This is a genomic window from Pseudomonas sp. BP11-1-1, assembly GCF_052112105.1.
GTDB classification, from domain to species: Bacteria; Pseudomonadota; Gammaproteobacteria; order Pseudomonadales; family Pseudomonadaceae; genus Aquipseudomonas; species Aquipseudomonas alvandae.
In genome coordinates this window covers 1-57,671 of the sequence record NZ_JAUTYU010000017.1, presented here as the reverse complement: position 1 = coordinate 57,671, position 57,671 = coordinate 1, and the positions used below count along the sequence as shown (strand labels likewise).

Below are 57,671 nucleotides of genomic sequence, written 5' to 3'. Positions count from 1 at the left end.
ACACGTGCCGGCGGCCTATATCGCGACCCCGGTGTTGAAACGCACCGGGGCAGTGAACATCCCGGCGCTGGACGACACGTCGCGGATTTTTTCCTGGTGGGACGTGAACCAGCGCGAGACCTTTTTCATCTATGGCGGCAACTGGATGGCCGACCTCGAGGCACCGCCTGGCTTGCAAATCAATGACCTGTACGGACGCAGCTCCAATCAGGAAATGGTCAACGGCTCCGCAGCGGTCGGACTGGGGCTGGAGGACCAGGTGTTCCTGCGCCCGACCCAGACCGAATCGGTGTTGCTGCAGTTTGGTGATTTGCTGGCGGTGCGGGCGGGGAGGATTGTCGAGAGCTGGCCGGTTTATAGCTGAATCCAGCTTGTCGAGAGCGCGTCTTTGTGGCGAGGGGATTTATCCCCGCTGGGGCGCGAAGCGGCCCCAAAAGCCGACAATCCGGTAGGTCAGTCAGATTGAGTTGCTTCTAGGGGGGGCTGCTGCGCAGCCCAGCGGGGATAAATCCCCTCGCCACAATGGGAGCTTTTAGAAGGCAAACGGAATACTGATCTTCGCCCAGAGCATCTCGCCTTCGGGGCGGTTCTCCACGTCGAATTCCTTGGCCCAGCGAATCTCGGCGCTGGCGTATTTGAGGAAGGTTACGTGCAGCGCCGGACCGATGGCGAACACCTGGCCGCGCACGCCATCGTCCACGTCCTGCCCGGCGAATTGCACGGTGCGGCCGTACTGTTTGTCGTCGGTGGTCTGTTTCAGGTAGTAGCCGTTGAGGCCCACCGTCACGTTATCGTTCAGCCGGTAGCTGGCGGAATAATCGAAGTGGAAAATCTGCCCCGAGCGGTAATCGGTGTCCTTGTTTTCGCGGTTGAAGCTGTAGGTGGTTTTCATCGACAGCTCGGTGTTGTCCGTGGGCAGCCAGGTGAAGGAAAACAGTGGTTTGTAGGTGTAGAAATTATTGCTGGTGTTGGCCAGTCGATCGGCATCGTATTCACCGGTTGGCACGGTGATTTCCACCGCGGCGGCCAGTGTCAGGTGCTTGCCCATGTCCCAGAGGATGATGGGCGAGATGGTGGTGTCGCCCATGCTTTCGCGCGTGTCACTCAGGCCGAATGCGGCGACCTCCTGCTTGAGCCAGGGCTGCGCGACGTAGATGCCCAGTCGCCCGCCGGCCACTCGCAGCGGGCTCAGGTAGTCGATGCGCGGGATCACCGCCGTGGATTCGATTTCGACATCCGGCACTTCGCCGCCCAATGAGCTGATGTTGAATTTTCGAGCCTTGTAGTGGTTGTAGTAGAGGTTGAAGGCAACCATGTGGTCCGGAAGGCTATCGACCTCCAGCGGCAGTACATAGAAGCCATCGGTGCCGGTGCCGATGTTGTCGACGCCGGACTCGGTGGCCAGGGCCGGCAAGGCGTTGGCGCAAGCCAGGCTCAAGGTCAGTTGCAGGGTGAATCGCGTGCGGATCGGGTTCATGGAGGGGCTCGTTATTATTGTTGGAAACGCACCAAGGGTCCGAGCCATAGAAATAAGCCGTTCGCCGCCGCCAGGGCAGGGTATTGGCGGCCATTCAGGGGACTTGCGCGGCCAGATTCCGGTCCCCCTCTATTCACCGGGTCATGCTAACGTCTAGAAACAGACTGTTACACAGTGTTCTCCTGTCCGCCTTGGAATCCGCCCATGCAGATGAAAGTCATCGATCCCACGTTCGAGCTGGCGCTGGTATCGCCGTTTCTGCTGCAGACCCTTGCCGATGTGGTGGCGGACAAGGGCTTCGATGCGGCGATCCTGTGTCGAGGCCTGGGGTTCGGCCTCGATGACCTGCAAGACCCGACCCATCGCATTTCCCATCGCCAGGCCGTGGTCATGATCCAGCGGGCGCTCAAGTTGTTACCCGACCAGGGGCTGGGGTTGTGGGTCGGCGACCGCAACGTGCTGGGCACCCTGGGTTTGCTGGGACACGTATTGTCACTGTGCGAGACCTTGCGCGACGTCTTCGCCCTGGGAGTGCGCTACCAGCGCACTACCGGCGGCATCGCGCAGATCAGCGCCGAAGAAGCCGGCGACCGGATCACGGTCGAGGCGACGTGCCAACTGCCCTTTGCCGACGTGCAGGTGTTTGCGGTCGAAGAATTCTTCGCCAGTGTGTTGGTCTATGGCCGGGCGCTGGCGGCGTCCGACTTCAAGCCACAGGCAGTGGAATTCATGCACGCCGCGCCTTCCTATGCGGGCGAGTACCAGCGGATCTTCGGGTCGGTCGTGCGCTTTGGCTGCCGGCAGAACCGCATGCTGATCGATGCTGGCTGGCTGGAGGTGCGCCTGCCCAACCATCATCCGCTGGCCCTGCGCCAGGCACTGGCCTTGCTGGAGCAGGAGGCCAGCGAAGTCCACCAGAAAATCGACCTGATCCAGGCCGTGGAGCGGGCGATTGCCCGGGACCTGGGCCGTGGCAGCCATATCGATAAAATTGCCAGCGACCTGAACATGAGCAGCCGTACCTTGCGCCGGCGCCTGACCGAGCACAACCTGACCTTCGAAGCGTTGCTCGAACAAGTTCGCCGTGGCCGGACCTTGAACCTGCTGGCCAATCCCGAGCTGTCCATTGAGCGCATCACCGAGGAAGTCGGCTACAGCGATGTGCGCAGTTTCCGCCGGGCGTTCCGACGCTGGACCGGCATGAGCCCGAGCGCGTTTCGCAATGAGAGCGCCGACGCTCGGCTCTAAGGTTATGTCCAAACAGTATTTCTCAAGTCTTACGGGCTTTCCCTAAGATCACGTCATAACTCGTTATGACAAGTGAAGGAAGCCATGCCCGACAACGTTCTTTCCCTCGACAGCGTGCCGCTGCACACCCAACTGCGCGACGTGCTGCGTGCACGCATCCTCGACGGTGAATACCCCCAGGGCAGCCAGATGCCGTCGGAAAGCGAGCTCGGCGCGTTGTTCCGCGTCAGCCGCATCACCGTTCGCCAAGCCTTGGGCGACCTGCAAAAGGAAGGGCTGATCTTCAAGATCCATGGCAAAGGCACCTTCGTCGCCAAGCCCAAGACCTTCCAGAACGTCAGCACCCTCCAGGGTCTGGCCGAGTCCATGACCGGGCGCGGTTTCGAGGTGATCAACCGCCTGCGCAGCTTCAAGTTCATGGCGGCGGACAAGTCAGTGGCCGAGCGCCTGAAACTGGCGGAAGGGGACGTGGTGGCGCAGATCAAGCGGGTGCGGTTGATCAACCGCGAGCCGGTTTCCCTGGAAATCACCTACCTGCCCAAGGCGCTCGGCGAGCGCCTTGAAAAAGCCGACCTGGTCACCCGCGATATTTTCTTGATCCTGGAAAACGATTGCGGCCTGGCCCTCGGTCATGCGGACCTGGCCATCGATGCGGTGTTGGCCGACAGCGACCTGTGCCAGGCCCTGGAGATCGAGGCCGGATCGCCGGTCATGCGCATCGAGCGCCTGACCCACGGCGCCGATGGGCAACCGCTGGATTTCGAATACCTCTACTACCGCGGCGATGCCTTCCAGTACCGCTTGCGGATCGACCGGCAGAAAGGGACGCAGGCATGACCCAAAGCTCAAGAAGCATCCTCGAACAGGAATACGACATCGTCGTCATCGGCGGCGGCACCGCCGGGCCCATGGCCGCGATCAAGGCCAAGGAACGCAACCGCGACTTGCGCGTGTTGTTGGTGGACAAGGCCAACGTCAAGCGCAGTGGCGCCATCAGCATGGGCATGGACGGGCTCAACAACGCGATCATCCCGGGGCACTCGACGCCTGAGCAATACACCAAGGAAATCACTATTGCCAACGACGGCATCGTCAACCAGGCCGCGGTGTACGCCTACGCGACCCACAGCTTCGAAACGATCGAGCAATTGGACCGTTGGGGCGTGAAGTTCGAGAAGGACGAAACCGGCGACTACGCGGTGAAAAAGGTTCACCACATGGGCGCCTACGTGCTGCCGATGCCGGAAGGGCACGACATCAAGAAAGTCTTGTACCGGCAGTTGAAACGGGCGCGGGTGAGCATCACCAATCGGTTGGTCTGCACCCGGTTGCTGACCGACGAAGAGGGCGCGGTGAACGGGGTGATGGGCTTCGATTGCCGCACCGCCGACTTTCATGTGATCAAGGCCAAGGCGGTCATTCTCTGCTGCGGCGCGGCGGGACGCTTGGGGCTGCCGGCCTCCGGCTACCTGATGGGCACCTATGAAAACCCGACCAATGCAGGCGATGGCTACGCCATGGCGTATCACGCCGGCGCCGAGCTGGCGAACCTGGAATGCTTCCAGATCAACCCGCTGATCAAGGATTACAACGGCCCGGCGTGCGCCTATGTCACCGGCCCCCTCGGCGGCTATACCGCCAACAACAAGGGCGAGCGTTTCATCGAGTGCGACTACTGGAGCGGGCAAATGATGTGGGAGTTCCACCAGGAACTCGAAGGTGGCAACGGTCCGGTGTTCCTCAAGCTCGATCACCTGGCCGAGGAAACCATCCAGAACATCGAAGAGATCCTGCACAGCAACGAACGACCCAGCCGCGGGCAGTTCCACGCCAACCGTGGCACCGACTACCGCACGCAGATGGTCGAGATGCACATTTCCGAAATCGGTTTTTGCAGCGGTCATTCGGCCTCGGGCGTTTGGGTCAACGAGCGGGCGGAAACCTCGGTCAAGGGCCTGTACTCGGCGGGCGACATGGCGGCGGTGCCGCACAACTACATGCTCGGTGCGTTCACCTATGGCTGGTTTGCCGGCAACAACGCCGCCGATTTTGTGGCAGGCAAGGATTTCTCGGCGCTGGATGCCGGGCAGATCGAGCGGGAGAGGGCGCGTGTCTACGCGCCGCTTGAGCGCGAGCATGGCCTGCCGCCAGCCCAGGTGGAATACAAGCTGCGCCGCTTCGTCAACGATTACCTGCAACCGCCGAAGGTCACGAAAAAAATGCAGATCGGCCTGCAACGCTTCAGCGATATCCAGCGCGACCTGGACCAGATCAAGGCCCATAACGCCCACGAATTGATGCGCGCCATGGAAGTCAGCGTGATCCGCGACTGCGCCGAAATGGCCGCCCGGGCCTCGTTGTTTCGCGCGGAAAGCCGTTGGGGGCTGTACCACTATCGAGTCGATCACCCACGGCGCAACGACAGCGACTGGTTCTGCCATTGCCATTTGAAGAAAGGCGAGGACGGCACGATGACCTCGTTCAAGAAAGCCGTCGAGCCCTACATCATCGCCCTCGATGCCGACGAGCTGCAGGCCTACGACCGGCTGCGGGTCGGCGCCGACGCGGCGTGAACCCATCACCCAAAGAGAACGCCCATGGCCTATCAACCCCAGGAAATCTTCTTTCGCTCCAATGCCCCCGTCACCGTGGACGAGGACAAATGCATCGCCCACAAGGGCTGCACGGTGTGCGTCGACGTATGCCCCATGGACCTGCTGGCGATCAACCCGGCAACCCAGAAGGCCTACATGGCGTTCGATGAATGCTGGTATTGCATGCCCTGTGAAAAGGACTGTCCGACGGGGGCGGTGAGAGTGGAAATTCCGTACCTGTTGCGTTGACCGATAGGACGCCTTCGCGAGCAGGCTCGCTCCCACAGGGGATCGAAGCCAGTCGCAGTGCTTATGTACACCGTTAAAACCTGTGGGAGCGAGCCTGCTCCGGGCGGCGTTCCGACGATGAGGCCACCACCGGCACCACAAAAGCCATCCGGCCACCCCGGACGCTAATCCCAGCACACCCCTCGTTTCCCACCGCGCCCTGATCGTGGCGGAGACGAAAAACCTATAAATGATTCGAGGGGACATACCCATGTTATTGCGTGCAGCACTGGCCGGTCTGGCACTGGCTTCATTGACCCTGCCTGCCCAGGCAGACACCATCCGCATCGCCATCGGCACCCAGGACACCACCATCAACTGCGCCGCCGGCGGGTTGCTGATCCGGGAGCTGGGGCTGTTGGACAAGTACTTGCCCCACGATGGCGCGTACAAGGATGCCCACTATGACATCCAGTGGAAAAACTTCACCAGCGGCGCGCCACTGACCAACGAGATGGTCGCCGGCAAACTGGACTTCGGCGCCATGGCCGATTTCCCCGGCGCGTTCAACGGCGTGGCGTTCGAGACCGCCGGCAAGCACAGCCTGTTCATCAGCGTGCTGTCGGGCAGCACCCAGGGCAGCGGCAACGGCATCGTCGTGCCCAGTGCCTCGGGTGTACAGTCCCTGGCCGAGCTCAAGGGCAAGACGATTTCCGTGCCATTCGCTTCCACCGCCCATGGCATGTTGCTGCGCGCCGTCGCGGCCCAGGGCTGGGATCCGCTCCAGGATGTGAACATCATCGCCCAGCCACCGGAGGTCGCCGGCTCGGCGTTGCAGGCCGGCAAGATCGACGCCCATGCTGACTTCGTGCCCTTCGCCGAACTGTTCCCCAGCCGTGGCTTCGCCCGCAAGATCTATGACGGCGCCCAGGCCAAGACGCCGACATTCCATGGCGCGCTGGTGGACCAGGCCTATGCCAGGAAGTACCCGGAAATCGTCGTTGCCTACCTGCGTGCAACCATCGAAGCCAATCAGTTGCTGGCCGCCGAGCCGGAGAAGTACAGCGAGTTGATCGCCAAGGTCACCGGCGTGGATGCCGAGGTCAATTATCTGTTCCACGGGCCGCTGGGCGTGCAGACCCGCGACCTGACCTGGAAACCGGAATACCGCCAGGCCGTCGGCACCGCCATCGACACCCTCAAGCTGCTGAAGAAGGCCGATCGGGGGCTGGACCTCAACACATTCATCGATGACCAGTACATCCGCGCCGCCTTCAAGGCATCGAACCTCGATTACACCGCGCAACTGGGCAACTACGCCCAGACGCCCCTCGGCACGCCCGACGCCTTGACCGGCCAGGCCATCACCGATGCCCGTCATGTGGTCGAGATCTGGGTGCGCGACGAGCCGAAAGTGCGTCATTACGCCTCGGCGCAGTCAGCCTTCAGCGCACTGGCCAGCCTCAAGCAGGAAGGCAAGGGCATCCGCGCCGTCTACGCCCAGGCCAGCGACAGCGGGATCAAGCTGTTGGCCGAGCAGGCGTGGTTTGCCAGTGATGGCAAGGGCCAGCTCAGCGCGTTCCTGTTGAAAGGGCAGGCCGAGCAGTTTGCCACGGCCCAGGGCGGCAAGGTCCTGGACTTCACCGAGGCGACGACCCAGTCGGTTGCTGCCCGCTGACTTGCAAATAACCTGTGGGAGCGAGCTTGCTCGCGATGGCGGTGTGTCAGTCACATCAACTTCAACTGATCTGACGCCATCGCGAGCAAGCTCGCTCCCACAAGGATTCCACTCCGGAGGAAGATTTGTGTACCCATCATCCAAACGCTGGCTCCTGCGAGCCGCTTCCTTGCTGCTCTGCCTGCTGTTCTGGCAACTCGCCGCCGCCGGCCACTGGGACCTTGGCCTGGTGACCTTCGCCAACGTCCCGACCCCACTGACGGTGGTCCAGGCCGCACTTGGCCTGGGCGAGTCGGGCAATCTCGTGCGGCATCTGGGCAGCAGCCTGGGCCGGGTCTTCGCCGGGTATGGCGCTGCGCTGTTGATCGGCGTGGCGCTGGGCCTGGCCATCGGTCGGTCACGCTGGGCCGAAGATCTGTTGCTGCCGCCGCTTGAAGTGCTGCGGCCGATTCCGGCGGTGGCCTGGATTCCGCTGGCGATCCTGATGTTTCCCTCGTCGGAGTTGTCGATGGTCTTCATCACCTTCACCGGCGCGCTGTTCCCGATCCTGCTCAACACCGTGCACGGCGTCGAAGGGGTGGACCGGCGGTTGATCGCCTCGGCGAAAAGCCTCGGCGCCGGACGCCAGGCCATCCTGCTGGAAGTGATTCTGCCGGGGGCCGCGCCGAGCATCATCACCGGCCTCGCCATTGGCATGGGCACCTCCTGGTTTTGCCTGGTGACGGCGGAAATGATCGCTGGCCAGTACGGCATCGGTTACTACACCTGGGCGTCCTACACCGTGCAGAACTACCCGGACATCGTGGTCGGCATGTTGCTGATCGGCGTGCTGGGCATGGGTAGCAGTTTGTTGATCAAGCGCCTGGGCGGGCTGTCCACGCCTTGGCATCGACCCCGAGGAAAAGCCTGATGAGTGCGATGCAAACGCTGGAAGGACGGATCGACATCCGCCAGTTGTCCATTGTCCTGGGCCAGGGCGCCCAGGCCTTCGAAGCGGTGCAGGGGCTCGATTGCCAGATCGAGGCGGGCCAGTTCGTCTGCATCCTGGGGCCGTCCGGTTGCGGCAAATCCACCTTGCTCGGCGCCCTCGCCGGGCACCTGCAACCGAGCACGGGCACGTTGAAGGTGGACGCGGTGCCGGTCGTTGGCCCGTCGCCCCAGCGCGGCATGGTGTTCCAGCAACACACCTTGTTTCCGTGGCGCAGCGTGCGCGACAACGTCGCCTTCGGCCTGAAGATGCGTGGCCTGGGCAAGCTCGAACGACACCGGGCCGCCGACGAAATCCTCGCCCTGGTGGGCCTGGAGGGGTTTGCCGGGCACTGGCCCGATCAGCTCTCCGGCGGCATGCAGCAGCGGGTGGAGATTGCCCGGGTGCTGGTCAACCGTCCGCGCCTGTTGCTGATGGATGAGCCCTTCGGCGCGCTGGACGCCCTGACGCGCTTGAACATGCAGGAACTGCTGCTGGACATCTGGACGCGGATCCGCACCACCGTGGTGTTCGTCACCCACGATATCGACGAGGCGCTGTTCCTGGCCGATCGCTTGCTGGTGATGAGCCCGCGTCCGGGGCGAATCATCGAGGACCTGCGCCTGGATTTCCCCCGCCCACGAACAACCGAGTTGGTCACCCACCCTGAATTCGCCCGATTGAAACGCCACTGCCTCGAACTGCTGCGTCATGAAGACGGCCAGCAACTGCCACGCCTCAATCCCCTTGGGCTGCCTCCTGAAACCTCCTTGCCGCGATTTGCCCTATGACCTCTCTATTTGAAAACACTGACAACGACGACATCCTTGCCCTGCAACCGCGCCTGACCGACGACGACGCCGGCGTGCGCCGTATCGCGCTGATCGAACTGGCCGACCTCGAAGAGCCCGAAGGCCTGCTGTGGCTGGTGGATCGCTTGGCACATGACCCCAGCGCCGAGGTGCGGGCCGAAGCCGCGCGATTGCTCGAAGCCTGGGAGGACGCGCCGGTGGTCGCGGCCTTGTGCGAGGCCCTGACCGATCCATCCCCGAGCGTGCAGGCCGCAGCGGCCCAAAGCCTGAGCCTGCTCAAGAGCGAGGCGGCAGGACGGGTGATCTTGCCTTGGACGGTTCATGTTGATGCCGATGTGCGCGTCGCCGCGTTCCGGGCGTTGCGCGAGTTGCGCCTGGGTGATGCCGCGCCAGCCGCTGTCGCCGCGCTGGCTGATCACGATGCCGGCGTGCGTCGCGAGGCGGTTGGCGTGCTCGGCTGGCTCAAGCACCTCGACGCCTTGCCGGCCCTGGCGCGGCTGGCCAGTGATGATCCGGAGAGCGAAGTGCGCCGTGCGGCCACCGGTGCCCTCGGCCTGGCCTCGGATGCTCAAGTCTTGCCGGCGCTGCGCCAGGCCTTGCGGGACCCGGCCTGGACGGTGCGCGAAGAAGCCGCCACGACGCTGGGCAAGGTCGGCCACGCCGATGCCGGTCCGGCCCTGATCGAGGCCCTGGCAGATGATTATTGGCAAGTGCGTTTGCGGGCGACCCGCAGTTTGGGTCGCATGCGTTACGTCCCGGCACTGGCGGCCTTGATCGAGAGCCTGGCTCATCGCATCAGTAACCTGCGCAAGGAGGCGGCCCTGGCGTTGGGCGAGTTGAACGATCCTGCTGCCATCCCGGCGTTGCAGGCCGCCCAGGACGATGGCGATCCGGAGGTACGCAAGGCTGTACGGATTGCCTTGGGCCAATTGCAATGAGCCCGCTGGAGATTGGTAATTCACAACAGAAGGGGCTGTTGCGGCTGAGTTGGCCTGATGGGCGTGAGCAACGGCTGGAGCATGCTGAACTACGTCGTCAATGCCCCTGTTCGCGGTGTCGGGCGTTTCGCCTGCAAGGATTGGCCGTTCAGGTGGATTCGCGGGTTCGGGTGGTTGAGGTCAATAGCCAGGGCTATGGGGTGCAGTTGGTCTTCAGTGATGGGCATGAGCGGGGGATTTTTCCCTGGGAATACCTGGCGGGGTTGTAGCTTTGTGCCCATCCCTTGTGGGAGCGAGCTTGCTCGCGATGACGTCAGTACATTCAACCTTTTTGCAAGCTGACCCACCGCCATCGCGAGCTCGCTCCCACAGGGATACGCTGGTTACTTGAGCAATCGGTGAACCCGTGGCGAGGGAGCTTGCTCCCGCTGGGCTGCGTCAGCAGCCCCAAAATCATTCAACACGGTTAATTTGGTTTTGCGCAGTCAACCCGTGAACTGACTGGCGGCGCTTGTCAGAAAAACCATGGAAGAGTACAAATGTACTCCATGACGACTCTCACTCCCCGCCGCACCGCCATCCTGACCTTCATCCGCGAACGCATCGCCGAGCAGGGCCAGTCTCCCAGCCTCGCTGAAATCAGCGAGGCGTTTGGTTTCGCCTCTCGCAGCGTGGCGCGCAAGCATGTGCTGGCGTTGACCGAAGCCGGCTTCATCGAGGTCAATCCGCACCAGGCCCGGGGCATTCGGCTGTTGAACCAGCCGCCGCGTCCCGAGTTGCTGGACGTGCCGGTGCTGGGACGGGTGGCCGCCGGGCTGCCGATCGGGGCTGATGCCGAAGTCCACAGCCGTCTGTTGCTGGACCCGGCGATTTTCACCAAGGCGCCGGATTACCTGCTGCGCGTCCAAGGCGATTCGATGATCGAGGACGGCATCCTCGACGGCGATCTGGTGGGCGTACAACGCACGCCCCAGGCCGCCAACGGACAGATCGTCGTGGCGCGCCTGGACGGTGAAGTGACCATCAAGCGTTTCGAGCGAGTCGGCGAGCGCGTACGCCTGTTGCCCCGCAACCCGGCCTATCAGCCAATCATCGTCGAAGCCGACCAGGACCTGGCGATAGAAGGTGTGTTCTGTGGCCTGGTGAGGCAAGGCTGATGGGCGCCGTCGTTGCGTTGGACACGCTGTTCAATGGCGGCCAGGTCTGGAAGGGCCGGCCTGCGCCACCGGCCGCCAGCCCGCAGCCTACTGGCCATGCGATGCTGGACGCGGCATTGCCCAGCGGCGGTTGGCCGGAAGCGGCGTTGACGGAAATCCTCATCGGCGCGCCGGGCGTGGGTGAGTTGCAACTGGTGTGGCCGACCCTGGCGCGGTTGTCCGCGGCGGGGGAGCGGATCGTGTTGGTGGCGCCGCCGTTCGTGCCCTATCCCCAGGCCTGGCGAAATGCAGGGGTGGACTTGCGCCAGTTGTCGATCATCCAGGCCGATCCACGGGAGGCCTTGTGGGCCACCGAGCAATGCCTGCGTTCGGGCAGTTGCGGCGCGGTGTTGTGCTGGCCGCGCCAGGCGGACGACCGGGCCTTGCGCCGTTTGCAGGTCGCCGCGGAGACCGGCCAGACCCTGGCGTTCGCCTGGCGCTCGATTCAGGAAGCCATCAACCCGTCCCCGGCTGCCTTGCGCATTGCCATCGATGCCCGGCCTGCGCAATTGCGGGTGCTCAAGACCCGCGGCGGACTGGCCCGTTCGGCGCCGATCGCTTTTCCCACGCTCACAGGGCATTGAGGTTGCGATGCGCTGGGTCTGTATTTTATTCCCGCAATTGGCGCTGGACGCCGCGCTGCGCCAGCGCCCCGATCCCGACGAGCCCCTGGCGCTGCTGACCGGCCCGGCCCAGCGGCGGGTGCTGCAAGCGGTCAACGAACCGGCCCGCGCCTTGGGCCTGCGCCCCGGCCAGACCATGACCGCCGCCCAGGCCTTGAGCAAAGGGTTCGCCACGACCGAGTACGACGCGACGCAGATCAACTATTGGCAACAGTTCCTCGCGGCCTGGGCCTACCGCTTCAGTTCCCAGGTCAGCGTGCATTACCCGCGCACGGTGGTGTTCGAGATCGAATCGAGCCTGGGACTGTTCGGGCCCTGGCCAGTGTTCGAGGCGCGGTTGCGGGCCGAACTGACTGAACTGGGCTTTCGCCATCGCATCGTCGCCGCCCCCAACCCCGTGGCGGCGCGGACACTGGCCAATGCCTACGACGCCCTGGTGGTACCCGATAACGAAACCTTGCAAGCGTACCTGGGGCACATGCCAGTGGACCGGGTCGGCCTGGCGCCCGAGGTTGCCACGGCCTTGTCGCGCATGGGCCTGCGCCAGCTCAGCCAAGTCCAGGCCTTGCCCCGGCACACTTTGGCGCGGCGCTTCGAAGCCGACATGCTCAAGCACCTCGACGTGCTGGTGGGCAGCCGTACCCTGGCGCTGTCGTTCTACCTGCCGCCGGACCGTTTCGATGTGCGCATCGAACTCAATTACGACGTGCAGTCCCACCAGGCACTGCTGTTTCCGTTGCGCCGATTGACCGGTGATCTGTCGGCTTACTTGTGTGGGCGTGACAGCGGCGTGCAGCGTTTTGATTTGCACCTGGAGCACGCCGGCTTGCCAGACACGGTCATCAAGGTCGGCCTGCTCAGCGCCGAGCGGGATGCTTCGATGCTGTTCGAGCTGGCCCGTGGCCGTCTCGAGCAGGTGCAGGTCGAGGCGCCCGTGCGCGGTTTTCGCTTGTGTGCCGAAGACCTGCCGAGCTTCGTGCCCCAGCGCCTGGAGTTGTTCGATGAACGTCCCCAGCAGTCCTTGCCCTGGGAACAGCTACGCGAACGGTTGCGGGCGCGCCTCGGCGACGAAGCCGTGCAAGGGTTGGGGTTTGGCGACGATCATCGACCCGAATGCGCGTGGCAGATGAAACCCCAGCCGCAACCACAGATGTGTCCGCTGCGCGATGATATCCAGCGTCCCGGCTGGCTGCTCGGCGAACCCCAGGTTTTGCCCGAAGGCCAGGCGCGAATCCTCATGGGCCCGGAGCGCATCGAGTCCGGCTGGTGGGATGGGGCCGACGTGCGCCGCGACTACTACCTGATCGAAACCCGCGCCGGCCAACGCGGCTGGGCCTATCGACCGGTGGGCGAGGGCGGGCCGTTGTGGCTGCAAGGCTGGTTCGCATGAACATCGAATACGCCGAGCTGCATTGCCTGTCGAACTTCAGTTTCCAGCGCGGTGCCTCCAGCGCCCTGGAACTCTGTCGTCGTGCCAAACTGCAGGGCTATCGGGCCCTGGCGATCACCGATGAATGCACCCTGGCCGGCATCGTCCGGGCCTGGCAGGCGGCCAGGGAGCTGGAGCTGCAACTGATCGTCGGCAGCGAAATCCAGGTCGAGGACGGTCCGAAGCTGGTGCTGTTGGTGGAAAACCTTGAGGGTTATCAAGCCTTGTGCGGACTGATCACCCGTGCCCGGCGCCGTAGCGAGAAGGGCCGATATCGCATCGTCCGGGAAGACTTCGACAAGCCGCTGCCAGGACTACTCGCGCTGTGGGTGCCCGATGGCAAGGAGCCCGAGGCGCAAGGGCGCTGGCTCCAACAGGTATTCAACGCGCGCCTGTGGCTGGCCGTGCAGTTGCATTGCGGGCAGGACGATCGGCGGCGGCTGGCGGACTTGCTCGCATTGGCCGAACGCCTGGGCCTTCCGGCCGTCGCCACGGGGGATGTGCACATGCATGTGCGGGGACGTCGCGCCTTGCAAGACACCATGACCGCCATCCGCCACCACGTCACCGTCGCCGAGGCCGGCCTGCGCCTGCACCCCAACGGCGAACGCCATTTGCGTAGCCTTGAGGCCCTGGCCGATCTCTATCCCCGAGCCTTGCTCGATGAAACCGTGGAAATCGCCCGGCGCTGCACGTTCGACCTCGGCCAGCTGCGCTATGAATACCCGCGCGAGCTGGTGCCTGAGGGTCATGATCCGACGTCCTGGTTGCGGGAACTGACCGAGCGCGGCATGCGCGAGCGGTGGAAGGGCGGTGTGAAGGAGAAGGTGCGGGCGCAGATCGAAAGCGAGTTGGCGCTGATTGCCGAGCTGGGCTACGACAGTTATTTCCTCACCGTGCAAGACATCGTCAGCTTCGCCCGCGGCCGCCACATTCTCTGCCAGGGCCGGGGTTCGGCCGCCAATTCGGCGGTGTGCTACGCCTTGGGCATCACCGAAATCGACCCGGCCCGGACGGACATGCTGTTCGAACGCTTCCTGTCCCGCGAGCGCAATGAGCCGCCGGACATCGACGTCGATTTCGAACACGAGCGTCGCGAAGAAGTCCTGCAGTACGTGTTCCAGCGCTACGGCCGGCATCGCGCGGCATTGACGGCGGTGGTCAGCAGCTACCACGGCGCCGGGGCGGTGCGTGACGTGGCCAAGGCCTTGGGCCTGCCGCCGGACCAGGTCAATGCACTGGCCGATTGCTGCGGGCGCTGGAGCGATGAAGCACCGCCGCTGGAGCGTCTGCGCGAGGGCGGCTTCGACCCCGAAAGCCCGGTACTGCGCCGGGTGTTGAGCCTGACCCAGCAACTGATCGGTTTTCCCCGGCATCTGTCCCAGCACCCCGGCGGCTTCGTGATTTCCCAGCAACCCCTGGACACCCTGGTGCCGGTGGAAAACGCCGCGATGGCCGAGCGCACCATCATCCAGTGGGACAAGGACGACCTCGATGCGGTCGGGCTGCTCAAGGTGGACATCCTGGCGCTGGGCATGCTCAGCGCGATCCGCCGTTGTTTCGACCTGGTCGCGCATTACCGGGGCGTGCGGCATACCCTGGCGTCGTTGCCCAAGGACGATCGCGCGACATTCGAGATGATCAGTCGCGCCGACACCATCGGCGTGTTCCAGATCGAATCCCGTGCGCAGATGGCGATGTTGCCCCGCCTCAAGCCCAAGGATTACTACGACCTGGTGATCGAAGTGGCCATCGTGCGGCCGGGCCCGATCCAGGGCGGGATGGTGCATCCGTACCTGCGGCGGCGCAATGAGGAAGAGGAGATCACTTACCCATCGCCGGAATTGAAAGAAGTGCTGGGCCGGACTTTGGGGATTCCGTTGTTCCAGGAACAGGTGATGCAGATTGCCATTGTCGCGGCGGACTACACGCCTGGCGAAGCGGATCAATTGCGTCGCTCCATGGCCGCCTGGAAACGTCACGGCGGGCTTGAGCCACATCGCGAGCGCCTGGCAGAAGGCATGAAGAACAACGGTTACACGCCCGAATTCGCCGCGCAGATCTTCGAACAGATCAAAGGCTTCGGCAATTACGGCTTTCCTGAGTCCCACGCCGCCAGTTTCGCCTTGCTGACCTACGCCAGCAGTTGGCTCAAATGCCACGAGCCGGCGGCGTTCGCCTGTGCCCTGATCAACAGCTGGCCCATGGGTTTCTACAGCCCGGACCAGATCCTCCAGGACGCCCGCCGGCATCAGTTGCAGATCCGTCCGGTGGACGTGCGGGCCAGCGACTGGGAATGCAGCCTGGAACCGCTGGAAGGCCGGCAACCGGCGATTCGCATGGGCTTGCGCCTGATCAAGGGGTTTCGCGAGGACGATGCCCGGCGTATCGAGGCGGCACGCAGGCAGCGGTCTTTCAGCGATGTGGCCGACCTGGGCGAGCGGGCGCGACTCGACGCCAGGGCCATGGAGCAATTGGCCGACGCCGATGCCTTGCGCGGCCTGGCCGGCGATCGCCATCGCGCCCGCTGGGAAATCGCTGGAGTGGAAAAACAACTGGGCTTGTTCGCGGGCCTGCCCAGCCAGGAAGAGCCCACCGTAGCCTTGCCGACACCCACGGTGGGGGAAAACCTGTTTGCCGACTACGCCACCCTGGGCACCACTTTGGGGCCTCATCCGTTGGCGTTGCTGCGCTCCGAATTGCGCGCCCGGCGCTGCCGCAGCTCGCGGGAATTGCAGGCTGTCGAACATGGCCGCAACGTCAGCGTCGCCGGGCTGGTCACCGGCCGCCAGCGCCCGGGCACGGCCAGCGGCGTGACCTTTGTCACCCTGGAAGACGAATTCGGCAACCTCAACGTGGTGGTCTGGCGCGACTTGGCCGAACGCCAGCGCAAGGTCCTGGTGGGCTCGCAATTGCTCAGGGTGGATGGGCGCTGGGAGAGTGTCGGCGAAGTCCGCCATCTCATCGCCGGGCGCCTGAGCGATTTGAGCGAGTTGCTGGCGGGCATCCATGTGCGCAGCCGGGATTTCCGCTAGACCTGTGGTTGAAATCTGTGGCGAGGGGATTTATCCCCGCTGGGCTGCGCAGCAGACCCATTAAGACGTATAGCTAACTAGCTGACACCTCTACGGTGCTTGGTTTGGGGGCGCTTCGCACCCCAGCGGGGATAAATCCCCTCGCCACAAAGGGTTGGCGTCGTCAGTCTGCATGAAACCAATTGCCAACCTCGCGCTCGAAGCACTAGCACAAGGGACTTGTGGTATGCCGATTCCCTGCTGGTAGTTTGAGGTGAGAGTCGTCCCATGAAGTTCTTATCCCAGAGTAACGGGTGTCCCGGTTGGGACGGAGAAATGGCTCGGCGCATCCGGGCGCACGATTGGAGTCGCACCGAACTGGGTGCGATCGACCACTGGTCCGCCAGCCTGCGCAGCGCGGTCCAGGTGATGCTGGCGTCGCCCTTGCCAATGGTCATGTTGTGGGGGCGCCAGGGCTTCATGATCTACAACGACGCCTACGCCGAATTTGCCGGTGGTCGCCATCCGTACCTGCTGGGGCGTGCGGTGGAGATGGGGTGGCCGGAGGTGGCCGAGTTCAATCGCCATGTATTGGACGTGTGCCTCGCCGGCGGCACCTTGTCCTACCGCAGCAAGGAACTGGTGCTGCTGCGCGACGGCAAGCCCGAAGACGTCTGGATGGACCTCTACTACAGCCCGGTGCCCGACGATGACCAATCGCCGGCCGGCGTGTTGGCGATCGTGGTGGAAACCACCGAGCTGGTGCTGAGCGAGCGGGCCCGGCAAGAGGCCGAGCGCAGTTATCGCGCGGTCAATGAGCGCATCCAGTTGGCGCTTTCGGCGGGGCCGTTGCTAGGGTCGTTTGTCTGGGATATCGAGGCCGATCGGCTGTCTGGCGACGAGCGTTTCGCCCGTACCTTTGGCTATCCGCCCGAGTGCCCGCTGGAGGCACTGCCCATCGACATCGCTCGCCAGCGCATCCATCCCGACGACATCGACGACGTCGAGCAACGGGTCGACCTGACCCTGCGCACGGGCGTTCCCTACACCGCTGAATACCGTTTGCGTCGTGGCGAGGGCGATTACCTTTGGGTGCTGGCCAGCGGTCGATGCGAGTTCGATGCATTGGGCAAGCCCCTGCGTTTTCCCGGCGTGCTGATCGACATCAACGAGCGCAAGACCGCCGAAGCGTCGCTGCTCAAGTTCACCCGCGACCTGGAGCAGCGCGTCGATAATGAGGTCCAGGCGCGCTTGGCGGCTGAAGAACAGTTGCGCCAATCGCAGAAACTCGAAGCCATCGGCGGGCTCACTGGCGGCGTCGCCCATGACTTCAACAACCTGCTCCAAGTGATTGCCGGCAACCTGCATTTGCTGGCTCGCCACGAGCCTGACAATCCCAATGTGCAACGGCGGGTCGGCGCGTCCATCGAAGCCGTGGAACGGGGCGCCAAGCTGTCATCGCAGTTGCTGGCTTTCGCTCGTCGCCAGCCGCTGTCGCCGGCGGTGTACAACCCTCGACGCATCTATGATGGCCTGGGCGAATTGCTGCAACGGGCGCTGGGGGAAACCATCCGGATCGAAGTGTCGTTGCCCCCTGAGCCGTGGTGCATCCATGTCGATCGCAACCAGTTGGAAAATGCCCTGCTGAATCTGGCGATCAATGCGCGCGATGCCATGGGCGGCGAAGGCGTCATCAGCATGGTCGGGGAAAATATTGCCCTGGACGAATCGTCCTGCGCCGGCAAGGGTGTCGTGGCCGGTGATTACGTACGGTTGTCGGTGATCGATCGTGGCGCCGGCATGGCGCCTGAAGTGTTGAACCAGGTGTTCGAACCGTTCTTTACCACCAAGACCGATGGCCAGGGCACCGGGCTCGGATTGAGCATGGTGTTCGGGTTCGTCAAGCAGAGTGGCGGGCATATCGAGATTACCAGTCACCCGGGGGAAGGCACGCAAGTGCATATGTATTTCCCCCGCAGCCATAAGCCTGAATCCCCGGAACAGGCGCACCCTCGCACGCTCCAGCCCGGCCTGGAGGAAACGATCCTGGTGGTCGAGGACAACGATGACGTGCGCGCGGCGTCGGTGGATTTGCTGGAGCAGTTCGGTTATCGAACCCTGACCGCCGCCAACGGCGACGAGGCCATGAAGTTGTTGCTCGACGGCGTCTCGGTGGACCTGATCTTCACCGATGTGGTCATGCCCGGCCTGATCAAGAGCTCTGACCTGGCGGCCTGGGCCAAGGTGCAGACCCCGCCGGTGCCGGTCCTGTTCACGTCGGGACATACTCGCGACATCATTTCGCGTAACCACCAGTTGAGCCCCGATACGCATCTGTTGAGCAAACCGTACAGCCCGGATGCGCTGGCGCGGATGGTCAGCTCAGTGCTGGAAGAATGAGCCCGACGCGGCAAAAGAATGGAACCCAAGTCGTCGTCCGGCCTTCGAATAATCAGGGCCGATCACTATTCGGCCTTGTCATGAACGAGGTGTCTAATGAGCGACTCTGCAAATACTCAGCAACAAGGCCAGACGCAAACCCCGTCCTCGCGTAACGATCCGGCTGTCGATCCTCAAGTGGCGAATAACCAGCCTGCCAATTCGGCTGAGACACACGAGGCTCACAGTGCTGCCCGTGAGGTCGATCAGAAGAAACATCATCAGGACAATGACAACACCTACAGCCCGGGTTTCAAGCCGGAACCGGATCGGCCTGGACCGGGTGACAAGACGGATGCCGATATCGACACTGCCGACAGCTGATCAACAAAAAGCCCGACTCGAGAGTCGGGCTTTCTTATTCGATAGGGCGTTATTTACTGGGGTGGGCCGCTTGAAGCTTCTTGGCCATCTCCAGGTGATGCTGCAAGTCCGGCAGCATTTTCTGGGCAAACGCTTTCAGCTCGGTATTGCCAGGTTTCTTGTCGTCAGTAACCGTTTCGGCTTCTTTCTTGAACAGGGCGACGGTTTCTTCGTGAGCCATCACCTGGTTATTCGCATAGGCCGGATCGAAGGACTCGTCGCGCACGTCGAGAATCTTGGCCTTGGCTTTCTTCATCAACGTGGTGTCGTCCGGTACCTCGATGTCATGTTTCTTCGCCAGCGCCTTCAGCTCTTCGTTGGCCTTGGTGTGGTCGGCAATCATCTTGTTGGCGAACTCCTTGATGTCCGCCGATTGGCTTTTCTGCAGGGCCAGCTTGCCTGTTTCGATTTCCGCAATACCGCCGGCCGCCGCGTTGTCGACGAAGTCGTTGGAGGTCGCGGCCCATGCCATGCCCATGCTGCTACTCAGGGCAACAGCCAGGCCGAGTTGACGCAGGGTAAATCTGTCCATAGGTAAGTCTCCACACAGGTTGTACAGGTGTTTCTCTGGGTACTGATCAATGGAGGGGAAAGCGCGGGGGAAGGTTTGATCGAAGCGCGTCGTGGCACGACGAACGGTCACCGCTGGTCGGATTGGCGGTCGACAGAACCCGACCGGCAAGGCCATGCTGATGACAGGCAGTGCCCCGAAAAGCACGTGCCACCGAACTCACGAAGGAGGTGCTCCATGCCGGTGTCCCATGATCTTTGCCAGGATCTGAAGTGCACAGAAGAAGACATCCTGAAAAGGCGCCGGGAGGACGAGAGTCTCGACGCGCTGATCAAACAATACGCCAGGCTTGATGCCGAGGTGGTGAAGGCCGAGAAACCACCTGTGGTTCTTGCTGACGTGGCCCTGGAGACGCTCAAGAAGGAGCGGCTGCAGATCAAGGACCAGATCGCCGCGCTGATGCAAAAGTAGCGATGACGATAATCCGCTAAGCGCTTTTTGTGGCGAGGGAGCTTGCTCCCGCTGGGCCGCGAAGCGGCCCCACCCCATCCATCAACCCAGCGGATCCCAGCGCTGGGACCAATCGCTGCCGGTCTTGACGATCTCTCGCAACACCTCGAACGCCTGCTGCAACGCCGCCGAATCCCGGTCCCTGGAATACACCAGGTAGGTCGGGTAATTGAATTCCGGCGCCTTGGGCACTCGCTCCAGAATGCCGCTGTCCAGGTAGCTCTGCACGACCCGCGTGCGGAAATAGCCGCTGCCTCCGTTCTCCAGGATGTATTGCAGCGCCAGGGGCCCGAGATTGAAGGTTACGGCGGCCTTGGCCTTGTCCGGCAGCGCCGTGTCGTGCTGGCGGCGGAAGTCGGCGCTCCAATCGATGTACACGTAGGGTTCGGGGCAAGCGGCCAGGCGCACCAGGATCAGTTTTTCTTCCAGCAACTGCTCGACCTGCAGCCTCGGCCAATATTCGGGCTGATACACCACGGCCGCATCCAGCAGCCCCAATTCCAATTGCTGTAGCAGTTTTTCACCGTCGCGGATGTCCATGCGCAAGGCATGGCCGGGGATCTTCTGGCGCAGCTCGCCGGCCCAGGCGAGCATCAAGGGATTGCACAAGCTGACCTCGCCGCCGAGATGCAAGACGTTGCGATAGCCCTCGGGCAATGGCAAGTCACGGCGGGCGGCCTCCCAGGTCTGCACGAGCTGGTTGGCGTAGACGACGAAGGCTTCGCCATCGGCAGTCAATCGTGCGCCGGCCCGGTTGCGCACGAACAGTGCGCAGCCAAGCTGGCTTTCGAGCTTCTGTACCCGAGCGGTGATCGCCGTCTGGGTGACGTGCAGCTTTTCCGCCGCAGCGGCGAGGCTGCCGTGGCGGACGATTTCCAGGAAGGTGCGGGCGAGGTCGATGTCCATGTTCAGGCCGAAGCGGGTGGAGCGGGCATTGTAAGAGTTGGCCCAGCTATCCGATACCATCCAGATTCCCGGGGGCGAGCCGGCTCGCGAAGAAACAAAAATCCCGCCACAAGGGCGGGATTGGGTTACAGCCAGGGCTGACCCGATCTTAGGACGGGAACAGCTCGGACAGTTTCATGGCCAGCATCATGTCGCCTTCAGCGCGCAGCTTGCCGCCCATGAACGCTTGCATGCCGTCGGTGCTGCCGTCGACGATGCCTTGCAGGGTTTCGCCGTCCATCACCAGGGTCACCTGGGCGTCCGGGTTTTCACCTTCCTGCAGTTCACAGGTGCTGTCCTTGACGATCAGCGAGAAATTTTTGGTTTCATCGATACGGAAACCGAATACCAGGTCCAGGCCGGCAGCGGCGGCTGGGTTGAACTTGGCTTTCATGGCTTGTACGGCGTCGGCTACGGCGGTCATGGTTTCGATCCTTATTTGGGTGGTACAGCAAGGGTCTACAGTAATCCGGACTCAGCGGAAGGTGATGAGGTCCGGGGTCTTCAACAGTTGCAGGTGGGCATGACTGTTGAAGGAAGCCAGGGCCACCTCGCGGCCCCTGAATTTCAACTGGTTGAGCGAGGTGTTGACGATCTGCCAGTTCAGCTCGAAAGCCTGTTTGGCGGGCATCTGGGTAATCAGGTGGAGCAGGGCGGTGATGGTTCCGCCGGAGGTGAATACGGCGATCTTGTGGGACTTGTCGGCGTTGTCGAGGATCCGGTGCAGGCCGGCCTGGACCCGCTCGACGAAGCCCAGCCAGCTTTCCAGCCCGGGCGGATCATAGCGGCCACTGAGCCAGCGCTCGACGATTAGCGCAAAGATGCGTTGGAATTCGGCGCGGTTCTGCGCAGCGTTGCGCAAGATGTCGAGGGCTTCGGGCTCCTGGGGCAGCATGTCCGGCAGCAAGGCGCGGATCACCGCGTCAGCATCGAATTCGTTGAAGGCAGCGTCGATTTCCAGCTCGGGAACCGGCAGGCCGGCGCCAGCCATCTGGCTCAGCGCGCCGGTGGCGGTGTCCTGCTGGCGACGCAGGTCACCCGAGAGGCAGCGATCGAACACGACACCCAGCTCCGCCAGGTGGCTGCCGAGCACTTGCGCCTGGCGTATGCCATTGGGCGAAAGGACATCGTAGTCGTCCGCACCGAAGGAGGCTTGGCCATGTCGAATCAGATAAATGCTGCCCACGTCCGCGTCATCCCGGTACGTTGAAGGTTTGGCGAGGTTATGAGGATGGCGTTGGCCTGTCAATGAAAAAACATACGCTTGTTTGAAATGACCGTTACAGCCGTCCTGTCTCAGCCGCGTTACGGTAACGGCGGGTTTCATGGCTGGCAGCGGGGCAAGCGCATGGGTATGCTGGCAGCGTTACGCGCCTGCGTTCAGTGGCGCATTGCATTTAAGGAGTCGCTGTGGAGTTTTTTGTCGAGTACGCCGGTTTCCTGGCCAAGACGGTGACGCTGGTGATCGCCATTCTGGTGGTCATGGCCAGTTTTGCTGCGCTGCGCAGCAAGGGGCGGCGCAGGTCGGCCGGGCAGTTGCAGGTCAGCAAGCTCAACGATTTCTATAAAGGGTTGCGCGAGCGCCTGGAGCAGACATTGCTGGACAAGGACCAGCTCAAGGCCCTGCGCAAGCGCGAAGGCAAGGCTGAAAAAGCCGGGAAGAAACAGAAAGACAAGCCGGCGGCCAAGCCCCGGGTGTTCGTGCTGGATTTCGACGGTGACATCAAGGCCTCCGCCACCGAAAGCCTGCGCCATGAAATCACTGCGCTGCTGACCCTGGCGACCCCGAAGGACGAAGTGGTCCTGCGCCTGGAAAGCGGTGGCGGCATGGTCCACAGCTACGGCCTGGCCTCGTCGCAACTGGCGCGGATCCGCCAGGCCGGCGTGCCGTTGACGGTGTGCATCGACAAGGTGGCGGCCAGCGGCGGCTACATGATGGCGTGCATCGGCGAGAAAATCATCAGCGCTCCGTTCGCCGTCCTGGGTTCCATCGGCGTCGTGGCCCAGTTGCCCAACGTCAATCGCTTGCTGAAGAAGCACGACATCGATTTCGAAGTCCTGACGGCCGGTGAGTACAAGCGAACGCTGACGGTGTTTGGCGAGAACACCGAGAAGGGCCGGGAGAAGTTCCAGGAAGAACTGGACATTACCCATGCGCTGTTCAAGAACTTCGTGTCCAACTATCGCCCGCAACTGGCGATCGACGAAGTGGCCACCGGTGAGGTCTGGCTCGGTGTCGCCGCGCTGGAAAAACGCCTGGTGGACGAGCTCAAGACCAGCGATGAATACCTGGCCGAACGGGCCAAGGGCGCCGAGCTCTATCACCTGCACTACGCCGAACGCAAAAGCCTGCAAGAGCGCATCGGCATGGCGGCCAGCGGTTCGGTGGATCGGGTGTTGCTCAGTTGGTGGAGTCGGTTGACGCAGCAGCGGTTTTGGTAATTCGAGGGCCCACCTAGTGGACTGATGGCTCCAGGTTCACTGCCATCCCCTGTGGGAGCGAGCTTGCTCGCGATTGCGATGGCTCAGCTTGTATCGATGTCGAATGTACCGACGCCATCGCGAGCAAGCTCGCTCCCACAGTGGATCTGAGGTTGAACGAGACAAAAAAAGCCCTGGACCGGTCACCCGGTCCAGGGCTTTTTCATGCATCAGGTTTCAGCGACGCCGAAACAGCGGCAGCGGCTCGTCAGTGGCGGCCTGATAAGTCACCGAGAAATCCTTGAGGCTTTCAAGGGCTTCATACGGGTCTTTGTCGGCACGCAGGGCAAAGGCGTCGAAGCCGCAACGGCGCATGTAGAACAGTTGGTCGCGCAGCACGTCGCCAATGGCACGCAGTTCACCCTTGAAGCCATAGCGCTCACGCAACAGACGAGCGTTGGAGTAGCTGCGCCCATCGGTGAAGGCCGGGAAGTTCAGGGCGATGACCTGCAACTGGTTGGCGTCGTCACCGATTTCTTCCGCTTCCTCGTCGGCGTCCAGCCACACACCCAGGCCGCCGTCGCGGGCCTTGAGGGCGTGGGCGTGATCGCGCCACAGGGCCAGGGGCACGATCAGGTCGTCGCAGTTGGAAATGCCATCGAGCGTCGCGTCCTTGGGCAACAGGTGCCAGGTTTCGTCGATGACTTCGTTGTTCTTAATGATTCGCTGCATAGACGCGTTCCTTGAAGAGGTCGATGCCGATACGTTGATAAGTGTCGATGAAACGTTCGTCTTCGGTACGTTGTTCGATGTACACGTCGATCAGCTTCTCGATCACATCCGGCATGTCATCCTGGGCAAACGACGGGCCAAGGATCTTGCCCAGGCTGGCGTCGCGGCTGCCGCTGCCGCCGAGGGAGACCTGGTAGAACTCTTCGCCTTTCTTGTCCACGCCCAGGATGCCGATGTGGCCAACGTGGTGGTGACCACAGGCGTTCATGCAGCCGGAAATGTTCAGGTCCAGCTCGCCGATGTCGAACAGGTAGTCCAAGTCGTCGAAGCGGCGCTGGATCGATTCGGCGATCGGGATCGACTTGGCGTTCGCCAGCGAGCAGAAATCACCGCCCGGGCAGCAGATCATGTCGGTCAGCAGGCCGATGTTCGGGGTGGCGAAACCTTGTTCGCGCAACTCGCCCCACAGGGTGAACAACTGGCTCTGTTCAACGTCCGCCAGGATGATGTTCTGCTCGTGGGACGTGCGCAGTTGGCCGAAGCTGTAGCGCTCGGCCAGGTCGGCGACGGCGTCCAGTTGCTTGTCGGTGATGTCGCCGGGCGCAACGCCGGTCGGTTTCAGCGACAGGGTCACCGCGACATAGCCGGGCTTCTTGTGGGCCAGGGTGTTGCGGGTGCGCCAGCGGGCGAAACCCGGGTGTTCCTTGTCGAGGGCAGCCAGTTCGGCGTCCTGGTTGTCCAAGGCTTTATAGGCTGGGTCGACGAAGTGCTTGGCGACGCGATGCACTTCGGCTTCGGTCAGGGTGGTTTGGCCGCCGCGCAGGTGGACCATTTCGGCCTCGACCTTCTCGGCGAACACTTCAGGCGTGAGCGCCTTGACCAGGATCTTGATCCGCGCCTTGTACTTGTTGTCGCGACGGCCATAGCGGTTGTACACCCGCAGGATGGCGTCGAGGTAGCTCAGCAGGTCTTGCCACGGCAAGAACTCGTTGATGAACGCGCCGACCACCGGGGTACGTCCCAGGCCGCCACCCACCAGCACACGGAAGCCCAGCTCGCCGGCGGCGTTGTAGACCGCTTCCAGGCCGATGTCATGGACTTCGATGGCCGCGCGGTCCGAACTCGAGCCGTTGATGGCGATCTTGAACTTGCGTGGCAGGTAGGCGAATTCCGGGTGGAACGTGGTCCACTGGCGAACGATTTCGCACCACGGACGTGGGTCGATCAACTCATCGGCCGCGACGCCGGCGAACTGGTCGGTGGTGACGTTGCGCAGGCAGTTGCCGCTGGTCTGGATCGCGTGCATCTGCACGGTGGCCAATTCGGCCAGGATCTCAGGCACATCTTCCAGGGCCGGCCAGTTGTACTGGACGTTCTGCCGGGTACTGATGTGGGCGTAGCCCTTGTCATAGTCGCGGGCAATCTGGGCCAGCTTGCGCACCTGGCGCGAGGTCAGCTGGCCATAGGGCACCGCCACGCGCAGCATCGGCGCGAAGCGTTGGATATACAGGCCATTCTGCAAGCGCAGAGGGCGGAATTCTTCTTCGCTCAGCTCGCCTGCCAGATAGCGTCGGGTCTGATCACGGAACTGCTTGACGCGGTCCTCGATGATCCGCTGATCGTACTCGTCATATACGTACATATAAGTCTCGTTCTCAGGCTTGGGCCGATCAGAAACAGCTGCAGGTTGGCTCGCTGAAATCGGGTTCTGCCTCGGCAATTCTGCGCGCACGGCCGCGCACTCCTAGGGGAGCCGGTGCAAGATACCTGTTTTGAGTTATGCGCAAAAGTGATGTTTGAGTATATGTAAAGAACCAAATCGACTAATGAGATTGATTATTGCCTAACCCACATTTGTCGTGCGGGCAATCATCGTCTTAACTGTGGTCGAGTCCCTATGCAATCACCTACAAAACCGACAAGAGGCGATGCAATGAGCAATCCGACCAAAGCAAGGAAAAGCGACAGTACCGTTGATGCCTGGGCCATTTTGTTCTTGATTATCCTGGTGGTGGGCACGGCGGTGTTCTGGGTCAGTCATCAATAATTTTCCATCAGACACATGAGCAGCAACTGTGGGAGCGGGCTTGCTCGCGAAAGCGGTGTGTCAGTCAACATAGACAGTGACTGAACCACCGCTTTCGCGAGCAAGCTCGCTCCCACAGGGGCATGTGTTGTTCTGAAGGGCGTTATAGCCCCGCCAGATGCACCACCAGCTTGACGATGCCAAACAGCGTCAAGGCGAAGATCACCGTGAACACGATCCCCAATATCACGAAGTGGCTCGGCTTGCCGTGGGTGAAATCCCGGGCGCGGTTCTTGCCGCTCTGCACGCCGAAGGCCGCAGCCAGCACGCTGTGCATCATCTGCAGCAGGGTTGGCGGTTTGTTGTCGATTGGATCGTCCATAAAACCCTCGATGAAAGTCGGATCTCTCCAAGCATAGTCAAACCGCGCCTTGTGGATGAATTCGATCGCTCTGGTCATTCGTTACACAATTTTCATCGACCTATAACTATGTACCGCTGATGGGGTTCGCAAAGCTGGTCTGCTGTCGCTTCATTCAAAGGAGCGATGTATGCCACCCAATCCCACGCAGAACCCGGAAACAACACGATCAAAACCGCAGGCCACGGAAAGTCTGCATGCAGACTTTCTGAAAGCGGCCATGCCTGCATGGCTCATCGAGGCTACGACGCAACGCAGGCAGGCGATAAAGCAAGCCGGAACGCAAATGCCGGCCTGGTATGCGAACGCTTCGCCAGAGCAGCGCAAGGTCGTGGATGCCTGTTTCAAGCAAAGTGTCGCAGCGCAGAATCGATTGGACAAAACCCTGTCGGCATTCCTGGACATTGATACATTTGCCAGGCCGCTGTTGATCCAGGCACTAAAGGATCGGTTCAAGATAGAAGTGGACGTCGACAAGACGTTGCTGCACCTGATACGACCGTTGGAAATATCCGTGATCAAGGTGGAAATTTCTTCGTTCACAGTGTTCAGGTTGCCCCTGCTGCAAGTTGCGCTGCACAACTTCGAAAGCTGGGAATGCGAGCATGACGCCTATCATGCAACGTCAAGATTTGTTGCAGAGACGCACACGCCTGGTACTTACGCGCCCGTGGCGTTGAATGTGTCGGTGGGTCAATTCCTCACGCTGTGCCGCACCCTGGATATCGGTGCGAAATACCAAGCCTACCTCAAGTCTTTTTTCTACCCGGCTGACGCGACGACCGAAACGACGTTTCGCCAGCACTTCATTGCCAGTCAGAAAGCTGCGATAAGGGCGGCAGCCGAGCAAGCGCTGTTGGCAAAGGATATAGAGCCGAGGGATCACGCAATGATTCTGTCGGTCATCAACGGCGAAAATGCCCCCCGGATAGGTGGGAAGCCAGTCTGGTTCGAAGACATGACCCTGATGGGGTTCAGACTGGTGGGCTGTGTCGTGTTCACGATTTGTGAAATGCATCGCTACAGCAATGAAGTGATTCTCTACGTGCCCCATGACCCTGAGCATCCGCTGAAGCGTTACGACGTCAACCAACTGAAAGCGCGCTTCAAGCAATTGCTTACTACGCCCGATACCGGGCAATCGCAAAACAATGCGCCTACACCGTATCAGCGCTTTTTCAGTCGATTCGTGCCCTACGGCAAACAGCCTTATTACTTCAGCCAATTTATCCAGGAAACGGGCGGCTCGCCAAGCGTCCAATTGCCTGCGCCATGGATGGGCATTTTCGAACCCTTCATACCCCCTTCGTTGATGATCCGCCTCCCGGCTATCCCTCCCGATCGTTCAAAGGCAAAGCGCGAACCGGATCCCTACGTTGCCCCTTCGACGACACCGCAGCAAGGCCGGACGTTGTGGGCCGATAATCTGGATCCGTGGCAGTACCTCTATGAGCGACACCGTGAAAAAGTGCTGGCCGATGCGCGCAGTCATGCGGTCCCCACGGAGGATGTCGACGCCAAGACGAGGCAAGAGAAACTCGCCAACCTACTGCAAATAGGGCTCTCGGCCGTGAATATGTTGTCCATGTTCGTTCCGGTATTGGGCGAGGTCATGATGGTGGTCATGGCGGGACAGCTGTTGTACGAAACCCTTGAAGGTGCGATCGAGTGGGGTGAGGGTGACAAACGGGCAGCCAAGGCCCATTTGATAGACGTCGCAGAAAACCTGGCGTTGATGGGCGTGATGGCCGGTGTGGGCGCCGGGGTCGGCAAGCTGGCCGCCATCAAGCCTGAACCGGTGATCGAGCACCTTGAGCCTGTGACGTTGCCCAGTGGCGAAACCCGCCTGTGGAAGCCGGACCTGAGCCGTTATGAAAGCAGTGTAACGCTCCCCGATACGAGCACTCCGAACGCATTGGGGCAATACGAAGTCGGTGGGACGACCTGCATCCGCCTGGGCGGAAAGGTTTACGAGCAGCTTTTCGATGCGTCGATACACAAATGGCGTATCAAGCATCCGACAGACAATTCAGCGTATCAACCCATCCTCCTGCATAACGGCACCGGAGCCTGGCGGCATTCGCTGGAGCGGCCAATGACCTGGAATCGCTTGACGCTGCTCAGGCGCATCGGCCATGAGACCGCAGCGTTTTCGGATGACGTGCTGCTCAGGCTCGCCGACGTCAGCGGCGTCAGCGACAACACGCTGCGTAAAATGCACATGGACAACTCGATGCCGCCTCCTGAGCTGAGGGATGCGATGCGCCTGTTCAAGGCGGACGCCGAGGCCGCCCAGGTGATTGACCGGATGCAAGGCACAGCAAGTTTGAGAGAGCTGACCCGGCAGCAGGTTTTCGAAAGGATCTATAAGGGCGAGGAACCTGCGGACGGTCGTATCAGGATTTTGCAGCGTGAGTGCCCTGGCCTTAGCGAGGCTGCCGCCCAAGAGGTCATCGCCCACGGAAGCGCTGCCGATCTCGCCCGCTTTGACGCAAGGCGCCGCGCGCCGTTGAACATGCTCGAAGAGGCGCGCTGGTATGCCCGACAAGGACGCCAGGTTCGGGCATATGCGGGGTTGCGCAGCGAGAGTGTGGCATCGGCCGACAGCCGGCGCCTGGCATTGCATGCCCTGGAAAGATTGTCGGCATGGCCGGATACGCTGCGTCTGGAAGTGCGCGAGGGAAGCGGCGCCGGAGCATTGCTTGACAGTATCGGCGACAAGCATGCGCCGCGGAAAACAACCTTGGTCAAAAACGGACCTCACTATCAAGCGCTCGATGAGCGTGGGAAAGTCGTCGATAGCGTGCCCCGGCAGGGCGACGATTTCTACCGTTCGATCCTGTACGCGTTGCCTGATGATGTGCTTTCAGGGCTGGGGCTGGCGAAGAATCAAGACGCCCAGTTGCAACGCAGGATCATCGATTACGCAGACCTGCATCGCAAGGATATGCCACAGCTGCTTGAGCCCCGCGCCAGACGTTTCAAGCCACCCGTTCGAGTGAGCGCGACGCTCAAGGGGTATTACGCGAGCGGTCGAGGCAAGGGTATGCATCCTTCCATTCAGGCGCGGGTGGAGGCGCTTTATCCCAGCGAGCAGCAAGCCGAGGCGTTCATCAGGCAGCAACGGGGCAAGTCAGAGCGGCAAATCTATTCGGAGTTGCAAACGCGCCAGCGTGAATGGGAGTCGCTCGATGGCACGCTTCAACAATGGCTGGACGAGACACCGGGCAGCCCGACCGATGCTCATAAATTCAGGTTTGCCCAAGCGCTCAGGGATAGCTGGCGCCATCGTCCGTTAGCGGAAGAATCCCCCGAAGGCACGCGGCTGTTGCTTTCCTGTCAGGTGCCGCTGCCCTCGATAACCGCCAACTTTGGCCATGTGCGTGAACTGTCGGTGGTTGGCGGCGGGCTGACGGACATCAATGCGGATCCCTTCCTGACGCTTTTCCCCGGGCTCACGAAGTTGTCGATCGGCGTCAGAGAGGCCGGCTTCATCGACCTGTTCCTTGGACAGCAACCGTTGACCACCTTGCCGCACGCGGTGAGTCAAATGCCGGGACTTACCGACCTGCGTTTCTCCACCACAGCTTTCGCCCTGGACAGGAGTTTTGCGTCAAGGCTCACTGCGCTGACTTCACTGGAGGCTTTGCACATCGAATATTCGGGTTTCGATCGGGTCGTGTTGCATGATCTTGACCTTACCCCGTTGGACCGTTTGCGTACGTTGAAAATCGACGCGCCGCAGGTTCTGTCGCGATGGCCGGAATACGTGCAGCGTCTTCCGAACCTCGAACGCCTGGACCTGGCGCGCACATCGATACGTACACTGCCTGACGCGATATTCCAAGGGCACGAAAAGCTGTGGGCCGGGTTGTCGCTGAATTGGTCGGCGCTGGCGCCTGAGGCGTTCGGGCGTGCCTACCGATACGTCAGCGGCTACTCAGGTGAGCTCGGCCATTTGGTTGACTTGAGCGAGATGGTGGATGGGTACTGCCGCGGACAATTGCGCATGATTGTCGGGGAGCCCGATCTTGTCGGGCGCCTGCCCGCGCGATTCGACAGTGCTTCATACACCCCGCAGGAGCGATTTACCGCGTTAGAAGCCATCAGGGCGGAGCACGATGGCATCTTTGCGCAGTTTTTCGAGCCGGAGGCACTGGAACAGTTGCCTTATTCCACGCTTGCGCCCTCAGGAGTGAAGGCAGGGTCCTTGCTTCGCGCGTTGCGAGACAGCTGGCGCGGCGCTGTTCGCCAGCGCCTTGGTTTGCCGACGGCTGAGGTCTCTACCTTCCAACTGCTCCCCTCCGGATCAAGTCTTCCAGGTAAAAAAATGACATCGCTCCCGGCGTTGCCAGCCGGCAGTTTTTCCCATGTGCATACGTTGCGCCTGGGATCGTTGGAGGTTTCAACCGAGCAAGCGCGCAGCTTCTTCAGGGCATTCAGTGGCACGCAAACGCTGGAGATCGGCAACAGCGGTTTCGCCGAATTGCCTTTCGCCGCCGAACATTTGCCAGCGTTGACGCAACTCGACCTGCGCAATAACAAGCTCATCGTCAATCCCATTGTCCAGGCGCAATTCAACGGCTTGACGCGGCTTGAACAACTGAATCTGGCCCATAACCCGCTCGAGACCCTGGATGTTACTGCCTTGACCCAGCTTCGGGCCCTGAACCTCAAAGCCACCCAATTGCGGGCTTGGCCAGCCGGCGCCGAAAGCCTGCAGCAACTGTCCTGGCTCGACCTGCGGGAAAACCGGCTGCGATCGCTTCCGCCATCCGTACTGTCCAATGATGACCTCATCCTGAAAACCAATTGGGCCGATAACCCCTTCAGCCCCGAAGGCGAGGCAGCCTTGAGCGCGGCCTATCAGCGAGTCGAAGATGCAAGAGGACTCCTTCACGGGGCATTGGCTCGATTTGCCAAAGAACCTGTACCGGATCAGTTCCCGCCGACGGAAACAGCCTGGTCGACGACACGCCTTCTATTAAGGCTTCCCGAGGAATCGGCAATCGTCGAGGGGGATGCCGGACGCACGCTTCGCCTGCAGCGGCTGGATCCGTTCTTGACGCAGGAACAGGCAGCCCGGAAGCTCGGGCAATGGCGGGAAAACGGGATGACCGAGACGCAAATCGACGACCAGCTCAACCAGTGGCATCAGGGGTGTGTCTCGCTGACTCGTCGACTGAATAATTGGCTCTTTATCCGAGACGCACAAGTCACCAGGGGCACCGTGTCCGCGCAAAGCCGCGCGCTCGCGGCGAACAGCATTCGTAAGGTTTGGCAAGAAAGACTGATACGCCACGATGGAGCAGGGCAAACGCTCAGTCTGCATGGTCTGCAGTTGGGTGACTTGCCTGAGCTGACGGTGCCGTTTCCTGGCGTGACAACGCTGGAGCTTCCGGGCGTCCTGTTGACTGAACAAGGTTCCAACGGTTTCTTGGCGGCTTTTCCCAATTTGGGGCGGTTGGACCTGGGCGGCAATGGATTGACCGCCGTTCCGGAGGCTGCCTTGGAAATGGCGCACCTGGAGCACCTGGATTTCGGCGATAACAATTTGCCGCCGGCAGCGGCTTACCCGTTATTGACCAACGATCGCCTGCGTTCGCTCAACCTTTCCCTCAATAGACTGGTAACGTTCGATCCTCCCGATTTTGGCCAGATCCAAGTGCTGGATCTCAGCAATAACGAGATAGAGAACTGGCCCAGCCATTTGTTGGATGCGCAAGAACTAGGGGCCCTGAACCTGAGCGGCAACGAGCTTACGGATCTTCCGGCCGGGTTGCTGGATGGCAACCACGAGAGACTCGTGGACGGAATGGACCTAACCGAAAACGAAGAGCTGTCACTCGACACGTTCTATGAACTCAGGGATTACCTCGAGTCGGGTGACATTGAAGAAGTGATGGGCTTTTCTCGAAGCGATATTGATAGCTTTATCGACATGTCAGAGTCGCCGCAAGGCGACACTTCCGATGTTGATGACGACTCCGATGGCGGCGCGGGCGGTAATATCCGTAACGATAACCACGCCGCTGTCGCTCCGGTCGAACCGCTCTTCAATCCTTCGGGCGACGCATCGGTGGAGGCCCTCGCACCCTGGCTGGTGGGGGCGGACAGTGAACAGGTCACGACCCGGAAAAGGATCTGGACGCAGTTGGCCGAAGAAAACGACCACGAACGTTTCTTCCAACTGCTTGCGCTGTTGTCAGACACGTTCGATTTCAAATTCAACCGAGCAGAACTGACGCGACGGGTATGGAACGTCATGGAGGCTGCCAGCGAAAACAGCGAGTTGCGCCAGTTGCTGTTTCGTGAAGCTGAAACCCACGGTACGTGCATCGATGGCCGCATCCTGACGTTCAGCGAGCTGGAAGTGCGTGTGTTTGTCTTTCAGGCTTTGCGCGACATTCCGCTGGATCGTCCGATGCTCAAGGGCCAGGCGTTGCTGCGCTTGTCGCGGCAGTTGTTCCGGCTGGAGCGGGTCGAGACGTTGGCCGAAGCGGCAGGTCAAGGCAGGGATCGGGCGGAAGTGCGCCTGCGATACCGCATTGGCCTGACGAGCGGGTGGGGCGATGGCATCGATTTACCTGGGCAGCCTACGCATATGGCTTTCGGCGCACCGATCACGGGAGAACTGGCGGCGCGCACGCGTCACTCGATTCTTGAGGCCGAGCGCAGCGATGCGCTATTGGTGAACATGACAACGCGTGACTACTGGACGACCTACCTACAGGAGCGGCATCCAGAACTCATGAGTGATATCACCGATGCGGTCGCCAATAGGCGCCATGAGCTTTTGGATGAATTGGAGGACCGCAGGGCCGAGGGCACGGTCGATACGGAGCAATACAACCTGCAACTCACTGCGCAGGGCAGAGCGATTGATGCCTTGCGCACTCAGAAACTGGTGGAGCTGACGCGAACAGAGGTCAGTGACTTGCAGAACGTCGCCGCTGGAAGAACGGAGCCATCCGGTAATCAGTCGCCTCAACCAGGGCCGTCACGCCGTAACTGATCCATCGCTGCGGACTGCGTATGCCGACCTGTCGATGCCCGCTTCGTCGACAGGTCGGTTCGCGTTCTTTTCGCTCAGTTGTCGTAACCCAGGTTCGGCGCCAACCAACGCTCCGTCACGCTGAGATCCTGCCCTTTGCGTGCGGTATAGCTCTGCACCTGATCCTTGTCGATCTTGCCCACGGCGAAATACTGCGCCTGGGGATGGGCGAAGTACCAGCCGCTGACCGCCGCTGCCGGGAACATGGCGTAGTGCTCGGTAAGGAACACGCCGCTGCGCCCGGCTTTCATTTCACTGGCCTCGGGATCAAGCAGGCGGAACAAGGTGGCTTTCTCGGTGTGATCCGGGCAGGCCGGGTAGCCGGGAGCAGGGCGGATGCCGGTGTACTGCTCCTTGATCAGCGCCTCGTTGTCCAGGTGTTCGTCCTTGGCGTAACCCCAATGTTCCTTGCGCACCTGCTGGTGCAGCCATTCGGCACAGGCTTCGGCCAAGCGGTCGGCCAGGGCCTTGACCATGATCGAGTTGTAGTCGTCGCCGGCTTCTTGATACGCCTTGGCGACTTCTTCGGCGCCGATGCCGGCGGTGGTGATGAAGCCGCCGACGTAATCGGTGATGCCACTGTCCTTCGGCGCGACGAAGTCGGCCAGGGAGAAGTTCGGCTTGCCGTCGGTCTTGATGATCTGCTGGCGCAGGTGATGCAGGCGTGCCAGTGGCTTGCCGTCGTCGCCATAGACTTCCAGGTCGTCGTCATGCACCTGGTTGGCCGGCCAGAAGCCGAACACGGCGCGGGCGCTGATGAGTTTCTCGTCGATCAGCTTGCGCAGCATCGCCCGGGCGTCGGCGTACAACGCCGTGGCCGCTTCGCCGACCACTTCGTCGGTGAGGATGCGCGGGTATTTGCCGGCCAGGTCCCAGGAAATGAAGAACGGCGTCCAGTCGATGTATTCGGCCAGGACATTCAAGTCGATGTCGTCCAGCACCCGTGCGCCAGTGAAGGTCGGCTTGACCGGCTGGTAGCTGCTCCAGTCGAACTGCGGCTTCTTCGCCACGGCCGCCGGGTAGCTCAGGCGTTCGGTGCGGGCGCTGCGGTTCGAAGTGCGCTCGCGCACCTCGATGTAGTCCTGGCGGGTTTTCTCGACGAACGCCGGCTTCAGCTCCTTGGACAGCAACTGGGTCGCCACGCCCACGGCGCGGGAGGCGTCGGTGACGTAGATCACCGCGTCGTTGCTGTACTTGGGCTCGATCTTCACCGCCGTATGGGCCTTGGAGGTCGTAGCACCGCCGATCATCAACGGCAGGTGGAAGTCCTGGCGCTGCATCTCCCGCGCCACGTGCACCATCTCGTCCAGGGACGGGGTGATCAGGCCGGACAGGCCGATGATGTCGCACTTCTGCTCCTTGGCCACCTGCAGGATCTTCTCCGCCGGCACCATCACGCCCAGGTCGACGATGTCATAGCCGTTGCACCCCAACACAACGCCGACGATGTTCTTGCCGATGTCATGCACGTCGCCCTTGACCGTGGCCATGAGGATCTTGCCCTTGGCTTCCGGCTTGTCGCCTTTTTCCGCCTCGATGAACGGGATCAGGTGGGCCACCGCTTGCTTCATCACGCGGGCGGACTTGACCACTTGCGGCAGGAACATCTTGCCGGCGCCAAACAGGTCGCCAACGATGTTCATGCCGGCCATCAGCGGGCCTTCGATGACCTCGATCGGACGGGCGAACGACAACCGCGATTCCTCGGTGTCTTCGACGATGTGGGTGGTGATGCCCTTGACCAGCGCATGCTCCAGGCGTTTGTTCACTTCCCAGCCGCGCCACTCTTCGGTTTCCGCTTCCTTGACGCTGCCGTCGCCCTTGTACTTGTCGGCGATGGCGAGCAGGGCGTCGGTGCCTTCGGGGGTGCGGTTGAGGATCACGTCTTCCACCGCGTCGCGCAGTTCCACCGGGATCTGGTCGTAGATCTCCAGTTGGCCGGCGTTGACGATGCCCATGGTCAGGCCCGCGCGGATTGCATACAGCAGGAACACCGAGTGGATCGCCTCGCGCACCGGGTTGTTGCCGCGGAACGAGAAGGACACGTTGGAGACCCCGCCCGAGGTCAGCGCGTAGGGCAGTTCGTCGCGGATGTAGGCGCAGGCATTGATGAAATCCACGGCATAGTTGTTGTGCTCTTCAATACCTGTGGCGACGGCGAAGATGTTCGGGTCGAAGATGATGTCTTCCGGCGGGAAGCCGACTTCGTTGACCAGGATGTCGTAGGAGCGCTTGCAGATCTCCTTCTTGCGCGCCTCGGTGTCGGCCTGGCCGGCTTCGTCGAAGGCCATCACCACCACCGCAGCGCCGTAGCGCTTGCACAGCTTGGCGTGGTGGATGAACTGCTCGACGCCTTCCTTCATGCTGATGGAGTTGACGATGCCCTTGCCCTGGATGCACTTGAGGCCGGCTTCGATCACTTCCCATTTGGAGGAGTCGATCATGATCGGGACGCGAGAGATGTCCGGTTCGCCGGCGATCAGATTGAGGAAGGTCACCATGGCCTTCTTCGAATCGAGCATGCCCTCGTCCATGTTGATGTCGATCACCTGGGCGCCGGCCTCGACCTGTTGCAGGGCGACTTCCAGGGCTTCGGTGTAGTTGTCCTCGCGGATCAGCCGGGCGAACTTGGCGGAACCGGTGATGTTGGTCCGCTCACCGACGTTGACGAACAGCGAACTGCGGTCGATGGTGAATGGTTCCAGGCCCGACAGGCGGCACGCCCGTGGAATCTCTGGAATCTGCCGCGGCGCATAGCCGGCCACGGCCTTGGCGATGGCTTCGATGTGCGCCGGGGTGGTCCCGCAGCAGCCGCCGACGATGTTCAGGAAACCGCTCTGGGCGAACTCTTCGATGATTTTGGCGGTGTCCACCGGCAATTCATCGTATTCACCGAATTCGTTGGGCAGGCCGGCGTTCGGGTGGGCCGATACGTGGGTGCTGGCCTTGTTCGACAGCTCTTCCAGGTACGGGCGCAGTTCGCTGGCGCCGAGGGCGCAGTTCAGGCCGACCGAGATCGGCTTGGCGTGGGCCACCGAGTTCCAGAAGGCTTCGGTGGTCTGGCCGGAAAGGGTACGGCCGGAGGCGTCGGTGATGGTGCCGGAAATCATGATCGGCAGCTCGACGCCCAGTTCTTCATAGACGCCTTGCACGGCGAAGATCGCCGCCTTGGCGTTGAGTGTGTCGAAGATGGTCTCGATCAGGATCAGGTCGGCGCCGCCTTCGATCAGGCCCTTGGTGGCCTCGGTGTAGTTCTCCACCAGCTCATCGAAGGTCACGTTGCGGTAGCCGGGGTTGTTCACGTCCGGTGACAGCGAGCAGGTGCGGCTGGTCGGGCCGAGCACGCCGGCGACGAAGCGCGGCTTGTCCGGGGTTTCCAGGGTCTTGGCGTCGGCCACCTTGCGGGCCAGGCGCGCGCCTTCCAGGTTCAGCTCGTAGGCCAGGCCCTGCATGCCGTAGTCGGCCTGGGACACCTGGGTGGCGTTGAAAGTGTTGGTTTCGAGGATGTCGGCGCCGGCATCCAGGTAGGCCTTCTCAATGGCACCGATCACGTCGGGGCGAGTCAGCACGAGCAAGTCGTTGTTGCCCTTGACGTCGCTCGGCCAGTCGGCGAAGCGTTTGCCGCGATAGTCCTGTTCTTCCAGCTTGTAGCTCTGGATCATCGTGCCCATGCCGCCGTCGAGGATCAGGATGCGTTCCTTGAGGGCTTGCTGGAGAAGATAGAGGCGAGCGCTGCGATCGGACATAGGACTACCTGGAAATAAAGACCATTACGAAGGCTGGAATGATAGCAAACCTGTGCAGGATTTGATCATGGCGGGCTTTTGCATGAATGTTGCTCATGTTTGCAAGGCGATGCTGGCCCGGTAGAATCGCCGGATTATCTCTTAGGGACCGAGACATGCCGTACCGCGTCTTATTCGGCAGTCTGTTGCTGCTGTTGTCTTTTACTGCAGCCGCCGGGAATCCCACTCCCGCGATTTCCTACACCCGCGACATCCAGCCGATCTTCACGGAAAAGTGCGTGGCCTGCCATGCCTGCTACGACTCCGCCTGCCAGTTGAACCTTGGCAGTGGCGAGGGCGCGCTTCGGGGCGCGAGCAAAGTGCCGGTCTACGACGGCGAGCGCCGCCAGGCCGCCGACCCGACCCGCTTGTTCTATGACGCCTCTGGCCAGCGAGCCTGGCAGCGCAAGGGTTTTTATTCGGTGATCGATGCCCAGGGCAGCCAGGCCGCATTGATGGCTCGCATGCTGGAGCTCGGACACCGCACGCCCTTGCAGCCCAACGCCAAATTGCCGGAAGACATCGTGCTGGGCTTGAGTCGCGACAACAGTTGCCCGATGCCGGAGCAATTCAACGAATATGCGGCCACTCACCCCAAGGAAGGCATGCCCCTGGCGGTCACTGGCCTGACCGACCAGCAGTACCAGACGCTCCAGCGCTGGCTGGCCGCGGGTGCCCCCATCGACCAGCAGGCCTTGGCGCCAAGCGCCGCCGAAGCCTTGCAAGTGGTGCAGTGGGAAAACCTGCTCAACGCGCCCGGCGCACGGGAAAGCCTGGTGGGGCGCTGGCTGTTCGAACACTGGTTCCTGGCGCATATCTATTTCAAGGGCGGCGAGCCGGGACATTTCTTCCAGTGGGTGCGTTCGCGCACGCCCACTGGCCAGCCGATCGACCTGATCAATACCCGCCGTCCCAACGACGACCCCGGCACCCGCATTTATTACCGGCTATGGCCGGTGCAAGGGGTGATCGTGCATAAGACCCACATCACCTACGGCTTGAGCGCGGCGAAAATGGCGCGGATCAAGAGCCTGTTCTACAGCGGCAACTGGCAGGTCAGCGCATTGCCGGGTTATGGGCCGGAGCGCCGGGCCAACCCGTTTTCCACGTTCGAAGCGATCCCGGCCCAGGCCCGTTACCAGTTCATGCTCGATAACGCCGAGTATTTCGTGCGTACCTTTATTCGCGGTCCCGTGTGCCGTGGTCAGATCGCCACGGACGTAATCCGCGATAACTTCTGGGCGCTGTTCCAGGCGCCCGAGCATGACCTCTACATCACCGATCCGAACTATCGCGGCCAGGCCACGCCGCTGTTGGCGATGCCGGGGCAGAACGATGACGTAGGCAGCGTCGTCAGCCTGTGGCTCGACTACCGGGACAAACGCAACGAATACGAAGCCCTGCGCCGCGACAGTTACGCCGAGCTGCCGGCGCCGAGCTGGTCGACGCTGTGGGCGGGCAATGACAATGCGCTGTTGAGCATCTTCCGGCATTTCGACAGTGCTTCGGTCACCAAGGGCCTGATTGGCGAAGTGCCGCAAACCATGTGGTTGTTCGACTTTCCGCTGCTGGAGCGCACCTACTACCAGCTCGCGGTGAATTTCGACGTGTTCGGCAACGTCTCCCACCAGGCCCAGACCCGGTTGTATTTCGACCTGATCCGCAACGGCGCGGAGCAGAACTTCCTGCGCCTGATGCCAGCCGATTCCCGCGAGGGTTACCTCGACGACTGGTACCAGGCCGGCGGAAAATTCAAGATGTGGCTCGATTACGAGGCCATCGACGACGACAAGCCGACGGCGCTCAAGCTCGACGAGAAAGATCCCAAAGGCGACTTTGCCCAGCAGTTACTGGCTCGCTACGGTGAGCTGAATGCCCGTCCCGATCCGATCAACCGCTGCGAAGGCGCCTACTGTTCGCGGCCGAACATCGACCCGGCGCTGCAAAACGCCGAGCAGGCCCTCAGCCGCCTGGTGTCGCGCCCGGCGGCGGGGCTGAAGGTGATCGATCAGTTGCCGGAAGCGACGATGCTGCGCGTCGAAACCGCTGGCGGTCGCCGTGAGGTCTACAGCTTGCTGCGCAACCGTGCCCACAGCAACGTGGCGTTCCTGCTGGGCGAAGAAAGCCGTTACCAGCCGGGGCTGGACACGCTGACGGTCTACCCGGGCGTGCTCAGCAGCTATCCCAATTTTATCTTCAACATACCCGCCGGGCAGGTGCCGGCGTTCGTCGATGCCATGGAAAGCGCGCCGGATGCGGCGGCGTTCGAGCGGATTGTCGAGCGCTGGGGGATTCGGCGGAGTCACCCGCAGTTCTGGCAGTATTTCCACGACTTGAGCCGATACATCCAGGAAACCGATCCCGTGGAAGCGGGTGTGCTGGACATGAACCGCTACCAGAATCTCTGAGCGACGCGCTCGACGATGCGGCCTTGCATCGTCGGGTGCTTTCCTGACAAAAATACTAGGACTTTGTCCGGCGCGATGATTGGCGTAAACTGCCGGCAAGCCTGCGAGGAGTTTCCATGACCGCCATTACCATTACCGATGCCGCCCACGATTACCTGGCTGATCTGCTGTCCAAGCAGAACACCCCGGGTATCGGGATCCGCATCTTCATCACCCAGCCCGGCACCCAGTATGCTGAAACCTGCATCGCCTACTGCAAGCCGGGGGAAGAAAAACCCGAAGACACCGCGCTGGGGCTCAAGAGCTTCACCGCGTACATCGACTCGTTCAGCGAAGCTTTCCTGGACGATGCGGTGGTCGACTATGCCACTGACCGCATGGGCGGCCAACTGACCATCAAGGCGCCGAACGCGAAAGTGCCGATGGTCAACGCCGACAGCCCGGTCAACGAGCGCATCAACTATTACCTGCAAACCGAGATCAACCCGGGGCTGGCCAGCCACGGCGGCCAGGTATCGTTGATCGACGTGGTGGAAGATGGCATCGCCGTGCTCCAGTTCGGCGGCGGCTGCCAGGGCTGCGGCCAGGCCGACGTGACTTTGAAGGAAGGCATCGAGCGCACCTTGCTCGAGCGTATTCCGGAACTCAAGGGCGTGCGCGACGTGACCGACCATACGCAGAAAGAAAACGCCTACTACTGATAGGTGTTCGCTGCGCGCAAAACACTGTGGCGAGGGAGCTTACTCCCGCTCGATTGCGTAGCAATCGCAAGGCAACCCGCGTGTCCTCCGTGATGGACGCGTGAGTCGCCCTGGGGACCGCTTCGCGGTCCAGCGGGAGCAAGCTCCCTCGCCACAACAGCCTCTGCGATTCCTGTGGGAGCGGGTTTACCCGCGAAGGGGCCAGCCCATCCGACATCATCACCGGCTGACCCACCGCCTTCGTCGGATCGCCGCCCGGAGCAGGTTCGCTCCCACAAGGGATCCGGGTGTGCCGATAGGTCAGGGCCTGTAGAGATGCGCATGCCCGGCGCGGTACAGCGATGATTCGCTGAATACATCATTGCCCAGCACACGTCCGACCAGAATCAAAGCCGTACGCCTGAAGCCCTTGGCCTGTACCTTCCCGGCGATGTCCTCCAGCGTTCCCACTACCCAATCCTGATCCGGCCACGTCGCCCGGTGAATCACCGCAATCGGACAATCCGCGCCGTAGTGGGGCAGGAGCTCGTCGACTATTTTTTCCAGGTGGTTGACCCCCAAGTGGATCGCCATGGTCGCCCCGTGTTGCGCCAGGCTTACCAGCTCTTCCCCTGTGGGCATTGCGGTTTTGTCCGCGTAACGGGTCAGGATCACGCTCTGGGACACGTCGGGCAAGGTCAACTCGGCACCGAGCAGGGCGGCGCAGGCTGACGTGGCGGTTACGCCGGGGATGATTTCGAAAGGAATGTCCAGTTCGCGCAGACAGCGGATCTGCTCGCCGATGGCGCCGTAAAGGCTCGGATCGCCGGAATGCACACGGGCTACGTCGTGCCCCTTGAGATGGGCGTCTTTGATCAGCTCGATAATTTGTTCCAGATGCAGCTCGGCGCTGTTCACCACTCGTTCGGCGCGATGGCCCTCCAGCACGGCTGCCGGAACGAGGGATCCTGCATAGATAATCACGGCGCAACTGCGAATCAGCCGCTGACCCTTGACGGTGATCAGTTCCGGATCGCCGGGGCCGGCACCGATGAAGAAGACGGTCATGACCGGTTTCCTGTTGAGAGTGGGGGTGCATGAGCGGCGCTCATGATTCCAGCGGCGATTATCGAGTGTTACGAAGCCGTCGCCAATGCCAGCGTGGCTTGTGCAGCCTTCTGGCGGGTAACCAGTAAACTCGCGGGGGAAGAACCCCATCGATCGGCCAGCGCGAGGGCGGCGCTTTCGGCGACGCCGTGGCAGCCCGTACGCTCAAAGGCAATCTCGGACAGATGACTGAGCCGTGCTTGATAGCCTGCCAGCTCCTCGGCAGTGAAACACGTCAGCGGCAGTGACAATTGCGCCGCCAATTCCAGCAGCCCGGGTTCGTCACGCTTGAGTTCGATGCTGGCCAATGCCCGTACCTGATCAAGCGCAATACCATGGGCCTGCAAAGTCTGGTCAAGCAGTGCCCGCAGGACACTGGCCGGGCAACCGCGCTGGCAGCCGAAGCCGACCACCAGAATCGGCCCATTGCTCATGCGTCGTGGTGGGCCTGGGTGCCCCGGCGAAACAGCCAGGCGCTGATCAGGCCCAAGGCCAGCCAGAATGCAACATTGGTCAATTGCGAGGCGAGCTTGAACTCACTTTCCAGCGCCTCGGGAGCCAGCATCGAATGCACTTCGGGCTGGGGCGCGCCGATCACATGAGGCGTCACCAGGATGGCGAGGCCCAGCAACTTCAACAGCCAATGCCGACCGAATGCAATCAGTGCGATGCCCACTGCCGTGGACGCCGCCGTGCCGATCCACCACATTTGCCGCTGGGCCAGATCCGCCGCTGCCGTGCCGGGTAATTCCGGTGGCAGGCCGAGAGTCGGCGCCAGCACGAAAGTCGCATAACCGGCCAGTCCCCAAAGCAAGCCCTGGGACGTCCGCGTCGGTGCACGCAAGGTGTACAGGCCCGCCAGCATCAGCGCAAAACCCACCGCGACCACCAGATTGCCGCCCGTCGTGGACAGTACACGCTGCCAGCCGTCTTCCGGTTCCCAGGCTTCGGCGTCATGGCTATGTGCAGCCCCAGCGGCATGTTCATGGACCTCGGTCGCCGGGGCCTTCTCGAAAGTCTCCGCCTGGAGAATCAGCGGCGACACCCAGAAACTTTGCAGCAGAGTCAGCAGCAGGGCTGCCAGTAGCCCGCTGAAACCAGCGGTTTGCGCGATACGCTTGATCATGTCGGCAGCACTCAGTGGCACGGGAACGCGGCGCTGTGCCGTGTGTCATGGGCTGCGTTGTGCACTGCTTCGATGTGGGAGAAACCGGCGAAATAGACCAGGCCCGCGCCGAGGATCGAGGCGAGGACCGCCGCGCTCAGGCGCTGGCTCAGGGTAACGGTGCTGCTGGTGGAGCGGGCGGTGCTGCTGATGGTCGACATGGCGCTTCCCTCTGGTCTGTCAGCGGGCGGATCGAGCGCAATGAAAACCCGGGCAAAGGCTCGCCGGGATTCGAACAGCGCCCGCCCACCGCGGGTTTGTTGAAAATGAGTCATGGGCCGGTCTCCGGGCTCACGAGGGACAGGGCTTGAGCCGTGCCTGCAAGCGTCACCTTCCCATGCGCATGCACAGTGGATTCGACGCTTCACTCGCTTACCGTTGCGGGGGCAGCACCGGACTGACGTGGCCTTGAAGTAAAGCACACGATTCACCGGTTTCCCGTTTCACCCTGTGAAGGGCACCCAAACTGGCGCACAGGAGACCATGGGCGAGGGCGGGGCGTCAATTGAACACGCCGGGAATATATTTCATCGTCCTCCTGCAAAAAGCCTCAAGCCCAGCCGATAACCCGGTAGGCGTACACATAATTATCCCAATCGATACGCCGGCGGCATGGACGCTCGACCCACCACCGAGGTCTTCCCATGTCCCTACGTAGCTTGAATATCGCCCCCCGAGCCTTTCTCGGCTTTGCCGTCATTGCGCTATTGGTCGTTGTGCTCGGCGTGTTCGCCGCCAATCGCATGTCCGTCATTCGCCAGGCGTCGGTGGACATGGAGCAGACCCAGTTACCCGCCGTCGGTCACCTGGCCAATGTCCTTGAAAACGTGCTGCGCATGCGCATTCTTTCATTTCGCATCCTGGTCAACCGCGACCCCGCCAGCCTCAGCGAGGCCGAGACCCGCATCGGCGTGCTGGTGGAAAAACTCAACAAGGCGAATGCAGCCTATGCAGCGCTGCCCGCCGAGCCAGATGAAGCTGAGCTGTATAAAGTCTTTTCGAAAACCCTGGAAAACTACCTCCAGGCCCAGAAGGAAATGCTGGATCTATCCCGACAAGACAAGGCCGACGCGTTGCGCAGCCTCATCAACACACGGATCAAGGAAGGCACTGACCAGATGGGCGAGCAACTCAACAAGCTCATTGCAATGAGCGTGGCGGAGGGGCATGAAGCGTCGGACCAGGCCGGCGCCTATTACAACAGCGCCATCACTGGCATTCTCGTCGTCTCGATCATCGCCGCGCTGGCCACCGTGCTGCTGGCCCTGCTGCTGACCCGCAGCATCGTCACGCCCCTGAATCGGGCCCTCGAAGCAGCACGGACCATTGCCGGAGGCAATCTGGTCACCGTTATCACCGACGAGGGCAAGGACGAACCCGCCCGGTTGCTCCAGGCCCTTGGCGCGATGCAAAGCAGCCTGCGCCAGACCATCGAGCAGATTGCCGGCTCCGCCACCCAACTGGGCGCCGCCGCCGAGGAGCTGAGCGCCGTCACCGAGGAATCTTCGCGAGGTTTGCAACAACAGCACAATGAAATCGAGCAGGCGGCCACCGCCGTCAATGAAATGACCGCCGCCGTCGAAGAAGTCGCCCGCAACGCCGTGTCGACTTCCGAAGCGTCGAACCAGTCGACCCAGGCCGCCCAGGAGGGGCGCACACGGGTAGTGGAAACCGTCGACGCGATCCAGACCATGACCCACGACGTGCAAGCCACCGCCTCGATGATTGAAGGCTTGGCAATCCAGGGCCGCGACATTGGCAAGGTGCTGGACGTGATCCGCGCCATCGCCGAACAGACCAACCTGCTGGCCCTCAACGCCGCCATCGAAGCCGCCCGCGCCGGCGAGGCCGGGCGGGGTTTCGCGGTGGTGGCCGATGAAGTCCGCGCCTTGGCCCATCGCACTGCGCAATCAACCCAGGAAATCGAAAAAATGGTTGCCGGCATCCAGAACGGCACCGGCCAGGCCGTGCAGTCGATGCAGCAAAGCAACCAGCGCACCCAAAGCACCTTGGAACTGGCCCGGGCCGCCGGCGTGGCGCTGGAGCAGATCACTCAGTCGATCCACCAGATCAACGAGCGCAACCTGGTCATCGCCAGTGCGTCTGAAGAACAGGCCCAGGTCTCGCGAGAAGTGGACCGCAACCTGATGAACATCCGCGACCTGGCCACCCAGTCGGCCAGCGGCGCGCAACAGACCAGCGACGCCACCCACGAACTGTCGCGCCTGGCGGTGGGGTTGAATGCGGCGGTGGCGCGTTTCGTGATTTGAGATAGGGTTGAGGCTGGACACCGCGCTCACAGGAGATTCCATGCGCTTTTCAGCCTTGACCCAACGCATCACCGGTGACGGCGCCGCCGCCTGGGACATTCACGACCGGGCGCTGGCCATGCGTGAGGAGGGCAGGGAAGTCTTGTTGCTCTCGGTGGGCGATCCGGATTTCGACACCCCGCCCGCTATTGTCGAGGCTGCCGTCGCCAGCCTGCGGGCGGGCGATACGCACTATTCGGATACGCGGGGCCTGCACTCGTTGCGCGCAAGCATCGCCCGACGGCATCAACAGCGCTGCGGCCAACCGGTCGGCGCCGAGCACGTCACGGTGCTGCCCGGTGCCCAATGCGCGGTCTATGCCGTCGCGCAATGCTTGCTCGACCCTGGCGATGAAGTGATCGTCGCCGAGCCGATGTACGTCACCTACGAAGCGGTATTCGGCGCCTGCGGAGCGAAAGTGGTTCCGGTGGCGGTGACGCCGGAAAACGGCTTCCGCGTCCAGCCGAACGACGTCGCCCGGCTGATTACCCCACGCACCCGCGCCATGCTCCTCAACAGCCCGAACAACCCCTCCGGCGCCAGCCTGGCGCTGCCGACCTGGCAAGCACTCGCGCACCTGTGCATTGACCATGACCTGTGGCTGATCAGCGACGAGGTCTACAGCGACTTACTGTACGAAGGCCAGCACATCAGCCCGGCGGGCCTGCCGGGCATGGCCGAGCGCACCGTGACCATCAACAGCCTGTCCAAGTCCCACGCCATGACCGGCTGGCGCATCGGCTGGGCGATTGGCCCCGAACCCCTTGCCGAACACCTCTCCAACCTGTCCCTGTGCATGCTGTTTGGCTTGCCGGATTTCGTCCAGCGCGCCGCCCAGGTTGCCCTCGATCAAGACTTGCCTGAAGTGGCGCGGATGCGCGAGGAATATTTCCAACGCCGTGAGCTGGTGTGCATGGCGCTTGAAAACTGCCCGGGTCTCAAACCGGTCCGGCCCGATGGCGGCATGTTCGTGATGGTTGACGTACGTGGGACCGGGCTGGGCGCTCAAGCGTTTGCCGAGCGGCTGCTGGACGGGTATGGCGTGTCGGTGTTGGCGGGGGAGGCGTTTGGGCCGAGCGCGGCGGGGCATATTCGAATCGGGTTGGTGGTCGATCAGGTGAAGTTGGTGGCGGCGTGTCAACGGATTGTTCTATGTGCAACACAATCATTGCAAGACGCCTGAGGCTTGTGCGTTAAAACAACACCCATTAAGCGCATTCCTTGCGCTTATTTTCGTTCTGGTCTGCCAGAACTGTTCTTATGCGTTTGACGTCTGTTCACGCTTGGAAAGCCGACGAGCGGTGTTGATACCTGTAAGTTCTGACAGTAGGCACGCTTCGAAAAGAGGGGTTGAATAACTCCAAGGTTTTGCATCCCTGGTCAATTAGTCCAGGCATTGAGTTCGCGTTAAATGTAGCCAGCCAACATTTAATCAAGGGGCATGAATAATGGCTCTTCTACGGAAAGTTGCTTCTGTAGGACCGGTAACCAGTTCTCACTTTGATATCCAGGCCGATTTTGAAATGCCTAAAGTGCCCGCAATTATCAGGGATGACGATGGCGCTCAAAGGGCTGATGGCTTACTGCCCGTTACGGCACTGGTAACTGATCTCGAAGTTATTGTCCCTGACTGGGGTGGAGACCAGAGTCTCACTCACTATTTGGATATTGGCTGGCGCCGGGCGGGGGCTCCATTTATATCAGTTCGTCAGTTTGAATATGACCCACCGATCCCTCCTGGAGACAAGACTGTATTCGTTCCCAGGGACAAGTTGGTGCACGGCGTCTATGAGCTTTCTTACATCATCACAGTAGGCGGTAACCCAGACGGCGAATCGCTGAAACGGTTAGTGACGGTAGATACTGAAGCGCCTAATTATAATCAACAGCCTGGAATGATCATTTTTCCTACCGAATTGAATGGTGTGATCACCGAAGACTACCTGAGCAGAGAAGGGGAAGTCCGGGTCCGGATAACACGTTATGGTGGAATTGCCGCAAAAGATCGAGCTCTTTACTATTGGACGGGCCAGGAGATTCCACCTGACCCAGACCCTGATGGATTTATCAGGGAGCAGGAATTTAGCCAGGAGGATATCGATACCAACCAGTTATTTATCACTTACGATGAAGCTGACATTCGCCAGGCGGGGGGCGGTACACGATATGCCTATTATCGATTGAGGGACTTGGCCGGTAATATAGGACCCCGATCGGCAGTGTCGGCTATTCAGGTTGACTTGACGCCTGCTCCTGGAAATCTCAAGCCACCGCGCATCCCATTATCAACCAGGGGGTTGATTGATCGTGAACATGCCCGCGAGGGCGCCACGAATCAAGGAGGGGTGACGGTTGAAATCGATGACTATGACCATTCGAACGGTACCCAGAAGATCGTGGTCAATTGGGACGGTACGGATCTGGATGAGCATCCTGTCGATCCGATGCAATGGCCCCAGGTCATCTACGTACCTTGGCAGACGTTGACCGACAAAGGGTTGGGTCCCCTGACGGTGCGGGTGGACTATCGAGTGCGTAACGGGCAGCAATGGACACTGCCTTCGCCACCGACATCGACGCCTGCCGATTTCACCATCGCCGGCCAGGATCATGTTAATGCTCCGGCGCTGCTGAATACCACATTGGCCAAGATTGAAGTACGCGGGCGCGTCTCTGGTCTTCTAAACCGGTTAGTCGGCCTGGATGACGGGCTGTCGGCTCCGGCGACGCTTGAACTATACGATGCCCCCCGGCCCTTGGAACGTATCGAAGTGTATTGGGGAAGTGTCGTTAATCCCGTAGATTTTTATATCGTGCAACCGGGTGATCTGTCTGGGAAACTTATCCCATTCACTATTCCTTGGGCGGCAATCGAGCAAGATAAAAATAACCGGGCCTTACCGGTTTACTACACGACTGACAACGGCGTGAACCAACAAGTGTCACGGGTCACGGAGGTCGACGTTTCCATTGTAATGATTGAGAACCTCAAGGAGCCTTGGTTTCCTCATGCTGATACACAAGGTTATCTGGAGTGCTGTTCTGTGCCTAGATTATGGGAGGGCATAACGGTAAGAGTTGACGGCAATTCGAATTTCGATGCGGGAGATTCAGTCATCTTGACGTGGCAGGGCTGCTACAACTTGAATGGTACGGATCCTATTCCGGGAGTGACGGATGAGTTTCGCAAAACACTGACAGCTGACGAGGCGATCAATGGCTTTGACATCGTGATTCTCCCCTATGACACGTTGATTGCCCCCATGGTGAATAATAACTCCGGTCTGGCTTACTATCGTTTGGAAAAGGTCAATGGTGGCGTGGGGCGGTCGAAGAGTGATTTTGTAAAAATCAATAGGACAAGGCCGAGTGGTGCAATATGTTCGCCTGAAAATGATTTGTGTTAGGAGGCGTAGTCAGGGGCGGAGTACGGGTGGCCACATATAAGCTTGATCGTGTCAGCTTTAAGCGGTTTTCGGGCAACAAGCAGGAGTGTCTGAGTGCCGAAGGTTTTCCATGGGCGAAGTGTGCTCATTTAATCCACTGGAGAGTATGAAATGTCAAAGTCCCCAAAAATACCGGTCGCTGAACAAGCGCGCATTAATTATCGTTTGCTGCGACTCAATGCTCCAAAAGTTGACTTGCCCTCGCCTCAGCTGCATGCTGATAATCCTTTGCTGCCTGACACGGGTGATGATGAGGGCGATAAATTACACAGTGAACATCAAGGTTATCCATTGAAGGTTGAAGTGCATAAATTTGACACTTCTTCTCAAACGGCTCCAGGGTTTATACAGCTTTTGTGGGATAATTTTCCTGCAGGATTCCGGACACCAAATTTCGATACGCCGATTCCCGATACTGAGTTTCCATTTATTCTTGAAATTCCTGCGGACAGGACAACGCAGTCTGGGAGTCATTTACTAGGCTATAGAGTAAGCATTGGAGGGAATTCCGAATCCACCCCAATAGCAAGTATGGTTAATGTTTTTATCGACAGGACGCCACCCAACAATAATGTCGCCGGACGTCAGGTGACTCTTCCTCCGGAAGTGGAAGCCAATGGTATTACAAAAGAATATTTAGATCGCGTTGGCTTTGTGACCATTACCGTTCCAGAGTACGCGGATGCGAACATTAATGATGTGGTCGATGTCTATTTTGGCGACAGATTACCAGCAGCAATACTGGTAGGTTCTATAACCCGGGCAGACTTGACCGTTCCGATGACTATTGAGTTGACTGCCGCTCAAATTGGTTCAAATGAGGGGGTCCAGAGTATTTACTATGTCCTGAAGGATCGGGTGGGTAATACAGGTCCCAATTCTGCGTTCAAACCCGTCGAAGTGATACTGCGTGATGCCCCGCAAAATTTACAGCCCCCGACGGTTCCGCTGGCGCCTGCTCCGGATTATATGATTGACTTGGCGGACGCTTACGAGGGTGTGGCTGTTCAGTTAGATCGTTATGACGAATTGGAATCCGGTGACAAGTTTGCAGTGACTTGGGATGGTACGCCGATCCCGGCCTCGGAAATACCGGGATTTCCATCGTTCAGCAGCGACATGTCGCTGAGAGTTCTGAGGGGCACCCCTGTCGATTTAGGCCCCAAAACTGTTCATGTCCAGTACTCCATTATGCGGGGGAACCGGCCATACCCAGAACCTGTGGGCGCCGACATTGAGGTTGATTTACGTAAGCCAGGCCCGGACAAGCCTAATCCGGAGGATCCTGATCCGATCAATCCCAACTTGAGATTGGTGGACGTTCAGGGTGGGAGTAATACTAATCCGGTCAACGTATTGACTATCAATGATGCTAATCAACCCGCTACTGCAACGGTTCCTATCTATGATGAGCGAAAGTTGGGCGATAGTATCCAACTCTATTGGAAAGGTACTGCGATACCTGCGACTGCCGGGGGCGTGTATACCGTTACAGGGATGGAGCCTAAGGATTTTCCTGTTCCGTTCACTATCCCTTGGGTGATAATTAATGCGGCGGGTAACGATATTGAATTGCCTGTGCATTATGTGGTGTCCCATGATTTGAATGATAATGTGGACACTTCTCCCCCTAGGCTGGTTAATGTCTATATTAAAGATGTCTCGGTGCCACGCGCCATGTTTCAACACCTTGATCCCGATCTGGGTGAGTGGCTTAACTGTATGTCCTTACGAGATGAGCCAGGTCTTGGTTGGGTTGCGAAAATTTTTGTGCCGGCAGAGCCTGAGTTGGAAGGCAAACTGCTCAGCTTCAAGTATCAAGGTTGGCAGGACGCGGCTGGAACAACAGAAAAGCCGGGTACGAAGCATGAGTTTTCTTATACGCCGGATATTAATGATGCCACGAATGGGTTTGTCGTGAATCTGATATACGAGCCTCTTAGGCTGACCGAGGATGTATGGGGTAGCATTGAGTATAGCGTAACGATGGGTGGTTTCCCTGTTCCTGCGGTCCGGCATTTGGTAAGGGTATATATGGCTCTAACAGGCGGAGAAACTTGTAAGGTAGTAGGGCCTTGAATGATGGTATTGGTGGGGGCGTTAAACGTCCCCGCTTGTTTTTTAGGCTTTAGGTTTTGTGACGCGAAGGGGGCAGTTTGCTCTGAGGGAACTTATTTTCCCACGAACAGCTAAAGAAAAAACCTTCAGCATTGCGGGATAAATCCTACATATCATTGTGGAAATTTTACGTACTGTTCGGCGCCGTCAGTCTCTGCTCCCGGTGGGGACTCCCCCATTGAAATGGAGAAAAGCCGCTCATGAACTCTTTTTATCAAGTTCCGTCCGTAACCTTGAAATGCCTGTTTCGTCGATTACCGGTCATTCCCGTGCTGCTGCTGAGCCCGTCGCTGCTGGCAGCCACGCTTGTGGACAATCGTAATACCTTGGATATCAATGCAGGGACAGTTAGCGATACCTACTTGGTGCGCAATGGCAGCACGCTGAACGCGACCAATGCCGTTACGCAGGGCATCATCATTCAATTCGGCTCCACGCTCACGATTGATGGGGGGACTATCAGCGGCGCTGATGGTGATGGCATCACCGTCACGAACAGTACCGGCACTATTAACGGCGCAACCATTTCAGGTGACTTCCTGGGACTGTCGGCCAACCGAATTATTGGTACGACCACCGGTTCGCGAGTCGTTGTTACCAACAGTCGGATTACCGGAGTCGATGCGGGAGCGGAGATCACCGGCGCGAGCACGCTTGAACTGACCAATACCATAGTCACCGGTACCGGGGCTGGTAGTGCGGGGCTGAGCATCCGCGATGGTGCCGTGACCGCCACTGGCAGTACCATCACCGGTACGGTCGAAGGCATTCGAATGATCAACGATGCCCAGGGGGTCGGTACTGGCAGCCTGAGGCTCAATAGCACCAGTGTGCACGGGCAGACCGGCGCGGCAGTCAGCGTTAACAATGGTGTCAATGTTGGCATCGACATCCTCAACGGCTCGACCCTGACCGGCGGCAACGGCAATATCCTCGAAGTCCAAGGCACCTCCACGGCCAAGGTCAACGTTGCCAACAGCACCCTTACTGGCAATGTCGACGTCACTGGCAACAGCACCGCCAACCTGAGCTTTAACGGCGCTCAAATGACCGGTGATTTCAACGTTGAAGCCGGCAGCACCGGCAACTTGGCCTTGGCCAACGGTTCGCTGTTTAAAGGCAGTCTGACCAATGTCGCTGGCGTGACCATCAACGGCGGTTCCCAGTGGGAAATGACCGCCAGCAACAGCGTTGGCGCGTTGGCGATGAACGGTGGCAGGGTCACCATGGGTCAGGGCAATAATTTTTATCAGCTGGATCTGGGGACTTTGTCTGGCAATGGCACCTTCGCCATGAACGTGGATTTTGCCACTAACCAGCATGATGTCCTCAATGTCACCGGCGTTGCCAGCGGCGATCACTCTTTGCTGGTGGCTGGCTCCGGCGTCGATCCGACGTCTGCGCAAGCGCTGACGCTGGTGAAAACGGCGGCGGGCGACGCTACCTTTGGCTTGGTCGGTGATCAGGTGGATGTCGGGACCTACTCTTATAAATTGGTTTCCACCGCGAATGGTTCAGGGGGGACTGATTGGTTCCTCGATCCCGAGACGGCGACGGTCAGCCCTGGTACCCGCACGGTCATGGCCCTATTCAATACTGCCCCAACAGTTTGGTTGGGCGAGCTGACCAGTTTGCGCAGTCGCATGGGCGAGTTGCGTTTCAACGGAGGAAAGTCGGGCGCGTGGGGCCGTACCTATGGCAACAAATATAGCGTGGACGCGGCCTCCGGTACCGGCTACAAGCAAACTCAGCAGGGCTTTTCCCTGGGAGCCGACGCGCCGTTGCCCATGGGTGACGGACAATGGCTCATCGGTGCGATGGCGGGCCACAGCAACTCCGACCTGGATTTGAGCCGCGGCAGTTCAGGCACCGTGAAGAGCTACTACCTTGGCGCTTATACCACTTGGCTGGACGCGGACACGGGCTACTACTTCGACGGTGTACTCAAGCTCAACCGTTTCCATAACGAGGCAAAAGTCTCCATGAGTGACGGTGCCCGTGCCAAGGGTTCCTACAACACTGCAGGTCTGGGCGGCTCGGTTGAGTTCGGACGGCATATCAAGCTGGACAACAACTACTTCATCGAACCCTATACCCAATTCTCGACGGTGGTGATCCAGAGCCAGGATTATGGTCTGGATAACGGCATGCAGGCCGAAGGCGATCGTACCCGCTCTTTCCTCGGCAAGGTCGGCACGACTGGCGGGCGTAACTTTACGCTGGACGACGGCACCGTGCTGCAGCCCTATGTCCGGGTGGCGATGGCACATGAGTTCGCCAAAAACAATGAGGTCCAAGTCAATAACAATGTGTTCAACAATGATTTGTCGGGTTCGCGTGCTGAGCTGGGGGCCGGTATAGCTGCGCAACTCAGTGAGTCTTTGCAATTGCACGCTGACTTTGATTATGCCAGTGGCAAGAATATCGAAATGCCATTCGGTGCCAATGTGGGATTGCGCTACAACTGGTAAATGCCAATACCCGTAGGACAAACAGAAAGAACCCTGCCTTTATGCAGGGTTTTTTCGTTTGGCGCCGTTAATGAACGGACAATTTTTTAATGAGGCGGCGTTTCACCTGCCAATGCCCATGCCTGTGCCAGCCGGATTAAGATCCCACAACCCCCACGTAGCGCCATTGGACATGGTCAGCGCATACATGTACACCGGCGGAAGCGGAAACTTCACACTGCTGGACCATGTGTAGGCTCCCAACCAAGGCCACCGACCCCGGTAGGCGACGCTGATTGCATTCAATGTACCGAGATCCGGAATGCCCAAACCTCGGGAGGCGGCTACGTTACGAATCGCCTGGTAATGACCGCCTCCCAAGTTATGACACAGCCAAACACCGGTAACTGTCACGGTGTAGCTTTTTGACTGTGGGGGCGAGGCCGAATCGGTTGCGGTAATGGTCGTGCTGCCATTGCGGCGAACGGTGACCAATCCGGCTCCATCGACCATGGCGACACCTTGGTTGCTGGAGCTATAGCGATAGGGACCTACTCCAGCGCTAGCGGCATGGCGTACCGACGTGCCCGCGCCAAAGTTGGGCGGGTGGGGCAAACTCGACCTTGACGTGGATCTTCGTCACCTCCGAAGGCTCGTAGTTGGAGGCCCCCACTATTCTCACGTCGTAGCTCAGGTCAAAGTCGCCGTCGACCAATCCGCCTACCGCGATGTGCCGTACAACCGGCTCGTCCACCTCAGCGTCTTCATTGATGGAGCCCGTCACCACTGGAATAGTGCCCAGTTTGATCCTGAAGGAGTCTCCCCGCCCCATGTTGTCCCAAGGCGGTAGCAGCAGCCGTAGCCCGTCGTGGGGAAAGACCAGCCTGGCGGCGGCAATATTGATGCCCACGCTGCCTACGGGAGCCGGCGGATACGCGGGTCCGCCGTCAGGGATGGTCAGCTCTTGAAGAAGCAGGGGGGTGTTGTCGGCAGTGTCCATGGCAGGGTCCCAGTTGGATGAGGTCTGGGGTTATTCAATGCCGGAAATCGAGGTGTGCCTACTGTCAGAGTTGACAGTAGGCACGCCTTCGGAACGATCCTTTCACTTGGTAATTCTTAACCCGCCCCTCAGCATCCTCTTACTCTGCTCCTTTCCAAATTGCTCGCCAAGTGAATAATAGATGCATCATTCTATTTATCTCAATATAGTCCTGTGCACTAGCTTTTTAAGGCAGTACGAGTGCAAAGCAATTGAAGGATCTTTCACCGGTCGCGGGAACAGTACGAAGAAAAACCTCACCACGTTGGAAATCAAAAAACTGATCATACATACCTGGCATATAAAGATCGGACACCCATCCTGTTTCATACGTGCCGAAGGGGTGAGGGGGAGTTGTATAGGACTCACTAAGTTCCCTAATTTCAGCAATACTGGGGAGACGACCTCCAATACTGGTCGCCGCCGCCTCCATGTCTCGCTTAATGCCATAGTCTACACGGATGCAACTTATGACTCCCGTCACGGTGACGGAATATGTTTTGTACAATCCGTTTGCATCCGTAGCTGTAATATGGGCTTCTCCATTTCCACGTGCGGTTACCATCCCCATAGTGTCGACCATGGCCACCCGATCATCGCTGGAATGGTACGAATAAGGGAGTGTCCCGTAGCTCGCCGTTCGCTGGATGAAAGCACCTTCTTTGAGTCCCGGATAATAATCGAAGACGCCTCTAACTATGTAAATCTTGCCATTGAGTTGAACTGGGGACGTTTCAAACTCCATACCGGGTACTACGGTCAAGGTGCGCTCAGCCGAGACCGGATGGCTGCCATAAAGTCCCTTGGCGGTGAAACTGTGCCTGGTCACACTGAGGCCGGTGACCTGCTTACGCCATTCACCATAGGCATCGACCGGTGCGGTGCCCTTCGAGGTGGCGCCATCGAAGATCTCGACTTGCTCGTTGTTCGACGCCTTGCCGATGAGGGTGATGGTCGTCGCGCTGGTCTTGACGCCGTTTGGTATCTCGGTGTTCTGCGGGTCCTTGACAGAGTCGATTGTCGGGTCGATCAGTTCAACGGCTTTGACCGTGTAAATGCGCAGCGGAAAAGTCACCGTCTCGTCCTGGCTTGCGCTACGGTTGAACGTGACTTGTAAGATAACCTTCAGCTCAGAGCCGTCGCGCAGCTGGACCAGCTCGCTGCGCAGCAGGTCCGTGACCAGCCCTGCGCTCACTTCGGAGGAATTCACTGCCGAGGCGGTATAGAGCGTGATGATGTGAACGCCTCCTCCGTTCTGGGCGATGCCCTCGGCGCGCAGCCACACACGCTGGCCGGCCGCGATCAGCGGCCAGGGCGCGCAGGTCACGCGCGCGTTGCCGGTGAAGCTGGTCAGGTCCAGTTCGCGGCCGAGGCCGCCCTGTGCCGCCTGGGGGATCAGCGGCATTGCCAAACTCGTCGCGGGCATCGCCTGCACGTTCAGCGTCAGCGGGGCTGACGCCGGCCCTTCGCTGCCGTCACGGGTCACGGTGTAGGTAACCGTGACCGATCTGTCCAGGTTGAAGGCGAGCACCGACACTGGGAGCGGAATTTCCCGGCTGCCGGGCAATGTCTGTACCGGGGTGGTATGGGAACCGGCCCCGGCAGTGCCGGACCACGTCACGCTGACCTTATCGCCGGGTTGAATACCATAATCGGGAACCACCACAGTCAACGCATCCTTGGCCGCCACCGGATTCAACTGCTGATTGGGCGTAGCGCCGCTGGCCTGCTTGACTCTGGGCGCAGCCAGATTCATGGCCGCGCCAATTCTTATCGTTAATATCTCAGAGGCAGAAGTCCCACCGCCTACCCGTTTGACCCAATAAGACGCCTGCACCGTCCCGCCCTCGTTGCCCTTGATCAGGTCAAAGCCGATGGAAAACGGCACATCATATTTGTCGGTAATGGCATTGAGCTTGACATAGTCGGTGTGGGTCCCGGTGCTTGAGCCTTTCCAGACGTAGTGCACATCATCACCGGAGGTCTGCCCGGCATAGCGTCGAACAATCAAACGGGTCCCGGCAGGTACCTGTTCGGGATCGAGCACACCATCCTGCTCACCCTCGACATCTGGCTTGGGCAGTTCGGCCCTGGGTTCGCCGATGTTCAGCAGTTCGGCATGCAGAGACTCACGGCTGACCACTTCACGGGCGTCGGTGTCGCGTAGCAGCAGGTAGTAGAGGTCCAGCGTCCCCCCCTCGATCGCGCGCAGATGAACCCCTTCGACCGGTATGGGGATAGGCGCCTTGGCCTGTTCTTCGCCTGTGGTGATCAGGTGAAGGCCCAAGTCGGGCAAGTAGACCGAGGCGCTGCCTGGCCGGGTACCGAACCATTGCAGCTTGATCGCCTGGCCTGCCGTCATGCTGTCGTCCCAGGGGATCTGGACCTGGGTTCGCGGCAAGGCCGGGTCGAGCGTGCCGGCGATGGCATCCAGGGCGATGGGCGCGGCCAGTTGCGTGGCTTCGCCGATCACGCTGACGAACTGACCTTTGGAAAACAGATCTCCAGAGCCGTCGGCCTTGACCAGGCGATAGGAAAACACCGCCTGGGTGTTGACCAGTGGACGGACATCGGCACTGGGCAGTGGGATATCGATGACCTTGTTGAGACTCTCAATTCTTACCAGTGGGTAGGTGGTATCCACGACCTCACTATCGTCCGTCGTGCCGCGAAGGCGTATCTCGATCTGATCGCCGACGGCAAAATCCTTGCCCATGACCACCACTTGCGCGGTCACCGGATCGGTGTCGGCCAGTGCGTCCATGTCCAGGACGTTGTTGAACGCCTCGTCGATGAGCGGCGCAAGCAGCCGCGAGCTGCCCGTGTCGACTACGATACGCTCTGCGGCGCTCCAGTCCTCGGAGCGGTTCTCGACCACGTCGCGGACCTCGAAGGCCACGGCCAGGCCTTCTTCACCGGTGTCCCATTTATCGAGGGTGTCCTTGTCCACAACGACGACGATGGGGTTGTTGTCGGGATCTGAGACTTGCACTGCCGTGACCGTTTCCCAAACGAACTCTCCGCCCCAGGAGAGACAAATGCGGTCGCCCTCGGCGATATACGGGTAAGGGAGAATAGTGATCGGTACGTTTTCGGTCTCGGCATCAACGCCACCGTTCAGGATGTCGTCGGGAATCCGCATATGCAGCTCGGAGTGGCCGGGGATATCGCCGTTCTGATCCTTGCCACCGGGGCGTTCGAGTTTGATGTAAATCTTGGTCGATAAGGACGGTTCCGGAAAACTGCTGCCGATGCGTTTGACCTGATAGTCCAAGGTGAAATAGCTCGTGTTCAGGCGTCCAGGGGCAATGAACAGGGTCATGGTCTGACCCTTCTGAGAGTCGTCAACAATATAGCCCGAGGTTACGACGGCGGAATTGAGTCGCACATCAACCGTGTCGCCCAGGTTCATGACGTCCCAGGCCGGGATCTGTATCAGCAGGCCATCGGGGAAGTTATCCAGGGCCGCCGCGACATTGATGCCCCAGGTGTCTGGGGGCATGGGCGGGTTAGGGCTGTTTTTCCCGGGGATGATGAT

Annotated in this window: 42 protein-coding genes and 1 riboswitch (1 of these 43 running past the window's edge); of the genes, 26 read left to right on the top strand and 16 right to left on the bottom strand. The window is 60.5% G+C overall.

The genetic code is table 11. The features are described 5' to 3' along the window. A protein-coding gene (locus Q7C33_RS23785; RefSeq protein ID WP_407684267.1) for a DSD1 family PLP-dependent enzyme crosses the window boundary here: on the top strand, positions 1 to 364 show its 3' end. Its footprint begins 845 nt before the window's first position; only the last 364 of its 1,209 coding nucleotides appear in the window; its start codon lies off the left edge, out of view; the stop codon is at positions 362 to 364. A gap of 168 nt (positions 365 to 532) precedes the next feature. Here the strand turns inward: Q7C33_RS23785 and Q7C33_RS23780 are convergent, their stop codons facing one another. After that, positions 533 to 1,477, bottom strand: coding sequence for a SphA family protein (locus tag Q7C33_RS23780; protein ID WP_407684258.1), 945 nt, complete (start codon positions 1,475 to 1,477; stop codon positions 533 to 535). Positions 1,478 to 1,681: 204 nt separating this feature from the next. On the opposite strand from Q7C33_RS23780, the gene Q7C33_RS23775 reads away from it, so the two are divergent. The 15 genes from Q7C33_RS23775 to Q7C33_RS23705 all read left to right on the top strand — a co-directional run bounded on the left by Q7C33_RS23775 (position 1,682) and on the right by Q7C33_RS23705 (position 18,967). Continuing rightward, on the top strand, positions 1,682 to 2,725 hold the full coding sequence (locus tag Q7C33_RS23775) for an AraC family transcriptional regulator (protein ID WP_198798143.1): 1,044 nt from the start codon (positions 1,682 to 1,684) through the stop codon (positions 2,723 to 2,725). 84 nt (positions 2,726 to 2,809) lie between these two features. Next, positions 2,810 to 3,562 carry a GntR family transcriptional regulator gene (locus tag Q7C33_RS23770; protein WP_217861635.1) on the top strand — a complete coding sequence of 251 codons (753 nt, stop codon included), beginning with the start codon at positions 2,810 to 2,812 and terminating at the stop codon, positions 3,560 to 3,562. Further along, on the top strand, positions 3,559 to 5,298 hold the full coding sequence (locus tag Q7C33_RS23765) for a fumarate reductase/succinate dehydrogenase flavoprotein subunit (protein WP_030137948.1): 1,740 nt from the start codon (positions 3,559 to 3,561) through the stop codon (positions 5,296 to 5,298). Before Q7C33_RS23770 ends, Q7C33_RS23765 begins: the two co-directional genes overlap by 4 nt. A 24-nt stretch (positions 5,299 to 5,322) precedes the next feature. After that, positions 5,323 to 5,568 carry a 4Fe-4S dicluster domain-containing protein gene (locus Q7C33_RS23760; RefSeq protein ID WP_407684257.1) on the top strand — a complete coding sequence of 82 codons (246 nt, stop codon included), beginning with the start codon at positions 5,323 to 5,325 and terminating at the stop codon, positions 5,566 to 5,568. A gap of 250 nt (positions 5,569 to 5,818) precedes the next feature. Further along, positions 5,819 to 7,225, top strand: coding sequence for an ABC transporter substrate-binding protein (locus tag Q7C33_RS23755; protein WP_407684256.1), 1,407 nt, complete (start codon positions 5,819 to 5,821; stop codon positions 7,223 to 7,225). A 127-nt stretch (positions 7,226 to 7,352) separates the two neighbouring features. After that, positions 7,353 to 8,135, top strand: coding sequence for an ABC transporter permease (locus tag Q7C33_RS23750; protein ID WP_323155508.1), 783 nt, complete (start codon positions 7,353 to 7,355; stop codon positions 8,133 to 8,135). After that, complete coding sequence (locus Q7C33_RS23745) at positions 8,135 to 8,983, top strand: ABC transporter ATP-binding protein (RefSeq protein ID WP_407684255.1); 849 nt, start codon at positions 8,135 to 8,137, stop codon at positions 8,981 to 8,983. Before Q7C33_RS23750 ends, Q7C33_RS23745 begins: the two co-directional genes overlap by 1 nt. Continuing rightward, positions 8,980 to 9,942 carry a HEAT repeat domain-containing protein gene (locus tag Q7C33_RS23740; protein ID WP_407684254.1) on the top strand — a complete coding sequence of 321 codons (963 nt, stop codon included), beginning with the start codon at positions 8,980 to 8,982 and terminating at the stop codon, positions 9,940 to 9,942. The genes Q7C33_RS23745 and Q7C33_RS23740 overlap by 4 nt, the downstream gene beginning before the upstream one ends. Continuing rightward, a complete protein-coding gene (locus Q7C33_RS23735; RefSeq protein ID WP_407684253.1) occupies positions 9,939 to 10,211 on the top strand; it encodes a DUF971 domain-containing protein in 273 nt (90 codons plus the stop codon). The genes Q7C33_RS23740 and Q7C33_RS23735 overlap by 4 nt, the downstream gene beginning before the upstream one ends. 270 nt (positions 10,212 to 10,481) lie before the next feature. Continuing rightward, on the top strand, positions 10,482 to 11,099 hold the full coding sequence (gene lexA / locus Q7C33_RS23730) for a transcriptional repressor LexA (RefSeq protein WP_030137954.1): 618 nt from the start codon (positions 10,482 to 10,484) through the stop codon (positions 11,097 to 11,099). Beyond that, positions 11,099 to 11,722: a translesion DNA synthesis-associated protein ImuA gene (imuA, locus tag Q7C33_RS23725; RefSeq protein WP_030137955.1), complete on the top strand. Its 624-nt coding sequence runs from the start codon at positions 11,099 to 11,101 to the stop codon at positions 11,720 to 11,722. Before lexA ends, imuA begins: the two co-directional genes overlap by 1 nt. Before the next feature lie 7 nt (positions 11,723 to 11,729). Beyond that, a complete protein-coding gene (locus Q7C33_RS23720) occupies positions 11,730 to 13,151 on the top strand; it encodes a Y-family DNA polymerase (RefSeq protein ID WP_030137956.1) in 1,422 nt (473 codons plus the stop codon). Then, entirely contained in the window at positions 13,127 to 16,225 is a 3,099-nt protein-coding gene (locus Q7C33_RS23715; RefSeq protein ID WP_407684252.1) for an error-prone DNA polymerase, read from the top strand. The genes Q7C33_RS23720 and Q7C33_RS23715 overlap by 25 nt, the downstream gene beginning before the upstream one ends. A 267-nt stretch (positions 16,226 to 16,492) precedes the next feature. After that, positions 16,493 to 18,604 carry an ATP-binding protein gene (locus Q7C33_RS23710; RefSeq protein WP_407684251.1) on the top strand — a complete coding sequence of 704 codons (2,112 nt, stop codon included), beginning with the start codon at positions 16,493 to 16,495 and terminating at the stop codon, positions 18,602 to 18,604. Between the two features lie 96 nt (positions 18,605 to 18,700). Continuing rightward, positions 18,701 to 18,967 (top strand): hypothetical protein, encoded by a 267-nt coding sequence (locus Q7C33_RS23705; protein ID WP_030137959.1) that lies wholly within the window; start codon positions 18,701 to 18,703, stop codon positions 18,965 to 18,967. 49 nt (positions 18,968 to 19,016) lie between these two features. Here the strand turns inward: Q7C33_RS23705 and Q7C33_RS23700 are convergent, their stop codons facing one another. Then, positions 19,017 to 19,538 (bottom strand): DUF4142 domain-containing protein, encoded by a 522-nt coding sequence (locus Q7C33_RS23700; protein ID WP_030137960.1) that lies wholly within the window; start codon positions 19,536 to 19,538, stop codon positions 19,017 to 19,019. A 216-nt stretch (positions 19,539 to 19,754) separates the two neighbouring features. On the opposite strand from Q7C33_RS23700, the gene Q7C33_RS23695 reads away from it, so the two are divergent. Further along, positions 19,755 to 19,988, top strand: coding sequence for a YdcH family protein (locus Q7C33_RS23695; protein ID WP_407684250.1), 234 nt, complete (start codon positions 19,755 to 19,757; stop codon positions 19,986 to 19,988). Between the two features lie 81 nt (positions 19,989 to 20,069). Here the strand turns inward: Q7C33_RS23695 and Q7C33_RS23690 are convergent, their stop codons facing one another. From Q7C33_RS23690 to Q7C33_RS23680, 3 genes are all read right to left on the bottom strand, one after another. Continuing rightward, positions 20,070 to 20,933, bottom strand: a complete 864-nt coding sequence (locus Q7C33_RS23690; RefSeq protein WP_217861644.1) for a LysR family transcriptional regulator — start codon at positions 20,931 to 20,933, stop codon at positions 20,070 to 20,072. A 148-nt stretch (positions 20,934 to 21,081) separates the two neighbouring features. After that, positions 21,082 to 21,396 (bottom strand): SCP2 sterol-binding domain-containing protein, encoded by a 315-nt coding sequence (locus Q7C33_RS23685; protein ID WP_407684249.1) that lies wholly within the window; start codon positions 21,394 to 21,396, stop codon positions 21,082 to 21,084. A gap of 51 nt (positions 21,397 to 21,447) precedes the next feature. Next, entirely contained in the window at positions 21,448 to 22,158 is a 711-nt protein-coding gene (locus Q7C33_RS23680; protein WP_407684248.1) for a histidine phosphatase family protein, read from the bottom strand. Positions 22,159 to 22,382: 224 nt separating this feature from the next. Here Q7C33_RS23680 and sohB point away from each other — a divergent pair, with 224 nt between their 5' ends. Then, a complete protein-coding gene (sohB, locus tag Q7C33_RS23675) occupies positions 22,383 to 23,414 on the top strand; it encodes a protease SohB (protein WP_407684247.1) in 1,032 nt (343 codons plus the stop codon). A gap of 216 nt (positions 23,415 to 23,630) precedes the next feature. Here sohB and Q7C33_RS23670 read toward each other — a convergent pair whose 3' ends face one another. From Q7C33_RS23670 to Q7C33_RS23660, 3 genes are all read right to left on the bottom strand, one after another. Beyond that, a complete protein-coding gene (locus Q7C33_RS23670) occupies positions 23,631 to 24,125 on the bottom strand; it encodes a DUF934 domain-containing protein (RefSeq protein ID WP_030137966.1) in 495 nt (164 codons plus the stop codon). Continuing rightward, positions 24,109 to 25,767 carry a nitrite/sulfite reductase gene (locus Q7C33_RS23665; RefSeq protein WP_198798130.1) on the bottom strand — a complete coding sequence of 553 codons (1,659 nt, stop codon included), beginning with the start codon at positions 25,765 to 25,767 and terminating at the stop codon, positions 24,109 to 24,111. The genes Q7C33_RS23670 and Q7C33_RS23665 overlap by 17 nt, the downstream gene beginning before the upstream one ends. Positions 25,768 to 26,314: 547 nt before the next feature. Then, the gene (locus Q7C33_RS23660; RefSeq protein WP_030137968.1) at positions 26,315 to 26,533 is read right to left on the bottom strand and encodes a DUF2970 domain-containing protein; all 219 of its coding nucleotides are present in this window, start codon (positions 26,531 to 26,533) and stop codon (positions 26,315 to 26,317) included. Positions 26,534 to 26,702: 169 nt separating this feature from the next. Between Q7C33_RS23660 and Q7C33_RS23655 the strand changes: the two genes are divergently transcribed. Then, complete coding sequence (locus tag Q7C33_RS23655) at positions 26,703 to 33,587, top strand: NEL-type E3 ubiquitin ligase domain-containing protein (protein ID WP_407684246.1); 6,885 nt, start codon at positions 26,703 to 26,705, stop codon at positions 33,585 to 33,587. 74 nt (positions 33,588 to 33,661) lie between these two features. Here the strand turns inward: Q7C33_RS23655 and metH are convergent, their stop codons facing one another. After that, the gene (gene metH, locus Q7C33_RS23650) at positions 33,662 to 37,372 is read right to left on the bottom strand and encodes a methionine synthase (protein WP_407684245.1); all 3,711 of its coding nucleotides are present in this window, start codon (positions 37,370 to 37,372) and stop codon (positions 33,662 to 33,664) included. A gap of 155 nt (positions 37,373 to 37,527) precedes the next feature. On the opposite strand from metH, the gene Q7C33_RS23645 reads away from it, so the two are divergent. Both Q7C33_RS23645 and nfuA read left to right on the top strand, forming a co-directional pair. Then, positions 37,528 to 39,819 (top strand): fatty acid cis/trans isomerase, encoded by a 2,292-nt coding sequence (locus tag Q7C33_RS23645; protein ID WP_407684244.1) that lies wholly within the window; start codon positions 37,528 to 37,530, stop codon positions 39,817 to 39,819. A gap of 116 nt (positions 39,820 to 39,935) precedes the next feature. Beyond that, on the top strand, positions 39,936 to 40,520 hold the full coding sequence (gene nfuA, locus Q7C33_RS23640) for a Fe-S biogenesis protein NfuA (RefSeq protein WP_003182850.1): 585 nt from the start codon (positions 39,936 to 39,938) through the stop codon (positions 40,518 to 40,520). A gap of 300 nt (positions 40,521 to 40,820) precedes the next feature. On the opposite strand, the gene cobM is transcribed toward nfuA, so the two are convergent. From cobM to Q7C33_RS23620, 4 genes are all read right to left on the bottom strand, one after another. Beyond that, complete coding sequence (gene cobM / locus Q7C33_RS23635) at positions 40,821 to 41,567, bottom strand: precorrin-4 C(11)-methyltransferase (RefSeq protein WP_030137971.1); 747 nt, start codon at positions 41,565 to 41,567, stop codon at positions 40,821 to 40,823. Positions 41,568 to 41,635: 68 nt separating this feature from the next. Beyond that, positions 41,636 to 42,040 carry a cobalamin biosynthesis protein gene (locus Q7C33_RS23630; RefSeq protein WP_217861648.1) on the bottom strand — a complete coding sequence of 135 codons (405 nt, stop codon included), beginning with the start codon at positions 42,038 to 42,040 and terminating at the stop codon, positions 41,636 to 41,638. Further along, the gene (locus Q7C33_RS23625; protein ID WP_217861649.1) at positions 42,037 to 42,732 is read right to left on the bottom strand and encodes a CbtA family protein; all 696 of its coding nucleotides are present in this window, start codon (positions 42,730 to 42,732) and stop codon (positions 42,037 to 42,039) included. Before Q7C33_RS23625 ends, Q7C33_RS23630 begins: the two co-directional genes overlap by 4 nt. Before the next feature lie 11 nt (positions 42,733 to 42,743). Beyond that, a complete protein-coding gene (locus Q7C33_RS23620; protein ID WP_030137974.1) occupies positions 42,744 to 42,932 on the bottom strand; it encodes a CbtB domain-containing protein in 189 nt (62 codons plus the stop codon). A gap of 98 nt (positions 42,933 to 43,030) precedes the next feature. Next, positions 43,031 to 43,251: riboswitch (cobalamin riboswitch) on the bottom strand. 164 nt (positions 43,252 to 43,415) lie between these two features. Here Q7C33_RS23620 and Q7C33_RS23615 point away from each other — a divergent pair. The 5 genes from Q7C33_RS23615 to Q7C33_RS23595 all read left to right on the top strand — a co-directional run bounded on the left by Q7C33_RS23615 (position 43,416) and on the right by Q7C33_RS23595 (position 53,115). Next, complete coding sequence (locus Q7C33_RS23615; protein ID WP_407684243.1) at positions 43,416 to 45,041, top strand: methyl-accepting chemotaxis protein; 1,626 nt, start codon at positions 43,416 to 43,418, stop codon at positions 45,039 to 45,041. 40 nt (positions 45,042 to 45,081) lie between these two features. Further along, positions 45,082 to 46,263: a pyridoxal phosphate-dependent aminotransferase gene (locus Q7C33_RS23610; RefSeq protein WP_407684242.1), complete on the top strand. Its 1,182-nt coding sequence runs from the start codon at positions 45,082 to 45,084 to the stop codon at positions 46,261 to 46,263. Positions 46,264 to 46,528: 265 nt separating this feature from the next. After that, positions 46,529 to 48,487, top strand: a complete 1,959-nt coding sequence (locus Q7C33_RS23605) for a hypothetical protein (protein ID WP_407684241.1) — start codon at positions 46,529 to 46,531, stop codon at positions 48,485 to 48,487. Between the two features lie 150 nt (positions 48,488 to 48,637). Next, positions 48,638 to 50,605: a hypothetical protein gene (locus Q7C33_RS23600; RefSeq protein ID WP_407684240.1), complete on the top strand. Its 1,968-nt coding sequence runs from the start codon at positions 48,638 to 48,640 to the stop codon at positions 50,603 to 50,605. Between the two features lie 239 nt (positions 50,606 to 50,844). Then, positions 50,845 to 53,115, top strand: a complete 2,271-nt coding sequence (locus Q7C33_RS23595; protein ID WP_407684239.1) for an autotransporter outer membrane beta-barrel domain-containing protein — start codon at positions 50,845 to 50,847, stop codon at positions 53,113 to 53,115. A 102-nt stretch (positions 53,116 to 53,217) separates the two neighbouring features. Here Q7C33_RS23595 and Q7C33_RS23590 read toward each other — a convergent pair whose 3' ends face one another. The 3 genes from Q7C33_RS23590 to Q7C33_RS23580 form a co-directional block, all read right to left on the bottom strand. Then, positions 53,218 to 53,709 carry an Ig-like domain-containing protein gene (locus Q7C33_RS23590; RefSeq protein ID WP_407684238.1) on the bottom strand — a complete coding sequence of 164 codons (492 nt, stop codon included), beginning with the start codon at positions 53,707 to 53,709 and terminating at the stop codon, positions 53,218 to 53,220. Next, positions 53,657 to 54,094 (bottom strand): hypothetical protein, encoded by a 438-nt coding sequence (locus Q7C33_RS23585; protein WP_407684237.1) that lies wholly within the window; start codon positions 54,092 to 54,094, stop codon positions 53,657 to 53,659. Before Q7C33_RS23585 ends, Q7C33_RS23590 begins: the two co-directional genes overlap by 53 nt. A gap of 226 nt (positions 54,095 to 54,320) precedes the next feature. After that, positions 54,321 to 57,635 (bottom strand): hypothetical protein, encoded by a 3,315-nt coding sequence (locus tag Q7C33_RS23580; protein ID WP_407684236.1) that lies wholly within the window; start codon positions 57,633 to 57,635, stop codon positions 54,321 to 54,323. Between the last annotated feature and the right edge of the window lie 36 nt (positions 57,636 to 57,671).

Bases quoted from the DNA above. Each gene is read 5' to 3' on its own strand.
- Q7C33_RS23595 (WP_407684239.1), top strand. From the start codon at position 50,845: ATGAACTCTTTTTATCAAGTTCCGTCCGTAACCTTGAAATGCCTGTTT.
- Q7C33_RS23660 (WP_030137968.1), bottom strand. From the start codon at position 26,533: ATGGACGATCCAATCGACAACAAACCGCCAACCCTGCTGCAGATGATG.
- metH (WP_407684245.1), bottom strand. From the start codon at position 37,372: ATGTCCGATCGCAGCGCTCGCCTCTATCTTCTCCAGCAAGCCCTCAAG.
- Q7C33_RS23600 (WP_407684240.1), top strand. From the start codon at position 48,638: ATGTCAAAGTCCCCAAAAATACCGGTCGCTGAACAAGCGCGCATTAAT.
- Q7C33_RS23765 (WP_030137948.1), top strand. From the start codon at position 3,559: ATGACCCAAAGCTCAAGAAGCATCCTCGAACAGGAATACGACATCGTC.
- Q7C33_RS23580 (WP_407684236.1), bottom strand. From the start codon at position 57,635: ATGCCCCCAGACACCTGGGGCATCAATGTCGCGGCGGCCCTGGATAAC.
- Q7C33_RS23705 (WP_030137959.1), top strand. From the start codon at position 18,701: ATGAGCGACTCTGCAAATACTCAGCAACAAGGCCAGACGCAAACCCCG.
- Q7C33_RS23710 (WP_407684251.1), top strand. From the start codon at position 16,493: ATGAAGTTCTTATCCCAGAGTAACGGGTGTCCCGGTTGGGACGGAGAA.
- Q7C33_RS23745 (WP_407684255.1), top strand. From the start codon at position 8,135: ATGAGTGCGATGCAAACGCTGGAAGGACGGATCGACATCCGCCAGTTG.
- Q7C33_RS23685 (WP_407684249.1), bottom strand. From the start codon at position 21,396: ATGACCGCCGTAGCCGACGCCGTACAAGCCATGAAAGCCAAGTTCAAC.
- nfuA (WP_003182850.1), top strand. From the start codon at position 39,936: ATGACCGCCATTACCATTACCGATGCCGCCCACGATTACCTGGCTGAT.
- Q7C33_RS23620 (WP_030137974.1), bottom strand. From the start codon at position 42,932: ATGTCGACCATCAGCAGCACCGCCCGCTCCACCAGCAGCACCGTTACC.
- Q7C33_RS23585 (WP_407684237.1), bottom strand. From the start codon at position 54,094: ATGGACACTGCCGACAACACCCCCCTGCTTCTTCAAGAGCTGACCATC.
- Q7C33_RS23695 (WP_407684250.1), top strand. From the start codon at position 19,755: ATGCCGGTGTCCCATGATCTTTGCCAGGATCTGAAGTGCACAGAAGAA.
- Q7C33_RS23605 (WP_407684241.1), top strand. From the start codon at position 46,529: ATGGCTCTTCTACGGAAAGTTGCTTCTGTAGGACCGGTAACCAGTTCT.
- Q7C33_RS23625 (WP_217861649.1), bottom strand. From the start codon at position 42,732: ATGATCAAGCGTATCGCGCAAACCGCTGGTTTCAGCGGGCTACTGGCA.
- Q7C33_RS23740 (WP_407684254.1), top strand. From the start codon at position 8,980: ATGACCTCTCTATTTGAAAACACTGACAACGACGACATCCTTGCCCTG.
- Q7C33_RS23615 (WP_407684243.1), top strand. From the start codon at position 43,416: ATGTCCCTACGTAGCTTGAATATCGCCCCCCGAGCCTTTCTCGGCTTT.
- Q7C33_RS23610 (WP_407684242.1), top strand. From the start codon at position 45,082: ATGCGCTTTTCAGCCTTGACCCAACGCATCACCGGTGACGGCGCCGCC.
- Q7C33_RS23735 (WP_407684253.1), top strand. From the start codon at position 9,939: ATGAGCCCGCTGGAGATTGGTAATTCACAACAGAAGGGGCTGTTGCGG.
- Q7C33_RS23775 (WP_198798143.1), top strand. From the start codon at position 1,682: ATGCAGATGAAAGTCATCGATCCCACGTTCGAGCTGGCGCTGGTATCG.
- Q7C33_RS23720 (WP_030137956.1), top strand. From the start codon at position 11,730: ATGCGCTGGGTCTGTATTTTATTCCCGCAATTGGCGCTGGACGCCGCG.
- lexA (WP_030137954.1), top strand. From the start codon at position 10,482: ATGTACTCCATGACGACTCTCACTCCCCGCCGCACCGCCATCCTGACC.
- Q7C33_RS23655 (WP_407684246.1), top strand. From the start codon at position 26,703: ATGCCACCCAATCCCACGCAGAACCCGGAAACAACACGATCAAAACCG.
- Q7C33_RS23770 (WP_217861635.1), top strand. From the start codon at position 2,810: ATGCCCGACAACGTTCTTTCCCTCGACAGCGTGCCGCTGCACACCCAA.
- Q7C33_RS23780 (WP_407684258.1), bottom strand. From the start codon at position 1,477: ATGAACCCGATCCGCACGCGATTCACCCTGCAACTGACCTTGAGCCTG.
- cobM (WP_030137971.1), bottom strand. From the start codon at position 41,567: ATGACCGTCTTCTTCATCGGTGCCGGCCCCGGCGATCCGGAACTGATC.
- Q7C33_RS23630 (WP_217861648.1), bottom strand. From the start codon at position 42,040: ATGAGCAATGGGCCGATTCTGGTGGTCGGCTTCGGCTGCCAGCGCGGT.
- Q7C33_RS23670 (WP_030137966.1), bottom strand. From the start codon at position 24,125: ATGCAGCGAATCATTAAGAACAACGAAGTCATCGACGAAACCTGGCAC.
- Q7C33_RS23665 (WP_198798130.1), bottom strand. From the start codon at position 25,767: ATGTACGTATATGACGAGTACGATCAGCGGATCATCGAGGACCGCGTC.
- Q7C33_RS23645 (WP_407684244.1), top strand. From the start codon at position 37,528: ATGCCGTACCGCGTCTTATTCGGCAGTCTGTTGCTGCTGTTGTCTTTT.
- imuA (WP_030137955.1), top strand. From the start codon at position 11,099: ATGGGCGCCGTCGTTGCGTTGGACACGCTGTTCAATGGCGGCCAGGTC.
- Q7C33_RS23755 (WP_407684256.1), top strand. From the start codon at position 5,819: ATGTTATTGCGTGCAGCACTGGCCGGTCTGGCACTGGCTTCATTGACC.
- Q7C33_RS23690 (WP_217861644.1), bottom strand. From the start codon at position 20,933: ATGGACATCGACCTCGCCCGCACCTTCCTGGAAATCGTCCGCCACGGC.
- Q7C33_RS23700 (WP_030137960.1), bottom strand. From the start codon at position 19,538: ATGGACAGATTTACCCTGCGTCAACTCGGCCTGGCTGTTGCCCTGAGT.
- Q7C33_RS23760 (WP_407684257.1), top strand. From the start codon at position 5,323: ATGGCCTATCAACCCCAGGAAATCTTCTTTCGCTCCAATGCCCCCGTC.